Origin of the sequence: Microcoleus vaginatus HSN003, from assembly GCF_022701255.1 — a bacterium.
Lineage (GTDB): Bacteria > Cyanobacteriota > Cyanobacteriia > Cyanobacteriales > Microcoleaceae > Microcoleus > Microcoleus vaginatus_B.
In genome coordinates, this window is the sequence record NZ_CP031705.1 from 2,413,370 (window position 1) to 2,471,040 (window position 57,671).

Here is a 57,671-nt window from a genome sequence, read left to right on the forward strand (position 1 = left end):
TAAAAGCTATGCAGCGAACGGAGTCTGTATGACCTGTAAGTGTGCGAATTAGCTTCCCATCTTTAACTCGCCAAATTTTGACTGTTCTGTCCCAACTGCAGCTAGCAAGAGTTTCTCCATCAGGGCTAAAAGCAACAAAATAAACTAAATTGGTGTGACCCGCAAGCGTGCGAATTTCTTGCCCGTCTGTGACTCGCCAAATCTTGATTGTTTTGTCCCAACTGCTGCTAGCAATCAGAGTGCCATCGGGACTGAAAGCTGCCCCGTAAACTGAGTTACTGTGACCGAAGAGGGTGCGGATTTCTTGTCCATCTTTCATCCGCCAAAGTTTGACAGTTTTGTCGTGGCTGCTGCTGGCTAGCATCAGTCCGTCGGGGCTAAAAGCTACTGTATAAACAGAGTTATTATGACCTGTAAGAGTCACTATTTCTTGCCCGTCTTCTACTCGCCACAGCTTGATTGTTTTGTCATCGCTGCCACTGGCTATGACTTCTCCGTTGGGGCTAAAATCAACAGAGTAAATTAAGTTTTTGTGACCTGTTAGGGTGTGAATACATTGCCAGTTATAAGTTGGCTGTTGCGACGGTGTGGGTGTTGGGGCCGGTTTGACTGGCTGGGAAATTTTTTGCGGAATTGCTAGGTCGATCGCGGATTGGGGATTAATTTGTTTTAATACTTCAACAGCCGTTTGATAGCGGCGGTTGGTAGCATTTGCAATCATTTTATCTAAGATTTTGCCTAGTTGTTCGCTGACTGGGTTGTGCGCTAAATACTGTCGCCAGATCCAGGCATCTTCACCAGGATCGAACAGGTCAAAAGGGGAAACTTGAGTTAGCAAATACAGACAGGTTACGCCTAAACTGTACAAATCGCTGGTAAAAAATGCTTTGCCTCGGGCTTGTTCGGGGGCAATGTATTCGGGGCTGCCGATGCTGGTTCCTGTTTTGAGTAATGCTGTACCTGTGGCAATTTTTGCGGCGCCAAAGTCTACTAAAACTAATTGTTTGTCGGCGCGGCGGATGATGTTTCCGGGTTTGATGTCTCGGTGAATAACGTTGTGAGAATGGATGAAGTGAAGGACGGGTAATAAGCTATTGAGTAAGTCTTGAATTGGATTTTCTGTAAATGTGCCTTCTGTTTCTACAATTTGTGCTAAATTTTGCCCGTCGATAAATTCTTGGACTACATATTGTCTGCTGTCTTGGATGGAATAGGCTAATAGTTCGGGAATTTGAGGGTGTTTGCCCAATTGGTCTAATCGCATTGCTTCTTGTTCAAAAAGTTGGGCTGCTTTTTTGCTGTTGCGATTGCTTGCTGAGGGGATAAGTTGGGTTTCGGCGGGTAAAAATTGTTTGATGACGCAGCGAGGTTTTGAGGGTTTGTCTTCGTCAACGGCGAGGAATGTTCTGCCAAAACCGCCTTGTCCGATCGCCTTTATAGCGCGGTAGCGATCGCGCAGCAGCAATTTTGAACGGCAATTCCTGCAAATTTTGGCTGCGGGAGGGTTTTGCGGCTTGGAACAGTTGGGGTTTAGGCAGTAACTCATTCGATTTTAGATTTTAGATTTTAGATTTTAGATTTGGGATTATGGATTTTAGATTTTATGTTTTTGAATATTTGCACTAGGCAGTAAATATTATATCTCTTGTCAGACTCTATAAAATTTATAGAACTTATTCAAACAGTGGTTCTACGCGCTACTTATAGGGGTAAGGTGCGCGATCCGGCGCACCCTACATATAGAGGTTTTTCTAGTCCTGAATTAACTCTTTTAGAAATTCCACATAACGGGGTTATCGTCTAAATGATCGGTGACGGTGCGCCCGATCGCGTCAATTTCTTTTAATTCCTCTTCACTCAATTTTACCTCAGCAGCTTTAGCATTTTCGGCTGCTTGTTTCCCGTCGCGCGCGCCGACAATTGCATTTGTTTGTGGCTGGCAAATCAACCAAGCTAAAGCTAAGTTGCCCAAGCTTGTCTGGTGGCGATCGGCAATTGGCCGGAGTTGATTTAAAGCTGTTTGCACTCGGTCGTAATTTTCTTTGATAAACAGCTTATTTTTGGCGCGATGGTCGCCTTCTTCAAACTTGTGTTCTGGCCCGAATTTACCTGTCAATATTCCTTGAGCTAGAGATGAATAGGCAATGATTGAGATATGATTGTCCACACAATAGGACATAGCATCTTTTTCTACCCAGCGCCAAAACAGAGAATATGGCGGTTGCAAGCTGTCGATGCGTCCGTATTGGGCCGCTTCTTCTATTTGGGCGCGGGAGAAGTTGGAAACGCCGATCGCGCGAATTTTTCCCTGTTCTTTTAACTTGTTCAGGGCGTCCATTGTTTCTGCAATTGGCACTAACTCCGAATTCCAAGTGCCAGCGGGCCAGTGGATTTGATAAAGGTCGATATAATCGGTGTTGAGGTTTTTTAGCGATCGATCGCAGGCTTCGATTAACAAATCGGGTTTCAGGTGGTTGGCGAAAACTTTGCTAGCATAAACTACTTGCGATCGCACATCTGAAAGTGCTTGACCGATAATTTGTTCCGAATGCCCTTCTCCGTAAACCTCAGCCGTATCAAAGGTGGTAATACCTGCCTCAAAAGCCGCGCGCATTGCTTTGACAGTTTCAGCATCCTCAATTCCCACCCACATCCGCTTCCCAGCTTGCCAAGTCCCCATAATTATCGGGGTAATCTGAATTTGTGATGTCCCCAATTGTCGCTTTTGCATACCCTAAGTCCTCATTTATATTTTTAGTATTCACCCTCAAGCTCTCTAATCTTAACAGAAAAAAGTTGGGTAGTCATCCACAGTAATGATATCGTTTTCTTATGCACTAATTATAGTGATGTACAAAGTTAAAAATTGCCCTAATATGGTTTTGCAGTTTTTTTTAGAAAGACAAAGTTTTACGAACCAAACGAGAAATCTGCTGCCGTAAAGTATTATTAGGTCTTTCAATATAAGTGGTTTTACCCGATTCTTTACCTACAGGTCGATGTCTTTTAAAAGGTAGCATTTCTGAATAAAATCCCCAAAAATGAGTATAACAAACAGCACATTGTCTATAGACAGGAGGTAAAGATTGCCAGAACTTGGACGCCGATTTTTTTGAGCGGTCTCCAATATAAAGTCCAACAATTTCACGGGTATTTTGATCTAAAACTATCCCGATTCATTGCTTTTTTCGCTGGTTTTTGACAAATGACCACATTTCATCTAGCTGTAAGGTCAACTGACCTTTCGGTTTTTTAATCACCAAAATTTCTTGGGAAATTTCGGCATACTTTTTATTTACATAATTCTGAAGCCAGCGAATAGATACCCCGTAGCTCTAGCAATTCCGGCTCAAGAAATTTTTTCTAAAATCAGTCGCTCAATTAAGGCTTTAGTATAGGAGTGAAATCCGCCTATAGTGAGAATTGTCCATAAACTGACGACTACAAGTTTTACATTTAAATCGCTCTTTCCCGTAATAAGTCTTTCCATTTTTAATAAAAAATTTGCTTGGACAATTAGGACATTCCATACTTTTTCATCGGAAATTTATGTTGATTTAATATTAAACCCTTACTGTGCATCACTACCTAAGTCTCATTACCCTACTTAATATTTTGTTGCATACTTATAAATTTGCCCACCGACCTACTTAAAAAGCTTATTTTATGTAAAAATCGGGACATTTTAGTTGCAAAATAGAATTTTGGGCTAGCAATACCTCAATCCCTTCTAGGCTAGCTCCACACTACCTTGTAAAGCAATAATTTAATCCTCTAAAATCACTTTTGCATCCGGTGTTGCTTGAGAATTTTACCGGGACTGACAAATGAAATGCCCTGCGAAGAAGAGGTACTAATCATGACAGCTTCAATGACAGGCTCATAAACTGTTTTTTCTGCAACCCACTCCACAATAAAGTTGGCACCTGACCCTCCACTTGTATCCTCTGCTGCAATGAAGAATTCTGTAGAAGCAAGTGGCTTGAGTTCTACTGGACTCTTAATGTCCTGCCTAATCAATTTTCCATCCGTATCGTAGTAACGAACAGAAGTGATAATAATCGAATTTGTCAGATCCGTATTGCGGATACTGAGCGTGGCTGACAAATTCATGACCTGTTCCTGACTATTGTAGTGATAAATATGCGAGTAAATAGGGACGTATACGGTTTGTCCCATCACCACTTTTGCCTGATCTAATGTGACTGCTCTCAGTGAGATTTCACGTTTTGTATCAGGTTGTTGTCTTTGTGAGGTAGTTTGGTCTGAACAAGAGCTCAGGACGATCGCCCCGATCGCCCAACCAACCCAGAAATGCTGTTTCAGCTTCATCGGCATTCATCCAAATACACCACATACATTGCAGTTACGTCAACAGCAGAGTGAACCGTTTCCTGTAGACTAAAACCCTATTTAATCTGTCAATTTCTATGAGGAAAGCAAGTTTATCGGTTAAATTACCCCTTGAAAACTCTATTTTTTAACGGGCAAAGCCACAGGCAAGCTGGTCTTTGTCAACGATCGCAATGCTGTTACCGAGTTTTAATAACTGTTGGGCTAGCCCCAGCCGCATCATTCCGGCTCCACCAATTAATATTTACAGGATTTATTGTCACCTCAAAAACAAACATTATAGAACTACATACTACAAGCATTTCTCTTCCTTGAGGTGGCTTAGTGATAAGGTTTGAGCGGCAGTTCAACCTGGAACGTTGAGCCGAGGCCCAGTGCACTCGTCACCTGTATTTGTCCGGTGTGTGCCTTGACAATTTGTTGGACGATCGCTAACCCCAGCCCAAAGCCTCCGCTCTCGTGCGAGCGATCGGTGTCTACTCGATAGAAGCGATCGAAAATATAGGGTAAGTCCGCTTCTGGAATACCGATTCCCGTATCGATTATCTGAATGACTGCCAAATTGGAATCAAGAACTAGGCGTATCTTTACAGTTCCGCCAACGGGAGTATATTTACAAGCGTTGTGAAGCAAGTTTTCGACTACTTGCCGTAGCAAATCAGGGTCAGCCAATAATTCAATCCGTTGTTCCGGTGATTCGCAGGTCAGTTTGATATTTTGGGCTTCTGCAAGTGCCAGAAACTGGGTTGCTAAATTGCTGAGGAACTCGTTGAGATTGATTAATCTGAGCGACTCCGGCGCAAGTCGCCCCTGATGACGAGCCAACAGCAGTAAATTATTCACGAGCGCTCCCATTGATTTTGCGCTATCTACAATGTTTTCTAAGGCAGGATGGTAACGAGAATCATCAGCCGCGATGAGCAAGCCAAGCTGGGCATTAGTGAGAATTGCAGAGAGGGGCGATCGTAACTCGTGAGAGGCATCGGCTGTAAAGCGCTGAAGCTGCTGATAGGCTTGCCGAATCGGTTGCATAGCCAGCCCACTGAGAAACCAACCTGTGAGGGCAATTAAGCCCAGTGTCAGCGGGACAGCGAGAGTTAGGACAATCTGAAGCTGAGTGAGCCTGTTTTGAGTTTCTGTCAGGGGAGTTGCAACCTGAAGATAACCGAGTACCCCTGTTCTACCTTCAACGGGTAATGTCACCTGACGCAGCCAGATTCCTTTTCCCAAAAGTGGATCGGTCGATCGAACCGTGAGATAACCAAACGGCGTATTTAACTGCTCAGGAGGAGAATCCCCAAAAAAACGAACGAGCCGCCTTTGTGCGTTATACCAGCGTACATAAATCAGATCTTCTGCAAGGGGATGAGACCCACTGCCTAACAAGGGCACATGACTCAGATCGACCTGGTTCTGGTTTTTGCGAACTTCATAATGTACGCTGGCAGCCATCACTCTAGTTTTGTCATAGAGCAGTCGATCGAGTGCCTCCAATTTATCTTTTACCTCAATCCGGTAAATCACCCCCGCAAACAGCACGAGAATACTTCCCATTGAGAGGGTGAACCAACGAGCCAGATTGCGACGACTTTGATTAAACATGACTTGCCTTCACAATCATCACTTGAGAGGGGAACTGAGGCGATAACCCCTACCGTAAATGCTCTCAATCCAGTCTGCCGCTCCTACAGCCTGCAAGCGTTGGCGGAGTTTGCGAACTAGAACAGTGATCGCATTGCTCTCTGGTTCAGTCCCCCATTCCCACACCGCTTGTTCAATCTGATTCCGAGTCAAAACCTGTCGAGGATGACGCATAAAATACTCCAACAACTGAAACTCGCGACTGGAGAGGGAAACGGTTGCACCTTGTCGCTCAACGGTAAGAGTATCGAGGTGGAGGTGTAGATCCTCAAGGTTGAGCGTATCTCCTTGCCAAAGAGGCGATCGCCGTCTTAATGCCCGCACTCGTGCCATGAATTCAACCAAATCAATCGGTTTCACCAGGTAATCATCTGCACCTGCGTCTAAGCCGGTCACTTTTTCAGGCGTGGTGTCTCTTGCGGTGATCATCAAAACCGGAGCTGTTTTCCCTGCTGCCCGATATTGACGACAAAGATTTACGCCACTGATATGTGGCAACATCCAGTCCAAAATCAACAAATCATATTCTTTTTCTGATAACAGCCACTGTGCCGTCTCTCCATCTTTTACCCCATCCACGCTATGTCCTGCTTGAGCTAGTACCGTTTGCAGCGGCATCAGTTGCTTTGGGTCATCTTCCACCAGCAAAACTCTCATATCTCGGCTCGCTTCCTTCGCAGCTTGCAGTTTTCAGCATTAGAGTTTGAGGCGATTCGCGCATCTTCTTTAAGCTAGATTTTAGGATAGAGCAAGTTGTATTAAAGTGCAAAAAGATAGTAAGAGCCTCAGAACGGATGGGAAAGAATAGCTGATGATTAGACGTTGGCTGCAAGCATTAGGCGCAGAATTTTGGTTGCCATTGCCGTTTGTGGCGATCGCGTTTTGGGTTGGTTCCAGTTTCCTAATGGCTCAAGAATTACAACAACCCCAGATCGCAAAGAATAAACTTCAGGCAGATACCCAGCTTAAAGCCACGGTGTCTGTCAATATATTGCTGATCAATGCGGTGATTAACCGAAAACAAGGAACAACCCAGGTTGCGGTAGAAACAGCAGAACCCATTTTGAAGCGATTGGAATTAGAATTGCCAATGACTGACGCAACCCAGATAGAGGCAGCGATCGCGCAAGAACTCCAGTTATCACATCAAAATGTTCGCCAGTTAGTTCGTTACGAGATCGTTGAATAAGTTTATTGTTTCAATATTGCGATCGCATCCAGTCAAATAAGGTTGCCAAATCCATAGGTTTGCTGGCTGCGATCGCGCAATTTTTTAAGTGGCAATAAGGGCCAAATGGTCTTGCCACTTCACTGTGTTAAGAACTACTGAGTGACGATTTCGTTATTGAGCGAAATATTGCTGCAATTTGCCGAGCAATTTGTTCGGTCAATGCTTTTTGTTCTGCCGTTTGAACGCGCCCTGTTAACACAATCGAATTATCCCGATCGTCTGCGTCCAAATCGAATGGATCGAGGGTGCGATCGGACTCTAAGGCATCTTCTAGGCGATCGGCAATATCGTCCATGTCTTGATTCTGACCCGTCTGTGCGGTCGTGGTTGCAGGCGCCGAAGCGGTTGGAGCCGTAGTATTTCCAGTGGCAGTTGTGGGAGCAGAAGTAGATGGAACAGTTATCTGTGAAGTATTGGGGGGGTTGCAAGCACCTCAACCCAAAATAGCAACAGTGCTGACGCTGATTCCTTGCACCAATAGCTTTAATAGTTGCATATTCTTTATTGGTTTTGTTTGTTGTAAAACGCAATTTTGCCGATAAAACTCAGGATGAAGTCTTTGAGCATTTCAACTTAAAAAGTGAATGTACTATAATTCATCTATCAAAAGTAATGCTTTTTATATCTATTCCGGCTGCGCCGGAATGATATCAAATCCGCGCTTCATCGTCGGGCGTAAAGTTGAATCAAGCTGCCAACAAATAATTCGCGCAATTTTCATTTTTTTGAGTCACAGTCAACAGTCAACAGTCAACAGTCAACTAACGTTTGCAAGTCTATAAGCTATCTCAATCGGTTCCCGGCATAAGTATAGGAAGCAAATGTGATCCAAATGTGAGTAACAGAAATCAGTCCATCACTTTTACCTCACATTTATCAATGACGCTAGAAACAAGACGAAACAACAGAGAAGCACTTGGCTTGACAAGAAGCGTTATGACTGCAACGAAGGTAGAAAAATTAGTAGAACACTCTTGGCATCACCTCTCTGTCGAGAAAGTGGCTCGGCTATTAGAGACTGACCTTGAAATAGGTCTATCTTCCGATGTGTCAGCGGAACGGCGCGAGATCCTCGGTCCCAATCAACTAACGGCTCAGAAGCAGCAAAGTGCCTGGTTGCGATTTTTGCAGCAACTGAATCAGCCGCTAATCTACATTTTGTTAGCCGCTGGCATAGTAACAGCATTTCTGAAAGAGTGGATTGATTCAGGAGTAATTTTTGGGGTTGCTCTGACGAACGCCACCATTGGTTTCGTTCAAGAGTCAAAGGCAGAGAATGCGATCGCCGCTTTAGCCAAATCTGTTGCAACTGAAGCAACCATTCTCCGCAATGGTCAAAAGCAAGTGGTTTCATCCAGTGAACTGGTTCCGGGCGATCTCGTCTTGCTGTCTTCTGGGGATAAAGTGTCTGCGGATCTACGGCTGATCGAAGTCCGTGACTTACAGGTAGATGAGTCAGCGTTAACAGGAGAATCTGTCCCGGTTGAGAAGGAATCCCAGGCGCTAGAGGCAGACGCTCCACTGGCCGAGCGCACGAACATGGCGTATACCGGAAGCCTGGTAACGTTTGGACAGGGACGCGGACTCGTCGTCAGCATTGGTGACATGACCGAGACCGGACACATCTCCCAACTCATGCAGCAAAGCACGACGTTGGAAACCCCACTGAGTCGCAAAATTGACAAATTTAGCACAACCTTGCTCTATGTCATTTTAGGTTTGGCTGCCTTCACCTTTGCTGCAGGCATTGCCCAGAAATTTTCTTGGGTTGAGGTGTTCAAGGCATCTGTGGCGCTTGCGGTCAGCGCAATTCCTGAAGGCTTACCCGCGATTTTAACGGTGACACTGGCGATCGGGGTTTCCCAGATGGCAAAGCAGCACGCCATTATTCGCAAACTTCCGGCAATTGAGACCTTGGGTAGCACCACCGTGATTTGTTCCGACAAAACCGGAACCTTGACTGAGAATCAAATGACGGTTCAAGAGATTGATGCAGGAGGAAAGCGTTATCGGGTTAGCGGTGGAGGATATGCACCAGACGGGGAAATTTCTGTAAATGGAAATTCCGTTGATTTGACGAACGCACCTGCCTTATATGAATGCTTGCAAGCAGGACTGTTGTGCAACGATTCGCATCTAGAAGTGCAAGATGGAAACTGGACTGTAGTCGGTAGTCCAACGGAAGGGGCGCTGGTTGCGGTAGCCCAAAAAGCGGGGTTAATTACTGAGAAACTGGAGGAAGCGCTTTCCCGGCTCGATACACTGCCGTTTGAATCTCAGTTTCAATACATGGCAACCTTACATGACGATCGTCCAGAACGGTTGATTTATGTCAAGGGTTCAATTGAGGCAATTCTCAAGCGGTGTCACCAGATGCTCGATGCACAGGGAGAGGCGAGATCCCTTAACCCCGTGCCGATCGAGCAAACCGTGGACAGAATGGCGAAAAAAGGGTTACGAGTTCTGGCACTTGCCAAGAAAGTTGTACCCGCTTCTCAATCTTCAATTGAGCATTCTGATATTGAGCAAGGGTTAACTTTTCTGGGTCTGCAAGGCATGATCGACCCGCCTCGCCCCGAAGCCATTCAAGCAATTGAAGCCTGTCGGTCTGCGGGAATTCAGGTCAAGATGATTACGGGCGACCATGCCAAAACAGCAGCAGCGATCGCGCAACAAATGGGACTAAATCAAACCCAAGAGGCTGTCGTTTTTACGGGTCAAGAACTCGCTCAAATGAATCAGCAGCAATTAGCTAATGCTGTTGAACAAAGCTGCGTGTTCGCTCGTGTAGCGCCAGAACAAAAGCTCCGCATTGTCGAAGCACTTCAGTCTAAGGGCGAGATTGTGGCGATGACTGGAGATGGAGTTAACGATGCTCCCGCCCTGAAGCAAGCTGATATTGGGGTAGCGATGGGCATCACGGGCACTGAAGTCACAAAAGAAGCCGCAGATATGATTCTGACGGATGACAACTTTGCTTCGATCGAGAAAGCAGTTAAGGAAGGGCGCACGGTTTATAAGAATCTGCTGCGGGCGATCGCCTTCATCCTGCCCGTGAATGGTGGCGAGTCCATGACTATCTTGATTGCCGTACTTTTGGCAACCCCACTACCCATTTTGCCAGTACAAATTCTCTGGCTGAATATGGTCAGTTCAGTTACGTTGAGCTTACCGTTGGCGTTTGAGCCGCCCTCTCCCGATGTCATGCAACATCCACCTCGACCTGCCAATGAACCGCTTCTGTCTCGCAGGCTGACCGCTCGGATTCTGACAGTTTCGGTATTTAACTGGATTGTGATCTTCGGGATGTTTGAATGGATCGTCCAAACCACAGGCAATGAAGCCCTAGCCCGGACGATGGCAATTCAAGCATTGGTTGCGGCCGAAGCTTTTTACCTGTTAAGTATCAGTCGCTTCGTTCCGGCGATCGTAGCCAAACTACGCGGTAAAGATGAATCAGTGGGCTATGCTGTGGCGATCGGCATTGCGGCTATTTTCCTTCTCCAATTCCTGTTTAGCCAATGGGGCATTATGAATCAGTTATTCGACACTGAAGCTTTGAGTACAATCCAAGGCTTAATTTGTATCGGAGTCGGATTGCCCATGATGGCTGTATCAGCTTTACTAAAGCGTTTTGCCCCTCTGAACTAAGTGGTTTGTGTGATGCGGCCATTCACAGCGGCTTTACACACTATTTACCAATTTTGTAGCGTTGAATATTGAATATTTATCATGAATTACCAAAACCTCAAACGTGCTAGCGGCCTATTTACTAATCATCGAAACGCAGAGCAGGCGCTAGTTGAGCTAAAAAGCAACGGCTTCCCCATGCACAAGATTTCAGTGATTGCTAAACCTTCTGACAATGATGATCTGGACTCTCTGGGTGTGCAGAAAATTTTAATCACAAGAGCAGCAGGTGCACAAGTAGGCGCGATTTTTGGCAGCATAGGACTAGGTTCACTAGCGTTAATTGTTGGACTCAGCAGCCTGCTAATTCCCGGTATTGCTCAGGCATTAGCGGTGGAAAGCCTTTTAGCAACTTTCGTTGGAAGTGGGATTGCTGCAACTGGTGGTGGTGTATATGGCGCACTTCAAGGATGGTTGGTGCCAGAAGAACAAGCAAGATTTTACAACGGCAGATTTAACCAGGGAGATTATTTGATCGTCATGGAGGCAAGAGAAAATGAGATCGTGATTGCTGAACCTGTCCTTAAACGTTGGGAGATTCAGACGTGGCGTGTGTATGATGCTACCTAAATTCAAGGTAAGAAAGGAGGATTACCTTCGAGGAATTTAGTCCCGCGAATCAGAACGTCCAAAATCAACTCAAAAATTGGACGGTCGATAACTGTGGGCGATCGCTCTCCGACTCCTCACATAGGGATCGACAACTTCCATTACCCGCATTAGCGACAACAGCGATCGGGTCGGCAATGCTTCAGAATAGACAGTTAAAAAAATAAAAACCACCACAATTAAGAGGAATTAGCATCCTTTAATGGTTGGAAAATCATCCAGAGCTACCAAAAAAAACGCTCGTTAATTGCAAAAGGGTGAAAAGCCAGCGAGATTTTGTGGTGCGATCGGTTGTCGTAACTATTTCCAAAAAGTGAATAAACTGATTACTGTGTGAGAGGCAATCTATTCTAGTAGGAAACTAGCTTCTAGAGCAGTGTGAAGTTTTACGCTCAGTATCAGATTGTTGCTTTTCTAAGGCACTTTGGACACAACTGGAGGTAATGACGATCGCAGCGATCTCAAATTGTTGTCTTTGTGAGGGAGTTTGGTTGGAACAAGAGCTTAGGACGATCGCCCTGATCGCCCAAGCACCTAGAAATCCTGTTTCAGCTTCATCGGCATTCATCCAAATACACCACATACATTGCAGTTACGTCTACAGCAGAGTGAACCCTCTCCTGTAGACTAAAACCGTAGTTAATCTGTCCATTTCCTTGAGGAAAACGAGTTTATGAGAGGAGTATCGGTGATGGAGTCGATTGTCGCGCAACCACCTCCCTTGGGCAGCAATCCTGCTACAAATAGCCAAACGGCAGGAGTCATTCCTGAATTGGTCATCATCTTGATCATTCTGCTGCTGATTGCAACTGTTGTTGCACTCGTAACCCAACGGTTGCGAATTCCCTATGTGACGGGCTTAGTGTTAGCAGGCTTGCCCATTACGGAGGTCTTGTCGCGTCGAATTGGTTTAGACCCATCTTTAGTATTAAATCTTTTTCTACCCATTCTTATTTTTGAAGCAGCTATCAATACGGATATCAGCCGTCTCCGCAGCACCTTTAAGCCGATCGCTCTGCTGGCGGGTCCAGGCTCGATCTTTTCCTCAGCAATTATCGCTGTTCTGGTTAAATTTGGGCTAGGGCTAGACTGGATTCCGGCGTTACTGATCGGAGTCATTTTGGCAAATACGGATACTGTCTCAATGATCGCGGTCTTTAAGGAAATCCGTGTGCCTTCCCGGCTATCCACCATCGTGGAAGGAGAAACTCTGTTCAATGATGCGGCTGCGCTGGTTTCTTTCAATTTGGTTCTAGTCGTTTATGCTACAGGTTCTCTTACCGTCGTAGGAGGAATTAAGGAACTACTCGTGGTGGCCTTGGGCGGGGGACTCGTGGGTGTCATCTTAGGTTACTTGAGTCTGCCAATATTTGTTCGATTAAATGACCCGTTGAGTAGTCTCTTGCTGACCGTTGCGCTGGCGTTAGGAACATTCCAAATCGGGCAATTTTTTGGCGTATCCGGTGCGGTGGCTGTGGTTATTGCCGGACTCATTTTTGGCAATCTGGGGCTTTCTCGCAGTACATCAGCCTCGGATCGAATTACGCTACTCAGCTTCTGGGAGTACGCTGGTTTTGGGGTGAATACATTTATTTTTCTACTGATAGGCATTGAGATTAACCCGCTCACCCTGTGGAGAATTTTGCCATCCATCCTGTTCGTCATTTTGGCGTATCAACTGGGACGAATTCTCTCGGTCTATCTGTTGTTAGCGGGGCTGCGATGGTTCGATCGTCCGATTCCCCTGCGCTGGCAACACGTTCTGTTTCTGGGAAACATCAAAGGCTCACTCTCGATGGCACTGGCGCTGAGTATTCCTCTGGCATTGACAGGACGAGATAACATCATTGCGCTGGTTTTCGGTGCAGTTTTATTCTCCTTGGTCGGACAGGGATTAAGTTTACCCTGGCTGGTAAAACGGTTACAAATCAGCCGTGTTTCTGATGTAATGCAGGAAGCTGGGCAGTTACAGATTCAGTTGATTGCTTCCAAAGCGGCTCAAGATGAGCTAGATAGTTTGCTGAAAGCAGGCGTGTTGCCGAAGGCAGTTTACGAGGAGTTATGGGCATCATATCAAGCACGAGTAGCACACTCTGAGCGAGTGCTGCGCGATCTCTACAATCAACATCGGGCAGGGCAAGTAAAGGGCGATCGCAGCGGGCTAGATACGATTCGACGGCGATTGCTCCTAGCAGAAAAAGGAGCCGTTAGCGATGCGCTCCGCAAGCGAATAGTCCCAGAGGATCTGGTTCATCCTTACATCAAAGATTTGGATGAGAAACTTCTAACGTTGGCAGATGACTAGCGCGAATCCCGAGGTAATCAATCATGTGGTGAACTAGCTCTGGACGGGTGACGACCAAGATGGTAGAGCCTGCTTCAAGAACTGTATTGCCGTTCGGAATCTCCAAATTGGCGCAGGCATGGCATTGATAACCAATAATCAGCGAACCTTTTGGAAAACGGGGGTCTTGAGCAATTTGAGCAACGGTGCGACCTGCCACCTTGCAATCGCCTGGAACTGGCAGCTTTAGTACCTCGACTTGCCCGTGTTCAAAGTGCATCATCGACTCGATTTGGGGGTATTCAATCGCATTCGCCATTGATGCAACTGCCAAATCAATAGTGCTGATGATGTGACTGGCTCCGGCAAGTCGATAGGCTTCCATGAATTCGCGATCGCGCATTCGCACCACAATATGGGAAATGCCATAGCTTCTGGATAGGGTGATCAGCGCTAAATTCAGTGCATCATCCCTGAGTGCTGCAACGACTGCGTTTGCTTGTTTAATTCCCGCTTCCAGAAGCACCGTTGTGCTCACCGCACTGCCTTCAAATGCCATCACTCCGATTTTTTCACGAGCAAAGCGACACGCAAGCGGGTCGGCATCGAGGATTGCAACCGTATGACCGAGTTTTAATAGCTGCTGGGCTAAACCCAGCCCCATCATTCCTGCTCCACCAATTAATACATACATGACTATTTGTCACCCCAAGAATGAACTTTACAGATTTATCCCTATGAGTGAGATTGTTTTAGACTTATATCAGTTTAATCGGCTTGTGGGGTGGCTTTTACTGGTCTTACTTATTGCCTATTCCAAAGTTAGTTTAATCTGCTTGTAGGAGCTGCACTTCTAGCGGGCCCCTCAAGAGATTTTCCTAAGTTAGGTGCGTAGCGCGAACCCTACATAATCTTAGGCACTTTAAAAAACTCTCCATCGCGATCGGGAGCTCCCTCCAAAATACTTTCTCCCTTAGCAAAAGGTTGCAAATCGTCCGATCGCATCACATTACTAACATCGATCGCCCGCGTTGTCGGCTGCACCTTAGTCGTATCTAGTTCACTCAACTGCTCGAAATAATCCAAAATACCGTTAAGTTGACCAGTAAACTGCTCTTCTTCTTCGGGCGTTAATTCCAATCTCGCTAAATTCGCTACTTTCCGAACTTCTTCTCTGTCAATCATAAAAATCTGTAATTGGGACTTAGTGAGTAGTTTTGACTGGTGATTTGTAAGTTTTAAGTGAAAGAGTTTTCAATTCACCACTCAACACTTAAAACCCACAACTTTCGGTTTACCCAATCAGGCTTCTTGTAGCTAACAACTGAGGTTAAAAATACAAATCAATTTGCGCTCGACCTGTCGTCTTCAGCCAATTTTGTACCTCAATGTAATTGTTCGGGGCCAAGCGAATAGCTTCCTTCCAATAATCCGCCGCTTTATCAAACAGCCCATCCGCCGCTTCAAGATTGCCCGCTTCCTTTTCTTTTTCCCCTTGATAGTGGTAAATCACAGCAATATTATTCAGTGCTTGTGGCATTCTCGGATTGAGCTCCAGGGCTTCGCTGTAATATTCCAAACCTTTATCGTGTTCGCCGTTGCTAGTATGGATCAGCCCCATATTGTACAAGACATAACTGCGATCGTAAGGATCTTCCTCCAACTTCAGCGCTTCATGATAATTTTCCAGCGCTTCAGCATATTCGCCATCTGCTTGAGCTGACATACCATCTCGGTAATAAGCAAAAGCTTCCTTCGCCTGCTTTTTCGCCGGCATCATCTTCAGGATGATATCAGCCATTACCGTGAAACTTTTGTCAATAAAGTTATCGTTGCGTTGAGTTCTTGGCATATGCGATTCTTTGGTTAGTGGCTAATCAGAAAAATTAGCCTGTAAAGTTTTCCTATTAATAATTGCGCCACTGTTGTAGTGGGCCGTGGTGTTGAGGGCGCTAAAAAGTTTAGTCGATCGCAACTGCGAACCTTAAAACACGCCCTTGGGTTTAACACTCTCGCAAGCTCTATCTATTTTATATAAGTCTTGCAAGACTTGCAAAAAAACCAGATTTCTTTAACCTCTCTCTCGCACTCTACACAAAACTTACAAAAAACCGCACCGGCGGAAAAAGTTCTGCTGGAGGGTGTAGGAGCAATCCTCTTCGATGGCTTTCCTTCGGATTGCGAAAACTAATGCCAACGGGCGATCGCGCGCCCCCTCCCCTACTAACTGTACCCAGCATCCCCCTCGTTGACCCTCAGAGCAAACAAGCAAATAGCCTGCCGAGGAGAAATTCAATCACAAAGTTTTATTAAGCTATCCGAGTTTAGCCAACACTTAAAAGTTATTCGGCAAAACACTAGCAATATTTTGCCCCCAAGTCAAGGGCATCCTCAAAAAAAAATCAGAAACTCGATCACCAAAACCAGCTCGAATTCCCGCAATATATAATAAAAATAACCAGGTAATTTTCACAGAGAGAAACCTATGGCTCCGAATCCCACCATTATGCAAGCCGTCGAACAACTTGGCTACCGCGTTACGGTTGGAGACGTGGTGGCAAAAGCTGGATTAGATGTCAATTTTGCCCAGCGAGAACTGTTAACCCTCGCCTCCGAAGCAGGCGGCAACCTGCAAGTAGCAGAATCCGGCGACATTGCCTACCTATTTCCCAACAACTTTCGAGATATTTTGCGGAACAAATTTTGGCGCTTGCAGTTGCAGGAATGGTGGCAAAAAATCTGGCGAGTTTTATTTTACCTGATTCGGATATCTTTTGGCATAGTGCTGGTAGCTTCCATCCTCTTAATTTTTGTTGCTATCACTATTTTAGTCTCCAGTTTACTCTCCAGCAGCGACAGCAATAACGGGGGAGGAGGAGACGGTGGTGGCGGGGGCGACAGAGGCGGCGGCTTTTCGTTTTTTCCCTACTTGTGGAACGACTTAAGCGGGATATTTTACTGGAACCACGACCAACGATACCACCAGCAGCGATCGCGCTTAAATGATGACCCAAAACCCCAGATGAGTTTTCTGGAAGCAGTTTTCTCCTTTATATTTGGAGACGGCAATCCCAATAACAATCTAGAAGAGCGCAAGTGGAGCGATATTGCCACCACAATTCGCAACAACCGAGGCGCAGTCGCCGCCGAACAAATTGCCCCGTATCTCGACAATCTCGGACAGGGATACGCCCAAGAATACGAAGAATATATGCTACCGGCTCTCGCTCGTTTTGACGGCCGTCCCGAAGTCAGTCCCGAAGGGCAAATAGTCTACCATTTTCCGCAATTGCAAACCACAGCCACCGAGAGAAATTCTGAACCAGTAGCAGCTTATTTGCGAGAAATGCTGTGGCGTTTCAGTCAGGCCAGTTCCGGCAAAATCTTGCTCGCAGCAGGCTTGGGAGCCGTCAATCTGGTTGGTGCGCTAGTTTTGGGGAATCTATTAAGTAATAATTTGCTCGTCGGTGGGTTTATCGGTTTCGTCAGCGCTGTTTATCCCATGCTCCTGATTTACGGCGTCGGATTTCTCGCAATTCCTTTAATTCGCTACTTCTGGATTCAGTGGAAAAATAGCCGCATAGAATCCCGCAATCAAGAGCGTCAGCAGCGAGCAATGTTATTAAACGAACCCGATGCCAACTTGCTCAAGAAACTGGCCTACGCCCGGGAATTTGCAGCAGAAAACGTTTTGACTGGAGAAGACTTGGCTTATACAACAGAAACAGAATTAACCCAACAAGAACTAGAACAGTCAGCCAAAATAGATGCCGAATGGCAGCGCCGGATCGATCGCTCGGACAACTTGTAATACTAATGAAAAAAACAGTTTTTTGTTGTTAAGTTAGGTTGCCCTAAAATCTTGCCCTCTTTTCAAGAATAGGCAGTAAGCCTGTTCCACAATAAAATATTTTTGTTGGGGAACGGGCTTTTAGCTCGTTGTTAATAAGTGGGGAAAATCTCAATCTTTATTGATGTCATAAATTTTTATACTCCGAGTTTTATTAAATAAGCTTAGGGCGTTTAAAAATCAAACAATTTTGGTCATACTTAGAGTCGTGATCTAGAGCCACAAGTTCCCATCCCTCCTCCCCCAAATGATTGACAAATAGATGCAGTGAGCCTTGTTTCCACTCTCGCTGTTCTTCACCGTTTACATATAAACTAATCAGCTTGTTTCCAAAAGGATACATATTCGCATCCACAAATAAATACTCCCACTTTTGCATAGCAATCCTTAATGTAGTTAGTCATGTAGTTAGTGATCAGTCATCAGTCGTCAGTCATTAGTCATTAGTCATTAATCATTCCCAATTCCCACTTTCCAATATTTCGGCTACGCGGTTCCTGGCCTGCCACTACGCGGTTCCTGAGCGTAGTCAAAGGGCCGTACAAGTTCCCCATTCCCAATTCCCTGTATTCAGGACACGGCAGTCACAGATACAGGAATAGCCGTTTTTCCCTTCTTCCTTCTTCCTTCTTCCTTCTTCCTTCTTCTTTCTTCCTTCTTCCTTCTTCCTTCTTCCTTCTTCCTTCTTCCTTCTCTCTTGCCCATTCCCACCAGTTATTGCACTGCAATTCTAGCCAAAGTAGCACCTCGGTAATAGTGCAACAAAATCTGCTGGTAGCCGTATCCCTGTCTGGCCAAATTGTAGGCCCCCCACTGGCTCATTCCTACAGCGTGACCGAAACCTTTGCCAGCCACTTGAAAACCGGTAGGAGCTTGGCCACTGTTCCTTGGGTTCCCACCCCCATACTGAGGAATCACGGTAAACCGCGTACTCCTCAAATTTAAAACCCGGCGTAAATCTGCGCCTGTCATGACCCTAGAACCGCCATCTCCGACTACTTTCATCCTCAAAACGCTGCCGTAAGCGGTAGTCCGTTCTGGCTTCATGGAGATCACATTGCCCACGCCAGAAATCTTACTGCTGATTTGAGCCCGAGAAAAATTTTCTTTCCATTGGTAAACCGGCGCCCCTTGGTCGAAGTCAGGAACACCACGCAGGTAAGGCAGAGGTTCCGTCCAAACATCCTCGACATTTTCAGTATGTCCCCCAGACGCAGAGTGGAAAGCGGCTAAAATTATCTGACCGTTGTAAGCCAGAACTTGACCTGCGGTTGCATCGACTGCGGAATAAGTCCCAGAAGATTCTGTTTGGAGTCCTTTATAAACCTGCGAAGACTGAGTATTGTCCACGTCGTAAAGGTCAGTTTCGCTTTTCAGGCGCTGGTGGATAGCGTAGGAACGGGCTGCGACTGCTTGGGCTTTCAAAGCCTCTTGAGGCCAATTGCCACTCATTTCGGCGCCGAGAACGCTGTAGAGATATTGTTCGATATTGACGTAGTTGACAGCAGTCAAGCCTCCTCTCTGAGGAACTAGAAGCGTGCGTCCCCGATACCAACGATCGCCAATCCAAACATAACCATTCCCCGTCGGCTCGATCCAAACTTGGTTGGCGGCCCAGCGACCAAGAGCCACTTTTCCCGATCGAAATTGAGCTGACTGAGAACTGTTTGCCGACAGTTCCCCCAAATTGCGCCCGCTACCGTCGCGGATTGCAGCCTTAGTAGAACTGCCGACTTTTACCTGACTTGCTCCGTCTTCTACCGCAACTCGCAAGATCAGCGCGGCCTGTGCTGGGGCTACCATTACCAGCCAAAACAACAGCGAAATCCAAAAGTAGCGTTTTTTTAATGTCGAAAAAACGGAAGCAAAAAATACTCCTGACTGCATTTGAAAATTTTCCTCCTGTGCTGTATGAGTTTAAGAATTTTTAAGGCAAGGGAAGGGAAGGGAAAAAGGAAGGGGAACGGAAGAAACAAAACGTTAGAATTGGGTTGATCACTCTGTGCGCTTGTCAAAAATGATTTTAGCGAATAGATGTTCGCAGGAAGCGGGATAAATCCCTGTTCCTGTCTGCGACTATTTCCTATATGTCTGAGTGAGCGCACTCTGGATATATGTAACATATTTTTTAAGATTTAATTGAGGTGATTTGACTCTTGCAGATTACATTTCTCGGAACTAGCTCCGGCGTACCCACGCGATCGCGCAACGTTTCCAGCATCGCCCTCCGCTTGCCCCAGCGAGCGGAACTCTGGCTGTTTGACTGCGGCGAAGGAACTCAGCACCAGTTTCTCCGCAGCGACCTAAAAGTCAGCCAACTAAGCCGCATTTTCATCACTCACTTGCATGGCGACCATATTTTCGGCTTAATGGGTTTGCTGGCTAGCTGCGGTTTGGCGGGGAATGTCAAGCGCATCGATCTTTACGGGCCTCCGGGACTTGAAGAATATTTGCAAGCTGGCGTTCGCTATTCTCAAACTCATTTTTCTTACCCGGTTAAGGTACACAAAATTCACGAGGGAGTCATCTATGAAGATGACGAATATATTGTTAGCTGCGGCCCTTTGAAGCACCGAGTTACTGCTTTTGGTTATCGAGTAACTGAGAAAGACCGGCCGGGACATTTTGATGTTGAAAAAGCAAAGGCTGTGGGTATTCCTTCGGGGCCAGTTTACGGTCAATTAAAACAAGGAAAGACGGTAAAGTTAGAGGACGGGCGACAGTTTAAAGGTACTGATTTTTGTGGCCCGGATCAAATCGGGCGCAAGTTTGTTTATTGTACTGACACGGTTTTTTGTGAGGGAGCCGTGGAATTGGCGAAGGATGCCGATTTGTTAGTTCATGAAGCTACTTTTGCTCATCAAGATGCTCAAATGGCCTTCGATCGCCTGCATTCAACTTCAACAATGGCGGCTCAAGTTGCTTTGATTGCTGGGGCTAAACAGCTAATTATGACGCATTTTAGCCCGCGCTATGCTCCAGGGAATGCGATCGTTTTAGATGATTTGCTCAAGGAAGCGCAGGCAATTTTTCCGAATACGAAAATGGCCTATGACTTTTTGACTTACGAAGTGCCGCGCCCTGTTTCAAACGAGGCTTAATCTGACCTGAGATGTGACCGCATTTTCAATAATGGCGATCGGGGCGGGCTCTGGGGCCCGTTCAAAACTTACGCTTAGGCTGTGCTGTTTTGGAGTGGTTTAAATCTCAAGATCAGGGTAAAATGTAAAAACTAATTCTATGGCGTTTTATGTCAAATATTGAATTATTAGCCCAAATCCGGCAATTATCTCGTGCTGAAAAGTTTAAAATGATGCTGTTTTTAATAGCAGAATTGGCGAAAGAAGAAGGAATTGTAATGGGTAATGAATCTGCTGAAATTATATATTCAGTGCATACTTCTAATAGTGCAGCAGAGCAAATGACGCAGTTACTAGAAACAGAGCAGAAACAAACTCAAAATGTTTAATAGTAGGCGATATCCTTTTCAACCTAAACGAGATGGACTTGGTGTTTTAGCTGATGTTCCGTATCTGCCTTTAATACTAACTTATCAAAATCGTTCTGTTGAGGTTATGGGTTTACTGGATACAGGAGCTAGTGTAAATGTTTTGCCCTATAATGTTGGGGTGCAATTAGGGGCAATTTGGGAAGAGCAAAGATTTTCTGTTGTTGACGAGTTATGAAACTCGCATTAAACTTAAGGTTATGTTTTTACTTCGACTCTCCTAACTCTTTGTATATTACGGGATTTTTACAAACTTCTGACAGGATTGGTCCTGATTTAAGTAAGGTAACTTTACATCAGTACGCCACCCATTTTCTAGACAAAGTTTAGGAGATTATTGAATTGACTATCTGACTAGAATACATCCCTAATTTTTATGATTTTGAAAAATCGATATCAACTTCAAGAACGACTCAGTCAAAAAGCAGGCCGAGAAGTTTTCCTGGCAATTGACCAACAAACTGAACAACAAGTTATAGTTAAAATTCTTTGGTTTGGCCAAAATCTTACTTGGGCAGATATAAAACTATTCAAGCGAGAAATAAAAACACTGAAAACCCTTTCTCATCCAGCGATTCCTCGTTATCTAGACTATATAGAAATCAACTCACAAAAGAATAAAGGAATCGCATTGGTTCAAACATATATTAGAGGAAAATCCCTGGAGCAATACTTACAATCTGGACATGGGTTTAGTGAAGCGGAACTGCGGCAAATTGCCCAGAAAATCTTAGAAATATTGATATATCTCCATGGACATCGTCCCCCTTTAATCCATAGAGACATTAAACCAAGCAATATTTTGTTAGCCGATGGTTTTGGAGATATTGCAGACCAAATCCACTTGGTAGATTTTGGAGCGGTCGGTACACAGACTATTGTAGAAAAAGGAACCATGACATTGGTCGGTAGCTATGGATATATGCCGCCCGAACAATTTACTGGACGCATTACTCCTGCGGTTGATCTTTATGGGTTAGGAGCAACTCTAATTTATTTAGTGACTGGTAAACACCCAACGGAACTACCACAAAAAAACCTGCAAATTCAATTCAGATCTACTCCTAATATCAGTCCTGCTTTCACAAAATGGTTAAACCAGATGACTGAACCCCATCTGGAAAAGCGGTTACCCAATGCACAGGTGGCCTTAGCAAAATTGCAACCAAAATTTCAACTCAAGCCATATGTACCTGCGATTATTCTAGGTTTGTTTGTTATGACTGGAGCAATAAGCTACTTCGCATTAGGTACAAATATTCTATCCAGTCAATTACACAAAGAGATAGCATTACGTGGAGATTTTTTTGGGTTGTATCCAACAGGTATATATGTAAAAGCTGGTCAAGTTTTAAGAGTAAAAGCATCAGGTGTAATCATTTTTTGGCCAAACCATGGATCTTATGGGGAAGCCACTCCCGCAGGTAATTCCAACAACCCTTGCCCTCACGCAGAATGTTTCTTTCGTGGAAGACCAGCAGGAGTGCTAGTTGGGAAAATATCTGCAAGTGGTGAACTATTTGAAATAGGTGCGGACAAAGAGATAACTGTCATAAATGAAGGAGAATTATATTTAGGAATAAACGATCCACTTACTGGTGATAATAGTGGTCATTTTTCGATATCTGTTGACGTTCGTTAAGAGCTGATCTATAAAGTCTCCCGAAACTCCCTTGGTTGGTGGCTGGGCAGCAGAAGCCTTGGGCAAGTTAGGAAATGCTTCAGAATCCGTCATCAGCGCCTTGCTGTTACGTCTCGAAGATGGGAACGAGGATGTGCGTGGCTGGGCAGCAGAAGCCTTGGGCAAGTTAGGAAATGCTTCAGAATCTGTCATCAGTGCCTTGCTGCGAAGTCTAGAAGATGAGGAGGACTGGGTGCGCCGTGAGACAACAGAAGCCTTGGGTAAGTTGGGAAATACTTCAGAAGCAGTCATCAGCGCCCTGCTGTTACGTCTCAAAGATGAAGAGGATAGCAGGCCTTGGTCGGTAGTAGAAGCCTTGGGCAAGTTGAGTTTGAAATCTAGTGAGGTTTTGCCTGCTGTTGTGCAATGGATCGATCGCCATCAGGATACAGAATATCTCGGCTCAGGTATTGATGTGTTGTGGGATTTGGTGGCGGGTGAGGGAAATCGATCGCCAGTGCCTTTTTAGAAGTATGTAGCTTTTGCGCGAGTAAAACCCGATCGCACTTTCGGACTTTTCACCAAAAATGCGATCGGTCTGCTGTTTGACGATTAGGGCCCTCCATCCCCTTAATAACCGGGAACAGAGGTCAATTATTCAATCTAAAATCTAAAATCTAAAATCTAAAATCCTTTGAAAAGAGTCAGATAAGTTCGCCATGTCGTGCCCCTACTCTATGGAGGGTTTGTGCGTAAGTCCTGTTGATTTTACTGTACCGTAGCCCAACATTCGGTAGTAGAGTCCCTGTTCGGTAAGGAGTTCGACGTGGGTACCAGACTCGACAATCTCCCCCTCCTGCATCACAAAAATCCGATCGCAGTCTACGGCAGTTTCGAGTCGGTGCGTGACCAAGATGATCGTTCTTTTGCGGCGCAGACGTTGCAGGGTCTCTATGACCCACTGCTCGTGCTTCAAGTCCAGCGCATTCGTGGGTTCGTCGAGGATGAGAATGGGAGCGTTAGTGACGAGCGCCCGCGCGATAGCTAGGCGCTGTCGCTGTCCGCCCGAGAGGTTCTGACCGCCCTCAGCGATTAAAGTATCATACTGCTCCGGCAAGGTTTCGATGAACTCGGCAGCCCCGGATTCGACCGCCGCCTCCCGAATATCGGAGAGCAGAGCATCCGGGCGACCGTAGGCGATATTCTCGGCGATCGTTCCGGGGAAGAGTGGGCTGCCTTGCGAGACGATCGCCATGTGTTTGCGAACGTCGGCCACCTTAAGGGTGCGGAGGTCAACACCGTCGAGGAGGACGCTGCCCGATGTCGGGTCATAGAAGCGCGGCAAAAGATTGAGCAGCGTGCTCTTTCCCGTCCCGCTAGGGCCCAAAAACGCCACCATCTGACCCGGCTCGATACTAGCACTGATGTTCCGCAAGACCGGTTGCCCAGAGTTGTACTCGAAGCTCACGTCGGCAAGTGCTAGCGTGCGGGGCTGGACGGGAAGCGATCGCGCATCAGGCGCGTCTGCGATCGCAGGAGGCTCGTCGATCACCGTAAAAACGCGATCGCATGAAGCTACAAACGTCTGGATCTTAGTAGTAAACCCCAACACCCAACCTATCGGGTCCCAGAACTGATTGAGGTACGCCATGAATACGAGCAGATCGCCAATGGTCACGCCGTCGGGCACCGGACGCAAGAACTGGTCGCGATAGACTAGGTATCCGCCGTAGCCGAAGATTACCCCACTTCCCAGAGCGAAGACTACCTGAACCGCTAGCGGATAGAGGTTCTCTTGCCAATGGAGCCGCATGGAGGCAGTGACGCTGCGATCGACCGCCCCTGTGAAGCGCCGCGACTCCGTTGCTTCTCGACCGAAGGACTGAATCAGCCCGATCAACTCTATAGCTTGCTGCATGGTTGAGGTCATCACCGCATCGGTCTGCTTCGACTCGAAGGCTCGACGCCTAATCCTTCCCTCGAAGTACCAATTCGCCAGTATTAAAAGCGGCGTGAACGAAAGTGCAAACACGGTGAGAAGGACGTGACGCGACAGCATAATCCAAATCATCGCCGTCAGCGTCACCGATGCGGCAGTGGAGCCGATGAGCGTATCGATTACCCCCCACGGCCCGAGGCTATCGTAGCTCAACCGATAGATTGCGTCACCCTGCGATCGGGAACCGTGCCAGCCGAGGCTAAGCGCCTGCATTTTGTCGTAGAGTTCGGTGCGAACGCGCAAGGTTCCGTTGTACTGGATGCGGTAGTTCAACATCCTACGAAGCATGAAGACGGTATCACTCAGGATTCTGATGATCGTCGCGACGAACGCCATTCCGAAAATTCGGTTCAGCGTACTTTCACCGAACGGAGCAAGAAACAGCGTATGAATCCAGTTGGATTTCGGAGTTGGTGACAAAACCGTATCGACTAGAATCGCCATCGGCCAGGCGTTGAGAAGGTTGAAAAGCACCGATGCCCCGATCAAAAGCAAAAGCGTGACGATCAGCCATAAGTCTTTGCGGAAGTAGGAAATGGAGCGCAGGACGATCCGCACCAACCAATGTTGGTTAATTAACGGCCTCACCATTTTTGGTGAATTCTTCTGGCTCTTCAAACGTGCTTTGAGTGGAAAAGTCATGGATGTGCTGGGTGACTCTAAGCAGGACAATGCACCAATTGGGAAATTTCACCAGGGTCACAGAGGCCAGAAATCAACTTTGGGTTTTAACCCCTGTTGTCAAGCAGGGCAGAGGAAATGTGAGATTATTCGACTGGTGCAATATTTAAGTATAGTTTCGTTGTTCAAGGGTAGCTAAATAGCAAGCGAGATCGCTTTGCAGACTGGTGTAATGCGTAAGCGTTGCTTTCGCGAAAGCGGTCGCAAAGAGGTCAATTATTCAATCGAAAATCTCAAATCTCAAATCGGTCGATCGCACTTGCGGAAGTTTCACCAAAAATGCGATCGGTCAGTCTGCTGTTTGACGATTATGACCCTCCATCCCCTTAATCACCGGGAACACAGGTCAATTATTCAATCGAAAATCGCAAATCTCAAATCGGTCGATCGCACTTGCGGAAGTTTCACCAAAAATGCGATCGGTCAGTCTGCTGTTTGACGATTAGGGCCCTCCATCCCCTTAATAATCGGGAACACAGGTCAATTATTCAATCGAAAATCGCCAATCTCAAATCGGTTGATCGCACTTGCGGAAGTTTCACCAAAAATGCGATCGGTCAGTCTGCTGTTTGACGATTATGACCCTCCATCCCCTTAATAACCGGGAACACAGGTCAATTATTCAATCGAAAATCGCAAATCTCAAATCGGTCGATCGCACTTGCGGAAGTTTCACCAAAAATGCGATCGGTCAGTCTGCTGTTTGACGATTAGGGCCCTCCATCCCCTTAATAACCGGGAACAGAGGTCAACTATTCAATCGAAAATCCAAAATCCAAAATCCAAAATCGATCGATTATTCAATCTAAAATCCAAAATCTAAAATCCAAAATCGGTCGATCGACCGCAGCCACGGCCGAGGAGAGCCAATGATTGCTACAATCGGGGAGGGTATATGTTGTGGCTAACACTACAGCCCGTAACCCTGAAAGCTAATAGCTAAATTATTAAAAATCTGCCTCTCCTGCCATGTTTAAAAATCTGCTAGGCGATCCCAACGCGCGCAAACTTAGAAAATTTCAGCCTTGGGTAGCTGATATCAATATTTTGGAACAAGACATCCGCGCACTCTCAGACGACGGCCTCAGAGGAAAAACGGCGGAGTTTCAAGAACGTCTGGCAAAAGCTAAATCTCTCAACGAGGAGAAAGAGATCCTAGACGAAATCTTGCCCGAGGCTTTTGCAGTGGTGCGGGAAGCGGGACAACGGGTTTTAGGAATGCGCCACTTTGATGTCCAACTCCTCGGGGGCATTATCCTGCACAAAGGCCAAATTGCCGAAATGAAAACCGGTGAAGGCAAAACTCTGGTGGCGACGCTGCCGGCTTACCTCAACGCCCTCAACGGTAAAGGCGTACACATCATCACCGTCAACGATTATCTCGCAAGGCGGGACGCGGAATGGATGGGACAGGTACACCGCTTCCTGGGGTTGACTGTGGGACTGATTCAGCAGGGCATGGATCAGGTGGAACGAAAGAAAAATTATAGCTGCGATATTACCTACGCGACTAACAGCGAAGTCGGCTTTGATTATTTGCGCGACAACATGGCTACGGTCATGGAAGATGTAGTGCAGCGTCCTTTTAATTTCTGCGTGATTGACGAGGTTGACTCGGTGCTGATTGATGAAGCACGGACGCCTTTAATTATTTCCGGCCAGGTGGAACGCCCCAGTGAGAAGTATCTGCGGGCGGCTGAGGTAGCTGCTGCTCTGAGAAAGGAAAATGAAGAACATTACGAGGTTGACGAAAAGGCTCGGAATGTGCTGTTGACCGATGAAGGGTTTGGTGAAGCTGAGCGGTTGTTGGGTGTTACGGATTTGTACGACCCGGCTGACCCTTGGGCGCATTACATTTTTAATGCGATTAAGGCGAAGGAATTGTTTATTAAGGATATTAACTACATCGTCAATCCCGATCGCGAAGTCGTGATTGTGGATGAGTTTACCGGCCGGGTGATGCCGGGACGGCGCTGGAGCGACGGTTTGCACCAGGCGATCGAAGCGAAGGAACGGGCGGAAATTCAGCCGGAAACTCAGACACTGGCGACAATTACTTATCAGAATTTCTTTTTGCTTTATCCGAAGCTGTCGGGGATGACTGGGACGGCGAAGACTGAAGAGACGGAGTTTGAGAAGATTTACAATCTGGAAGTAACGCTGATTCCCACTAACCGGATTACCAGCCGTACTGACCTTTCGGATATGGTTTATAAGGGGGAGGCGGGGAAGTGGAATGCGATCGCCCAAGAATGCGCGGAAATGCACGAGATCGGTCGGCCGGTGCTGGTGGGCACTACGAGTGTGGAAAAGTCGGAGTTGCTGTCGCGGCTGCTGCTGGAACGGAAAATTCCTCACAATTTGCTGAATGCTAAACCGGAAAATGTGGAGCGGGAATCAGAAATTATTGCTCAAGCCGGACGCAAAGGCGCCGTGACGATCGCCACAAACATGGCGGGACGCGGTACGGATATTATTTTGGGCGGTAATTCTGAGTACATGGCGCGCCTCAAGTTGCGGGAGTATTTTATGCCCCGAATCGTGCAACCCGAGGATGACGACGGGTTTTCGGTGGTGCAAGTACCGGGTATTAGTGGCCGCCCCGCACCTCAAGGTTTTGCTCCGACTACGAAAAAGGTAAAGTCTTGGAAAGCTTCGGCGCAGATTTTCCCGACGCAGCTATCGAAAAATGCCGAGCAAATGCTCAAGGCGGCGGTGGAATTGGCGGTGAAGCAGTATGGGGAGCGATCGCTCTCGGAATTACAAGCCGATGATATCGTGGCTATAGCTTCGGAAAAAGCGCCGACAAAAGACCCGGTAATTCAAAAGTTGCGGGAAGCTTACAATTTAACTCGCAGCGAATACGATGCTTTTACCAGCACCGAACACGATGAAGTCGTGCAGTTGGGAGGCTTGCACGTCATCGGTACAGAACGCCACGAATCGCGCCGGATCGACAATCAGTTGCGCGGCCGGGCGGGACGCCAAGGAGACCCTGGTTCTACACGGTTTTTCTTGAGTTTGGAAGACAATTTGCTGAGGATTTTTGGCGGCGAACGGGTGGCCGGTTTGATGAAGGCTTTCGGTGTTGAGGAAGATATGCCGATCGAATCGGGAATGCTGACTCGTTCCCTAGAAGGCGCTCAGAAAAAAGTCGAAACCTACTATTACGACATCCGCAAGCAGGTATTTGAATACGACGAAGTGATGAACAATCAGCGTCGAGCAATCTATGCGGAACGTCGCCGAGTATTGGAGGGTTTGGACTCCAAAGAACAGGTAATTAAGTATGCCGAACAGACGATGGATGACATCGTAGGAGCATACATCAATCCCGATTTACCTTCGGAAGAATGGGAACTCGACAAACTTGTGAGCAAGGTGAAGGAATTTGTTTATCTGCTCGCTGACATGACACCGGATCAACTAGAAGATTTGTCCGTTGAGGAAATTAAAACATTCCTGCACGAACAAGTCCGCAATGCTTACGACATTAAAGAAGCGGAAGTTAATGCAATCCGAGCGGAATTGATGCGAGATGCGGAACGGTTCTTTATTTTGCAGCAAATTGATACTTTGTGGCGGGAACACTTGCAACAAATGGATGCTTTGCGCGAGTCTGTAGGGCTGCGTGGTTACGGCCAGAAAGACCCGCTGATCGAGTACAAAACTGAAGGTTATGAGCTGTTTTTGGACATGATGACGGATATCCGCCGCAATGTGGTTTATTCGCTGTTCCAGTTCCAGCCGCAGCCGGCAATGCAAGTTTCGCCAGAGATGGTTTGAAAATAGTTAACAGTTGACAGTTAAAAAATGGGTAAGGTGGGCACTGCCCACCCAGCCCTGTCCATGCCTAAGTCAAGCGAGTTGTTATACCAATTTCCTAAAATAGTGCTACAGTTAGTAGGTGTCTTTTTTGTGAATTAGTACCCAAATATAAAGAATAAAAATGTCAGGAGTTGTCAAAATTGAAATTCGGGAAACAGAAGAAGAACTGAAAGCTCTTCTGAGGAAAGAGAAAGATGTGACTTGCTACGAAAAACTGCAAGTTCTGTATTGGCTCAAAACCCAAACGGTAGACAGCGTATTGTCTGCTGCTGTGCGGTTAGGGAAACATCGTACCACAATACAAAGATGGTTGTCTAGTTATCGTTCGGGGGGAATCGAAGAATTATTATTGCAGAAACCTCGTTCAGGAAGACCAAGAATAATGAATCCTGAAACTGTAGAGAGATTATCAAAAGAATTACAAGAACCCGAAGGATTTAGTAGCTACAAAGAAGTACATCACTGGCTGACAAGTTGCTGCGAAGTAAAAGTGGCATATCGAACAGTACATCAGTGGGCAAGATATCGACTCAAAGGGAAATTAAAAGTGCCGGGTCCCGTGAGTGAAAAACAGAAAAAAGGTGCAGTAGCAGAATTTAAAAAAAACTGCCATCCTTAGTAAAAGCCAGCCTGAGTCAAAGTGAGAGCTTTTTAAAGCAATGGCAAAAAATTCGATATTGGAGCCAAGACGAAAGTCGAATGGGGCTACACACAATTCAAAGAAGGAAATTAACTGGCAAAGGCATTAAGCCTCACGGAGCAGTGCAATGGGACTTTATATATCTGTGGTTGTATGGAGTAGTAGAACCTCAAACAGGAGAGGGATTTTTTTATGAATTTACGCATCTAGACACAGTGTGTTTTGAGAAGTTTTTGGAGCTATTTGCCACCGCTTATCCAGATGATTTGCATATAATTCAACTAGACAATGGAGGATTTCATTGTTCATTGAACCTAAGTATACCAGAAAACGTGATTTTGCTGTTTCAACCGGCTTATAGTCCGGAAGTGAATCCCATAGAAAGGCTGTGGGGATATATCAAGGAACAATTGAGATGGTTGAGATTTGATGGTATAGAAGAATTGAGAGAGACAGTGCAAAAAGAGTTAAAAAAGCTGACTAACGAAGTGATTGCTTCTTTGACGGGATATCCATTCATATTAGAGGGTTTATCTGTAGCAGGAATTTAGGAAAATGGTATTAGCGGAGACAATAACAGAAGCAGGCGATCGGCTGAAAGTGAAACTCATCTCTCAAATCGGTTAACTATCTGGGGTGTCCTTTGGTGCTCATCATTAGCCTAGCTTCTGGGAGTTGTCACAACTGAATCTCACCATTTGTATCGCGCATCGCTAGCACTTTTCCATCTAAACTAAAGGCAACTGACAAACCACTACCAAAGTTTTCAGCAAAAACAGAAGTAGCTAAATCAGCCCGTAAGTTTGCCTCTGGTAAATAAGCTTGCCAAACCGTTAAATTAGAAAAATCCCAGCCGCTTAAATCTGTCTGTATCTGCCGCAGGAGATTAATAACATTCCCAGCCGCATATCCCGTTTCCCGTGCGGGCTTTCCTCGCAGATATGTAAGAATGAGATTGAGCTGATTTTCTAGCGATCGCTGGCTTTCAAAACAGGAGAGTAGTCGCTTGGCAATGGGGTTGAGAATCAGGCGAGATTGAGTATCCCTCACATACTCTTTTGCTTGGGCTTTGATGAGAGGATGGCTCTTGAAAAGGTCAATTTTAGCAGTAATTATTTCTTGGCATATCTGTTCGATTAACTCTTCTGTTATGTATTCCATGACGACGGGTTGTTGAGTAAAGCCACCTGTGGTTTTTTTTATGAGCGATCGCCTTGCAAGAGAAGCAAACGTCTCTAGGAGTTCCGTTGGCGAGAGTTCTATTACTAAACCTTTCTGCACTTCTAAAAATGAGACTGGCTCTCGATTGATGGCGATGCAGTACATTACCTCTTTTTCAAAAGCAGAGAGGCGATTGAACTGTCTGTCTAAGAGATTGCGAATATCATCAAAAATTAAGGTAACTTGGTTTAATAATTCTAAGAAATTAGAAAGACTGCTATCAAATAAATCTCGAATAACAGGAGCTACCATTTTTAATGCCAAGGGATTCCCAGCATAGTGTTCAATTAGAGCTTTCCATTCAGCTTCTGACCCTGAAAAATCACCCTTGGCTTGAAAAATTTTCTGTCCTGCTGCTGTGGATAAACCAGGCAGTTGTAATGAGCGAACGGGTAGGGTTTCTCCTTCCTGTGTGGCTAGTTCTTTCGGCTTCTCCCGACTGGTTAACACAAGGGTACTTTTATGGGGGGTTTCTGCCAGACAACTAAGTAATTGACCGTAACCCTCATATCCTTCTCGATAGCCACCCGTGCGATCACCCGATCGCAAAATTGACTCGGCATTATCGATAACCAAAAGACAGCGCGAGGCTCGTAAATATCCAAGTAGCTGCGAGATTCTGCCCTCTAAAGTATCCGAAAAAACGGTTTCCTTGTGTTTCGAGAGAAATTGAATCAAATCTGCTAGAAGGTCGAGGAGAGGTGGAGCGTTGCGGAGACTTCGCCAGATTACATAATCAAAATGCTCCTGAATGCGTTTTGCTATTTGGACAGAACTCGCCGTTTTGCCGATGCCGCCCATACCCAACACCATCACTAGACGGCAGCGATCGCGCACAATCCACTGTTCTAACAGAGCTAGTTCTTCTGCACGTCCATAGAAATCACAGACATCGATCGCCTCACCCCAATCTTGACATTTATTGGCAGTCGATCCTTCCCCTGTTACCCAGTCAGTAGTAGTGTCACTTCGATCGGCTTGAGTATTTCTAATCTCATCAATAGAGGTACTGTTTGATGGGGCTGTGACTACTTGCATTTGTGGTGCCTTTCGCCGCAAGACTGAGTGAACGTTACTTTTATTAACCTTTTCCCCAAATACTCGACTGAGGAGTTGCCACAATTGGAAGCCGACGAGTTTGATGTACTCAGCATCATAACCAGCCGTCTTAGCAATCTCTGGATAAGAGCGTCCTTCCCAAGTGTGCCGAAATACTAGCTCTTGAATATCGTTGAGCTGTTCTGGTTTAAGAACGGATTCTAAAAAAAGGAGGGCTTCGTCAACAGTCATTTATTTATAGAAAGTTAGCAATTTCGACCGGATCACCTACATTGGGAATTTTGAGGTTCCCGCCTGGGGACAGTTGCAGTAGCCAAATCACTAGGCTAATGAAGTGTTCCCCTGATAATCATTATAACGCGCAGGCAAAATACTAACTATTTATAACTTTTTATCACATACGCCACCGCCATAACTGGCTTATTGTTGAATCAGGTGGATTTAGCGAGAACATCTCAACTCTAATAGGAATGACTATTCTAGCAGTTGCCTCGATAGTTAGGACAATTTTAAATGTAGGGCCGCGGGGGAGCGGGTGATAAATATCTGGGCTGGGTAAATTCATATCCAGGTGTTCAGATCCTACTAAATCACAACTACCTACTTTTGTCTGTGAACTGGTCCTAACTATCCTGGCGGTTGCTATAAGAAGAGAATTTGGGACGGGCGCCAAACTAAGGTGTAAATTCTATGTTGTGCAGGGCAATTTATGAATTACCATACCAATTGTTTATCAGGTCTAAGTTCAGGAATTTGTACGAAAGTTAGTTTATTAGTTACATCTACTTGTGCTTCAACAAGGTGCGATCGCGTTCTGTAATACCTACAGATAGCGCTAGCATCTAGTTCCAGATTTCAGCATGACGGCACAGGTGATTGGCGCGGGAAGTGTAGCAATATCATTGCGGCAGTAGATAGGTCTATTAGTTTACAGATACCGGCAAATTAACAGACAAATTACTGCTACTTCCCGCAGTATCGATCCTGAGTCAGGGAAATTAAAGCATCATTCGGTTCAAACTTTATTTTTTGAGGTCAACTCCAATGGCAAATACTGATACAAAAACTGGTCAACTGGATCAAAATGACATTATTTTTCCAGCTCCCGGCGGCGGCTTCACGCGGGCTGATGAATATGACTTAAATACATCTGCGATCGGGCAACCTGTCACGCTTTCTCTTACGGCTACAGATTCAGCCAAATATAACACTTTCCTGGAAGTTATAACTGCCCAGACTGGTGAGGTCATTGCTGATTCAGACGATACTGAGGTAGCATTTAATAATCTTAACTCCGTGATTGCACCCGGTCAGCCTATGGACGGTCCTGGTAACGACGATCCCTTCACTCCTAATTCTTTCACAATTGCTGGCGGCCTTAATTACAAAGTTCGCGTTACCAGTTATGATCAACTCCCCCCGTCGTCTACTAATCCCTACAGTTTACAGGTCAGCATTCCTGTGGGCGATATCAGTTTAGTTCCGAGAGGTAGCACCTTTAGCGGCACCCCTATAACCGGCACCCCTGCCGTTACATTAACTGGTAAATTGGAGGGCAGCAAAGACTTTACTTTTCGATCTCCCAGTGGTTTCAACACACTTGCTGATGAATTTCTAGTAACTACATCCTTGGTGGGCCAACCTCTCAACATTGCTCTCAGCAGCACGACAAATGGCTTTGACCCTTATGTGGAAGTCGTCAACGCTGATACTGGCGTTGTTGTTGCTCAAGATGATGACGGCGGCGGCGGTAAGAACGCCCAGCTTACTGGAGTCGCGCGCCAAGCAAATACTAACTACAGAATCCGCGTCAGCAGTAACAACACTCCATTTCCCACTGCCACAGCTTCTGATTACGAGTTACAGGTCACTGTTCCTCAAGGTACCGTCACGTTGACCCCCCGGAGTGGCGACACCCCCATTATCGCACCACCAACACAACCTGGTGGTACACAACCTGGTGGTACACAACCTGGTGGTACACAACCTGGTGGTACACAACCTGGTGGTACACAACCTGGTGGTACACAACCTGGTGGTACACAACCTGGTGGTACACAACCTGGTGGTACACAACCTGGTGGTACACAACCTGGTGGTACACAACCTGGTGGTACACAACCCGGTGGTACACAACCCGGTGGTACACAACCCGGTGGTACACAACCTGGTGGTACACAACCTGGTGGTACACCAGTAGTGATCGCGGCACCTGCAATCAATGCCCCCGCCCCTGGCAATCCTACTGGACAACCAGCAAACACTGTTAGCGGTCAGTTTTACAACCTCTCGGACGATAATGACAATACTGTGCTGTCATCACTTCCTCCGGGTGCTGCTGGCAAACAAATATTGGCGCTATCTGGCAGCGACAATATTACCGGGACAAGCGGCATTGATAACATTAACGGAATGCAAGGAGCCGATACAATCGACGGAGGGGTAGGCAACGACGTTTTGTCGGGCGGTAAAGAGTCGGATGAGATTGAGGGCGGTACTGGCGACGACCAGATATTCGGCAACAATGAGAACGATACTCTCACCGGAGGAGATGGCAATGACAATATCCGGGCCGGTAAAGAAAATGATGTCCTCAATGGCGGTAACGGCGACGACTTACTAAGTGGCGATCGCGGTCAAGACATCCTCACAGGTAATGGCGGACGCGATACATTTATTCTCGCTGGGGGGCAGGCGGCGGCAACCCGGTTAGTAGATGCAGATGTGATTGTAGACTTTAATGGGGACAGAATTGGTCTAACTGACGGGAATACATTTGCCAGCCTCACCTTTGAAGCTGTAAGTTTGAATCTGAATGGAGGATCTGGTGTCAGTGCTACGGCAATTAAACTCGGTACTAACTATTTGGGTATCGTTCAAGGGGTTGCTCAAAGCGAGCTTACGGCAAATGTTTTTGTTGTAAATGTATAGTTTGTGTAACGCGGGCTTTGTGAGTCCTACTTGAGTCGAATTAAGAGCGATCGCCTTTGAGTTTAACTTGAGGCGATCGCACTTTGCTTTAATAGTCGTAGACGCACGACTGGTCACAAACCGGCTTTTTTTACGAGAAGACGCGTTACAGCCCGCAGAAACTGCCAAAAACCCGGTTTCTAAAGTTAGACCCAATCTTCTTGATCGCTTTTTTGTTTCCTGTAAACTTCACCTGTGGCGTGAATTTTACGGGTTTGTTCATAAAGTGTTTCTTCGGTATGATTCCATTTTTGCAGGACTTTTTTTAAGTCTGATTGAATATCTCTAGCGCCGGGAAAGCCTCGGTAGCGAATTATTAATCTTGCTAATTCCGATAAATTGTAGTCGGTTGCTTCTCCTGCTAATAAAGTATCGATACTGGCTCGATCGCGCTTGTATTGCGGATGCTGCTGATCTTGAGTTTTTGCTACTGAATCCATACTATTTATGTTTCCCAATCATCTGAAAATGTTGCTACAAGCAACCGCCACCCAAAAGCGCGGACATAAATAACCTAATGAATAGAGTCTTAAATCCGCGCTTCATAAACGCTTTGATTCGGGTATCATAACAGTCAACAGTCAACAGTCAACAGTCATTGGTAACAAGTTAAGGCTGCATGGCAGTTGTCAAGGGGATTTCCATAGCAGCCTTAAAGAAAAATTGCTCAGGGTCTCGCTGTCGTTCTGGAAAAGGCGCGACAATTAACTTAATATTTGGTTTTCGTTGTCGTTTAACAATACCTAAATCTTGATTTTCTCTGGAAGTGAAATATGAAATCGGGTCCGTTGCCTTACCTTGTTGATGGGCGACGTAAAAATGGTAAAGACCGCGGTAAATCATTTCTAACGAGATGGCATCTATTGGCAAACAGAGTTGGTCAGCAACAGTATCACCTAAATCGACCAAGACAGCATAAAATAGCCAAGTGGCCCAAATTTGTAACTGAATACCGTTGAGAGAACCCGTCCACAAATAACTTAAGCCCAAGAGTCTTTTAACGGTATTAAAGGCTTCTTCAATTCGCCACCGCCTGCGATATAAATCTGCCACAACGTAGGGAGGTAATATCTTAGGGTCAAGTACACTTGTTAAATAAGAATGCCAGGTGTTACCCGAACGAACCTCAATCAAACGTAAGGTGATATATGGCGTTTTTGTGGTTCCTGAACCCAAACGGATTAGACTATCTCGGAGGTCGTAACTCTGGGTGAATACTTGCTCGATTTTAATTGAGGCTCCTTTTTTTAACCGAGTAATTAGGTGAATCTCTCGTTCGATTAATTTGAGCCAAAAGCTAAAATGATAGAAACCCCTATCCAGTAAAAGTAATGTTTGGCCTTCAACCAATTGCAGAATATTTTCTTCTAACTTCACATCAGAAGCTTTGGGATTTTCCAGAAACCAAATTTCGACAGGCAGCCTGGTCATTAAATCTATAACTGTTGCCATTTTCCCGGCCAACTGCCCTTTGGGCAAATCTTCCAGGCTTTTGAGCTTGCAAAATAATGCTTCGAGGGTCGAGCTATCTACTATCCAAACTCGTGAAAATTTCCGCAAGGTAAATTGAATGCTTTCTGGTAGGGGTCGTTGATTTCTCTGGTGCCAAGATGTTCTTAAACTCGGTAATAAATTTTTGAAGACTCCCTCAAATAGTTGAGCTGGAAAACTTAAAAATCTTTGAGACATTGCTTGTTGAGTGACAGTTGTGGGTCGGCACCACAAAAAACCTTCTCTTGCCAGCATTCTTGTGAGTTCTGTCACTCCCGCCACGTCTCGCCACAGTAAAGTTAATACCGCTGCTACCATCAACGGTAGGTTAAGAATTCTCCCTCGTAAACCCAGTTGACGGTAGTAATTTTCTTGTGAGGTGATGGCTGGTGTAAGTAATGCCGATAGTTGCGAGGCAATCACCTCGTCTTCCACCATCGGTCTGGTGGTTTTTTTGGCATGGTCACGGTTGGTTTTTTGACTCTTAGCCATATTTACTGACCTACACAATTGCTCAATTTTTTGTCAATTCTATCGTTTGATAATACCAACGCCCGCAACTATCATGCGGGCCCGCAACTACCAGCGCTTGCCCGCAACTACCAGCGCCGGCCCCCAACTACCAGCGCCGGCCCCCAACGCCAGTCGAGTACACCACTTATTAATAATGATAATCGCTGTCGGTGGGATAGTCCGCCGTATTCAGACTATCCCACCTTTACCCCCTTGTTTGATTATCATTATTATTCAATTATCTTTCTATACAAAGGAGTATTGACAAAATTTACTCCCTTCTAAGTTGTTACCAATGGTCAACAGTCAACAGTCAACTGTTTAAATTGTCGCTTCAGTCATCCCCAAAAATTTTTGTGTTTGTTCAGTAATACCAAATAGTCGATCGCCATGACAAAAGATTTCCCAGGCGCGAATTCCCATAAAACCAATACCTGCAACCGCCAAGGGCATCGCTGCGACACCTAAAAGCGCGGCAATTGGGGGAAATATCATACAGAGTGTTAAGAGAATGCCAGTAATAACACCGCCAGCAATGCCAGCTTTGGCGGTGGCGCTGGCGACTTGTTCCACTAACTCTGACTGGGTAATTTTGCCTTCCACGCACAATAGCGAATTTTCTAAGATAGAAAATATTAACTCAATTACTGCTGCTGCGATCGCCCCTTTCATTGCAGCCCCAACAATTTCCGCAACTGCTGCTTTAAACGCTGCATCCGCTAAAACTTGCTTGGCGGCTGCTAATTCTGCCGCAGTCATGTCTACACCACCGCGAGCACGATTCACCCAAAAATATTCAAAAATCCCGTTAGCAGCTTCGCTTCCGCCTCCATTGACGTGCGCTTGGATGTGACTCCAATCTTTATCTTGACAGAAGTTGCGAATTGCTTCTGGGCCTTGGGCACGAATTTGGGCGGGTATGGATTCAAATACTTTTGCTGCTTCTTGCACATTTCGGATTCCGTCACGCACCCCAGCCCTAGCAAATTTGAATTGCAGAGTAGTTGGCAGGTTCTCAAAACGGATGTTATGTGCTATTTTAAAAGCTTCTTGAGTGGCGATCGCCCCCGCACTAACCATTGAACTTGGCGCTGATTGTACCCACGCCGTTAATACAGTTGCATTTTCCTCAACTTTAGCAGCAATTTGGTTGGCTAAGTTTTGGGTATGGGCAACAGTTTCTTGTACTTTAGCCGTTAGGAATTCGAGCGGATTCTGGCTAATTTCCATGTTGATCGAGCTTGCATCGTTAATGATTGAATTATTTTGACTATAACATTCCTCTTCAGTAAGTGTTATTTTTTACTGAATTGCTTCTAGCTTCTAACTCCGGCTGTAAACTTAGAGCTTTTTTTTGATAAAATAAACCTTCATTGATTCGACCTTGCTCTTCCAAACTTTTGCCTAAATTCCAATAAGCGACGGCTAAATCTGGTTGAAGAACAATAGATTTTTGATAGTAAGTTATGGCGTCATCGAGCTGGCCTTGTTTGTAAAACATACTGCCCAAGTTAACATAGGCTTCGACAAAATTAGGATCAAATTCGATCGCCTTTGAGTAGGCGCGAATTGCCGCGTCTATTTTGCCTTGGGCTTGCAGGATATTGCCTAGGGTTTTGTAGGCGGCGGCGAAATTGGGTTGCTGGCGAAGTGCTTGGTAACAGGAGGCGATCGCCTCTACATATTTCTGTTGCGTATAATAAATTTCTGCTATCTTGTTGAGTGCGATCGGACTATCCGCTTGAATGGCTAGTAATTTTTGATATTGAGCGATCGCCTCCTCAAGTTTTCCTGATTTCTGAAGGCTATCGCCTGCTGACAAATACTGCTCTGCCAACTCGGAATTTGCGGTCATATATTTTACTTTAACAGCCGAAACTACTTTACCACAAGTGTTAGTTAGCAACCGCGATTTCTAGGGAGAGTGTGACTATTTGATATTTTAAATTTGTTTTTGTACCAACATAGGACTTACGCAATCATTCCAGGTATGGGGGCAACCACGGGGGGTTTGCCCCTACAAAACACTATATATTGAGGCTGTGCGTAAGTCCTGCAACAGTTCGGACAGTTTTTGATTACTAACAGCAGAATAGGGGTTTCAGAGAACTTCGCTCAAAGCAAGATAAAAGCCAGCAAAGTCCTGGACGCACTCTTGACGATCTGAAACCCGGTTGCTCAGTAGATTTCTCGTTCCTGTTAGCAAAACTCCTAGGAACGGGGTTTCTAACACCCCATCCGTCAGCATTGAAACTGTCGGAAGTGTTGATAAATCAATTAACTGAATGTTCGATCGCCCTAGCTGTTCAAAAATTGATCGAACGGGCGATCAAAAAAATTAAGGAGACAGTCGCCACACCTTAATCGTGTCGTCAAAACTGCCACTGATCAGAGTTTTGTCTTGAGGATTAAAAGCCAATTCCACCCAAGTAGAATGACCCTTAAGTGTGCCCGCCACTTCACCGGAATTCATGTGCCACAGCTTGATAGTCCCGCTCAAATCGGCGCTGGCGAGCTTGTCTCCGTCGGGACTGAAAGCCAAGGACTTAACCTTGTCGGAATGACCGATCAAAGTCCGTAGCAGAGAAGCGTTGGGCTGCCGGAACTGATTATTTGTGCTGATATCCCACAACTTCACCGTCTGGTCCCAACTGCCACTGGCGAGAGTTTGACCGTCGGGGCTGATGGCCAGAGACCAAACTCCCTCGGAATGACCCCAAAGAGTTTCTTTCAATTCCCCAGTCTGCCAGTTCCACAGGTTGATCTTACCGTCGCTGCTGCCGATCGCCAAAGTTTCTCGATCGGGACTGAAAGCCACCGACTGCACCTCATCAAAAACCCGCTTAAGAGTTTCCAACTCGGCCCCGCTTTGGACTTCCCACAGCTTCAAAGTTTTGTCCTTACCAACACTGGCCACCGTGTGGTTGTCAGGACTGAAAACCACCGAGAACACGCCATCTGTGTGGCCGTCCAAAGTCTGAATTAACTTGCCAGAATAGAAATTCCACAATTTAATCGTACCGTCAGCGCTGCCGCTGGCGATCGTCCTGCCGTCGGGACTGACAGCCACCGACCACACCGGCCCCAAATGTCCTGTTAAAACCTTGAGCAGCTTGCCGCGACGTTTGTGCAGCAGGTGAATTGTACCGTCGTTATTCCCGCTGACTATCACGCGGCCCTGGGGAGCAACTGCAACCGCCCAAACCGGGTTTTTGTGTTGATCCGCCAGAGTGCGTACTGCCGGCCCGGACTGGGACTCACCACTACTGCTGAAATTCTCCATGGGGGGCGGATTGAACCGAATTTCAGGAATGCTAGAAACTGGTTCGCTAGAAGTGAAAGCCTGTGGTACTGGAGATGGCAAGCGAACACTCAGGACTACGGACAGCAGGGCAACCACACTTGCTCCCCACATAGCTAAAGTCCACTGGGGTTTGCTGAGAATCACCTGTGCCGATGCCGGGCCGTATTTCATGTCTGTGAGAATTGCCTCGGTTGAGCGATAGCGTTTTGATGGTTCTCGCTGCACCATTTTATCCAGAATGCGGCCGAGTCGCCCCGAAACCGGTACTTTCAAATAATGCCTCCAGGCCCAACTGTCGGTTTTGATGTCAAACAAATCAAACGGCGACATTCCCGTTAACAAGTGAATGCAAGTGACGCCCAAACTGTAGATGTCGCTGCTCTTAATCGCTTGGCCTTTAATTTGTTCCGGGGCCGCGTATTCCGCAGAACCTGTCACCGTTTGTGTTTTGAGCGGCCCGCTATTAGCCGGAATTGCCGCCCCGAAATCGACTAAAACTAGCCCAGAGGAACTTTCCTCGGACAGGGGATGTAGATCTTCTTTCCCTGCCCAAGCTGGGGATGCTTGGGGAGTTTTGCGGTGAATAATATTCGACGGTTTGATATCTCCGTGAATCAGTTGATTTTCGTGAACAAATTGCAGGACTGGCAACAATTCGCTCAGCAGATACCAAATTTGAATTTCTTTAACAACACCTTTTTCTGAAAGCCGATCGGCTAAATTGCGGCCTTCGATGTATTCTTGCACTAAATACTGGCAGCCTTCGACTTCAAAAGATGCCAGCAGTTTGGGTAATTGGGGATGTTTGCCCAACTCGCCGAGAACTGAGGCCGAGCCGCGAAATGCCCGGTTTTGCTGTGTGCGACCGTCTGCGACTGCTGCTGAGCCGCAGAACTGTTGAATGACGCAGCGGGGTTGCGAAGGTTGGTCTTCATCGACGGCTAAGAAGGTGCGGCAAGTGAGACTTTGACCGAGGGTGTGAAAGACTCGGTAGCGGCCTTTTAGCAGCAAGTTCGACTCGCAACTTTTGCATACTGTCGCGCGATCGAGATTTTGGGGATTCTGGCAATTGGGATTTGTGCAGTAACTCATTTGTCTTTCCGCTGGAGACCCCCGTCCGACATACTTGCTTGTGGGGGAGGAAAGCGGGGCGGTGCGTGCCGCTTCCTGTGGACAAATTAAATAATTAATTGGAATCTTTGCTTGATCATAATTGTTTCCCAGATTTTCGCCACAATTGCTGCCGTCGATCGCGCGTAAATTATTGCTGACTTTCCTGCGAGCGAGGTTTAATAGGTCGATCGTACAGGCGGGCAGGATGCCCACCCCACAAGAAAATCATTCTTTGTGGAACAGGCATCTTGCCTGTTCTTGAGAATGGTGCAATATCTCAGTTGTTACGGAATTAAGCTATACTGTCACTGCGAATACTTGCATTGCGATCGCAGCAAAGCAAGCGCGAGGCATTGCCAAATATCCGCGATTCTTTGTTCTATGGAGTCAATCTAAAACTGCAAATTTCCCATCGACTAACCACTTAAAATTTGGGCAACTTTCGCCAAACTAACTACTAACTTTTAACTATTACTTATGCCGTTAATTCGTGTACCGAAATCTTGGGAAATTCTCAACCCACAAATTACCCCAGAAACAGCCTTTCTCAACCGCCGCCGCTTCATGACAAATTTAATTGGCGCAGGCGTGACTGCTTCGCTGCTGCCGCTGACCGGCTGCCAAAGCAATACTAGCTCAAAAACTGCTCTCGATCAAAGCTCAACCCAAGCATATTCGGAATTGAGCCGGAATCCCGCCTTTGAGAAAGTCGATCGAGCGATTACCGACGAAGCCTTAGCTACAAAATACAACAATTTTTACGAATACGGCGGCACAAAATCTATTTGGCAAGCCGCTCAAGCTTTGCCAACAGAAAACTGGAAAGTAGAAGTAGGCGGTTTAGTAAAAAATCCCCGCACTTATGATATTGACGACCTCTACAAAAAATTTCCTATCGAAGAACGAGTTTATCGATTTCGCTGTGTAGAAGCCTGGGCGATGGTAGTTCCTTGGGTCGGATTTCCCATGAAATTACTGATGGCTGATGTCGAACCGCAATCGAACGCTAAATTCGTTCGGTTCACCTCATTTTACGATCGCAAAATAACCCCCGGCCCCGGTTTGATGTCGCAATTTTATCCTTGGCCTTATACGGAAGGCCTGCGAATTGAAGAAATGGCCAACGATTTAGCATTTTTTGCCACAGGTTTGTATGGCAGAAAACTACCTAAGCAAAATGGTGCGCCGCTGCGGCAAGTGATTCCTTGGAAGTATGGTTTTAAGGGTGCAAAGTCGATTGTAAAAATTGAATTTGTCGAACAACAGCCCGCCACTTTTTGGAATACAATCGGCCCCAACGAATACGCTTTTGAAGCAAATGTGGAACCCGACAAACCGCACCCCAGATGGTCGCAGGCCAGCGAACGGATCGTCGGCCCCGGTAACAGTTGGGCGTGGGAAACTCGCCCGACTTTGCCCTATAACGGCTACGGCGAATATGTGGCGAGTTTGTACAGTTAATTGACGGATTTCCCCTCGTTTCTAGGCTCTGCCTAGGAACGCATATCCGGAGGCTCTGCCTCCCTATTTCTGCGAGGCAGAGCCTCCCATCCCCTCGTTTCTAGGCTCTGCCTAGGAACGCAGATCCGGAGGCTCTGCCTCCCTATTTCTGCGAGGCAGAGCCTCGGATTCAGGCATTCCCAGGCAGAGCCTGGGAACGAGAAAAAAAACCTCCTATTATCCTCTATAATAAAAATTGATGAAGCTACCAAGGAATTGTTAAATGGTAACAACAACATCAACTCCCATCGAGCAGCAAACTACCCCAGAAAACCGAGTTATTTTAAAAGGTGTCAGTTGGTCAACTTTTAAGGCCTTGCTGGCAGATGTTGGGGACGATAGAGCTTGGAGAATTGCCTACGATAGAGGATTATTAGAAATCAGGATGCCACTGGAAGAACACGAAGAACCCAAACGACTGATAGAAAGCTTTGTGGAAGCTATTGTAGATGAACTGGAAATTGAACTGAGGAGTCTCGGTTCGCTGACTCTCGAACGGGAAGATTTAACTCGCGCTGTCGAACCTGATAGTTGTTTCTATATTCAAAATGAATCTTTAGTTAGAGGCAGAAATATCAATTTGCCAAATGACCCGCCGCCAGATTTAGCCATAGAGTCAGATTACACAAATTCTTCTATCAATAAGTTTACAATTTATGCTGCTCTTGGTGTTCCCGAACTTTGGAGGTATCGGCGGGAATCTCTGCAAGTTTATCAGCTTGTGGAGGGAAAATATGAAATGTGCGATCGTAGTTTAGCTTTTCCCTTTTTACCTGTTGCAGAAATTCCGGGTTTCATCGAACAAAGCCGAACAGTCGGACAGCGGGCGGCTGTGCGTTTGTTTCGGCAAAGAATTAGAGAGATTTTGCTTAGTCAAAGTTAACGCAAAAATCAGACTTACTGTAGTTTAAAAACGAGCCAATCAATTTAAATTAGATCAGCGTTAATCGGCGGTAAAAAAAATTTTTAATGGCGACAGAAGAAAATCAATTGATAAACTCCTGCACTCTCTGCCAAACTCGCTCCAATAAATCAGGTTCGCTAACATCAAACCATTCAATTTCAGGATAAGCTCGAAACCAGGTGCGCTGTCTCTTCGCAAATTGCCGCGTGTGCAAAATTGTTAATTCTTTGGCTTCTTCAAGCTTAATGTCGCCAGACAAATATTGTTTGATTTCCTGATATCCCAGCGTGTTCAACAGTGGTAAGTCGCAGCCGTATTTTTTACACAAATATTCTACTTCAGCAATCCAACCGCGTTCTAGCATTTGTTCGGTGCGCTGTTTGATCCGATCGACCAAAACATCGATCGCGCAATCCAACCCTATTTGTAAAATAGGATAATTGGGAGGATTTTCGCCCTGCTGCTCGGAAATAGAGCGACCGGTGACATAAAATACTTCCAGTGCCCTCAAAGTTCTTACGGGGTCATTGACGTGAATTTTCTCAGCAGCAGAGCGATCGACCTGCTGCAACATCGCGTAACATTGAGATTGTCCGAGTTCTGCAAGTTGCGATCGCAATTCGGGCATCGGCGCTACCCTTGGAATTTTTAAACCGCGCACGATCGATTTAATATATAAGCCCGTCCCTCCCACCAACAACAGAGGAGGAGACAGGGGAAAATCGACAGCAGGAATTAATTTTTGAGCTTGTTGCTGGTAATCTGCGACTGTCAGCGTTTCCGTCGGATCGCAAATGTCAATTAAGTGATGCGGTACACAAGTGCGATCGACCGCCGTCGGTTTTGCGGTTCCGATGTCAAATTCGCGGTACACTTGACGGGAGTCCGCACTCAGGATCGAGGATTGTAGTCGCCCCGCCAAAGCCAAAGCCACTCCCGACTTCCCCGTCGCCGTCGCCCCGCAAATCGTAATTAATCTAGGCATAAGCTGTCGCACATTTCCCTATAAAAACTCTCAAATCCTCTCCTCTCCATGCTTTCCCCTCTCTCCATTCACTGATTCACCGCGCGAGGCCTGGGCAGTCGCTACGTAATCTCAAAACTATTCCCCTCCCTCCCCCTAATAAATTTCCCTTCAGAAAGCCCTAGCATCGCGTTTAACGGTTTTGTGCTATAATTTTAGGAGTTTTCCCATATTAGAAGCTTTTGGGGCTTTAGGCCTCATTATTGGAGCTATTTTTGTATGACCAGCAGCTACAGCGCCGACCAGATTCAAGTTCTCGAAGGTCTCGAAGCAGTCCGTAAACGGCCGGGGATGTACATCGGTACCACCGGCCCGCGAGGACTCCACCATCTAGTTTACGAGGTTGTGGACAATTCCATCGATGAGGCGCTGGCTGGCCACTGCACTCACATCGAGATTGACATCAACGCCGACGGTTCCGTTACCGTGACAGACGACGGCCGGGGTATTCCGACCGGCATCGTTGCCAAGACTGGCAAATCGGGAATAGAAACAGTAATGACTGTACTCCACGCCGGCGGTAAATTTGGCGGTGGTGGCTACAAGGTTTCTGGAGGATTGCACGGTGTAGGTATTTCTGTTGTTAACGCGCTGTCCGAGTGGGTAGAAGTGACAGTTTGGCGTGACCAAAAAGAACATTTGCAGCGCTACGAAAGAGGCTTTCCAGTTACTGAACTTAATGCCAAGCCCAACAAAGGCACTCGCACCGGCACTTCAGTTTCTTTCTTGCCAGATACTCAAATATTTAGCACTGGCATTGAATTTGATTACACTATACTCGCCGGGCGCTTGCGAGAATTGGGTTACTTGAATGCGGGCGTGAAAATTACCTTTAGCGACCACCGTTTGGAACTGCTCAAAAGTAGCGAACCTCGCATCGAAACATACTGTTACGAGGGCGGAATCAAGGAATATATCGCCTACATGAACCGCGAAAAGCAGCCTCTGCACGAAGAAGTGATCTACGTGCAAGGCGAACGCAATAACGTGCAAATAGAAGTGGCTTTGCAGTGGTGCGTCGATGCTTTTAGCGACAACGTTCTCGGTTTTGCTAACAACATTCGGACGATCGACGGAGGCACGCACTTAGAAGGTTTGAAGGCTGTTTTGACGCGGACGATGAATTCGATCGCCCGCAAGCGCAACAAAATCAAAGAACACGAGCCCAACCTCGCCGGTGAAAACGTTCGCGAAGGTTTGACAGCAGTGATTTCGGTCAAAGTCCCAGACCCGGAATTTGAAGGCCAAACTAAAACTAAGTTGGGAAATACAGAAGTTCGGGGAATTGTCGATTCCTTAGTAGGCGAAGTATTGACAGAATATTTGGAGTTTCGCCCCCAAGTAGCTGACGCTATTTTGGAAAAAGCAATTCAGGCATTTAAGGCCGCTGAAGCCGCCCGCCGTGCCCGCGATTTAGTCCGCCGAAAATCAGTCTTAGAATCGTCTCCTTTGCCTGGAAAATTAGCGGACTGTAGCTCCAGAGACCCCGCCCTGTCTGAGATCTACCTGGTCGAAGGGGATTCTGCAGGCGGATCGGCCAAACAAGGGCGCGATCGCCAATTCCAAGCAATCCTGCCTTTGCGCGGTAAAATTCTCAACATTGAGAAAACAGACGATGCCAAAATCTACAAAAATAACGAAATTCAATCGTTAATTACAGCGCTGGGTTTGGGCATCAAAGGCGAAGAATTCGATCCGGGTCAATTGCGGTATCACCACATCGTAATTATGACCGACGCTGACGTAGATGGTGCTCACATCCGCACCCTGTTGCTGACTTTCTTCTACCGCTATCAGCGCGCACTTGTAGACCAAGGTTACATCTACATTGCTTGTCCTCCTCTCTATAAAGTGGAACGGGGACGCAATCATTACTACTGCTACAGCGAGCGCGAAATGAACAATCTCGTCCGCAATGAATTTCCCGCGAATGCTAACTACACCATTCAGCGGTTCAAAGGTTTGGGTGAAATGATGCCGACACAGTTGTGGGATACAACGATGAACCCAGAAACTCGGACGCTGAAACGGGTGGAGATTGAAGACGCTGCTGAGGCCGATCGCATCTTTACGATCTTAATGGGCGATCGTGTCGCCCCCCGCCGCGAATTCATCGAAACCTACGGCCCCAAACTCAACCTTCTCGACTTGGACATCTAAATTAATCATTAGTCATTTCTCGTTAGCTAACAACTAATAGCTGAGGACTAATGACTAAAGTTTTGCGGCCCTGATGCCTTCTGCCCGAAAGGGCAGAAGGCATCAGGGCCGTTTGATGTTTCTAGGTTTTGTTATAAAAATTAATACAATCTCTCATCAAATCGATCTAAGGTAAATGCTTAGGTAAATTTTAGATTTTTGGCGACTTGATCGACCATCACAAAAATAGAAGGTTGGACAATATAGCGTCAACGACCCAGGTCTAAAGAGATTGGGCTTCTAGCCTAAGACTTAAACCACAGTTGACCAGACTCAGTACCTTGGTACTACGTTAACGGTAAGAGTTAAAGACCTACCAGGGAATGCGAAGCTAGTTCCTTGCTCTAGAAATTTAGGATTAAACAGACTTATTGGGTTAAATCAGTGTCCTAGATATAGTACCGGCCGTTAACTTTGTCGAAGCTAACATCACCCCGAAAGGGAGGCTCGAAAGAGCAAACATTATGCGATCGCGGGTTGCCAAATTTGAGAGGGTAATTTCGATGCACGCTCCCGTAGCTGAAGTGTCCCATCGAAATTACATTACATTCATTACACTCCCATCTAGCAATCCTCGTGTAATGCCAAGATTCACGGCGGTTTCAACCGCCGAGCCGTTTCCCTCTCAGGTCTAAAGACGCTGAGTTTCCCACTTACCGAATTTTTTTATGAGCATCAATTTAGCGACCAAATTGCGTGAGGGAACGAAAAAGTCCCACACAATGGCAGAAAACGTTGGTTTTGTCAAGTGTTTTTTAAAAGGCGTTGTAGAAAAAACTTCTTACCGGAAGTTAGTAGCAAACCTCTACTTTGTCTACTCAGCAATGGAAGAGGAAATGGAACGCCAAAAGCAGCATCCGGTTGTTTCAAAAATTTACTTTTCTGAGTTGAATCGCAAACAAAGCTTAGAGCAAGATTTATTTTACTACTACGGTGCGAATTGGCGCGAACAAGTAGCTCCGTCAGCCGCAGCTAAAGCTTATGTGCAGCGGATTCACGAGATTTCGGCGACCGCACCGGAACTGTTAGTAGCTCACTCTTACACTCGCTACTTGGGCGATTTATCCGGCGGACAAATCCTGAAGGGAATTGCCCAGCGCGGAATGAATCTTTCCGAGGGAGAAGGCACTGCTTTCTATGAATTCCAGGATATTCCTGATGAAAAAGAGTTCAAGGCTAACTACCGTCAGGCAATGAATGAACTGCCGATTGACGAAGCCACAGCAGAGCGAATTGTTGACGAAGCTAATGCAGCTTTTGGCATGAACATGAAGATGTTCATGGAGTTAGAAGGCAATTTGATTAAAGCAGTCGGTCAGATGCTTTTCAATACCCTGACGCGGAAGCGCGGTGCCGCCAGTACCGAATTGGCTACTGCTGATTGAGCCAACACTCATTGGCAATAAATTGAGCCTCGTTTAAGAGGAAAAACTTAAATCCTGGGGGTTTGATGGCTGCTTTTACAGTCACCAAAGCTCCGGGATTTTGCATGGTGGGCGATCGACTTTTTAACTCCTATCGTTTCCGGTGGCATCGGAATAATAAAATCGAGTCAACACTTAACACTCAACCCTTCAGTTTTTCGACCCGTCAACAGTCAACAGTCAACAGTCAACAGTCAACAGTCAACAGTCAACAGTCAACAGTCAACAGTCAACAGTCAACAGTCAACAGTCAACAGTCAACAGTCAACAGCCAACAGTCAACAGTCAACAGTCAACAGTCAACAGTCAACAATAATTCCGGTGCAACCGGAATTGATATCAAAGATATTTAACGCCCCATGCCGCGATTAGGAGGCTCCTCGTCGGGGACAGGTAAAGAAGTTGGCCTTAGTTGCCGCTCCAAATACTTGCTCAAAGCGTAAGCGATATCCCCACGACTCATCGGCTTCAAAGGATTAATCTTATTAGTTGCGACATCAACATTAACAAACCCTTCATAAAGTGCAGTAGCTATAGACTTTCTAGCCCAATTAGGAATTTCACCTGCATCGGGATACTTAGCTAAAATTTCGGAAATGGTGGATTCGGGAAACTGAAAAACCCCGTAAGCTTGAGCAAAAATCGCTAAAGCTTCAGCGCGAGTCACCCTTTGATTTGGGAAAAACATTCCGTCCCGATATCCACTCATCGTTCCCGTTTTCAAAGCAGTTTGAATCGCACTGTAAGCCCAGTAACTCTTCGGTACGTCCGGCAATTCCCTATCCGGTTTCTGAGCGGTTTTCCGCCGTTCCAAACCAAAAGTTTTTACTAAAATCATCGCCAAATCAGCGCGACTGACAAGACCCTGAGCATTAAAATTGCCACTGGCATCTTTATTCATCAAGCCTGCACTCACAACGCGGTCGATCGGGTTCATTATTTCTTGAGATTGAACCGCCATAAACACTCCTTCCAGTAGGGCGATCGCCAAAAAAATACTCACTAACCTTTTCACGATTTTAATTATTCCTGTCCCTAAAACAATCATGAAAACAGCAGTAATATTTTTTCCGGTTCCATCGGTATTATTCTGCGGTTTCTGCGGTGCGCTCGATTTGGGGATTATATATTAAAATCCAAGATTTGCTTCCGGCAAAGCGCCCTGCATTTTACCCAACCAATCAATCAAATTATCCAATTGCTTTTGGGCCGTTAAAACCGCCATACCTCGAATAGTAACCTTCCCCTTGCTGTAGACAAAACGAGAGCGCAAATGTTCCGGCAAATTAGCCTTGAGCAAATTCCAAGCAGGCTCCTCCATAGCTGTTTCCAAAACAATGTTCTGCTTATTTTCCGGTTTAATGCGAGAAAAACCGATTTGCTTAGCGATTTGTTTGAGTTCGACCACACGGATAAGTTGCTGGGCTGGAAGAGGAATGGGCCCATAACGATCGCACCAATCAGCCTGAATCTGCTGTAACTCTTCTGGAGTATTAGCAGAAGCCACAGACCGGTAAGCGCTCATCTTTTGATCCAAATCCGCGATGTAATCAGCAGGAATAAACGCTGTCAAAGTGAGATCAATTTGCGCGTCCTCCACTTTCGGAATTTCCTGACCCTTAATTTCGCGAATAGCTTCCTCTAACATTTCCGCATACAAATCAAAACCGATCGCCTCCATTTGACCAGATTGTTCAGTACCCAAAACATCACCCGAACCGCGAATTTCCATATCTCGGACAGCCAACTGATAGCCCGAACCCAACTGGGCGAACTCTTGAATTGCCCGCAACCTCTGCCTTGCAGCATCAGACAGTTGGTTCTGCTTCGGATAAAACAGCCAAGCATGAGCTTGAATCCCCGCGCGTCCCACCCGTCCCCGCAACTGGTAAAGCTGACCCAAACCAAACCGCTGCGCGTCTTCAATTAAAATAGTATTGACTCGCGGAATATCCAAACCCGACTCAATAATCGTCGTACACACCAAAATATCGAAATCTGCCGCACTGAAAGTCAGCATGACCGATTCTAATTCCGAAGCATCCATTTGACCGTGGGCGATCGCAATTCTCGCCCCCGGAACCATCTCCTGCAACTGACCGGCCAACTCATCAATCCCATCAATCCGCGGCACCACGTAAAAAACCTGACCGCCCCTGTCCAACTCTTGACGAATTGCCGATCGCACCGTTTCCGCGTTATAGGGGGCCAAATGCGTCTGAATCGGGCGCCTGCTGGGAGGCGGAGTCGCAATCAAACTCATCTCGCGAATCCCCGACAGCGACATATACAAAGTCCGAGGAATCGGCGTTGCTGTCAAAGTCAGAACATCTACCTCTGTTTTGAGAGCTTTAATCGCTTCCTTTTGCTTAACTCCAAACCGCTGTTCTTCATCCACCACCAACAAGCCCAAATCCCGAAATTTAATCGCTTTGCTCAAAACAGCTTGAGTACCCACAATCACATCTAATTCCCCAGTCGCCAAACGCTTGTGAATCTCCCGGCGCTCGGTTTCCGTGCGAAAGCGATTGAGCAAACCAACTTCGATCGGATAAGGGGAAAAACGCTCCGAGAGCGTGTGATAGTGCTGTTGGGTCAAAATCGTCGTCGGCGCGAGCAAAGCCACCTGCTTGCCCGCCGTAACCGCCTTAAAAATTGCTCTCAGAGCAACTTCTGTCTTACCAAAACCCACATCGCCACAGACCAAGCGATCCATTGGTCGATCGCCCTCCATGTCGCGTTTCACATCCTGAGTTGCCTTCAACTGATCCGGGGTTGGCTGGTAAGCAAAAGAATCCTCTAATTCTTGTTGCCAAGGCATATCCGGAGGAAAAGCGTAACCTGTTTGTTTAGCTCTTTTAGCATAAAGATTCAGCAAATCCACTGCCAATTTCTTAACAGCTTTGCGAACCTTTGTTTTAGTTTTTTCCCAAGTTTGACCTGTCAGCTTGTTTAAATCCGGTACTTTCTCGCCTACAGTCCGAAACCTCGACAAAGCCCCCAACTGATCTGCCGCCACTCTCAGAGTACCGTCAGCGTATTGAATCAGCAAATATTCGCGAGTTTCGCGATCGATCGTCAAACGTTCCAACTTGATAAATTTACCCACTCCATGCTGGCGGTGAACCACATAATCACCAGGGCTTAATTTATTCGGGTCTACTTGCTTAGAAGCAGCGCGTCGGCGCTTACGGACGTAGCTAAAAGTTGCCAGGGAATGCTGACCGTAAAATTCCCGATCGGTAATTAAAACAATCCGAAAAGTCGGCAGAATAAAACCTTCCAATTCGGCCAGCCCGCTGTACTTCAAAGCAACCGGAACGTGCTGCAATTGCAACTTGTCGATCGCCAGATAATCGCGCGGATTCACCACAAACTGAGCCGGACAGTCGTGTTCCGACAGCAGAGAAACCGATCGGCTCGGTTGAGCAGAAACCAGAAAAATTGTAAAACCCCGATCGCGCTCTTCCCTGAGCATTTGAGACAACTTAGCAAATTGGTGAGGCATCACCGGCACAGGCCTAGAAGCCAAATTAATCACAGACGGTAGCTGGTCGCCCTCTGCAGAGCTTTGATTTTTTTTAGTAGTAGACTCTTCTGCTAATTCTGAAAGTTCTAGCCGATCAAAAGCTGCGACATCTGCCATAGATTCAGCAAAAGTGCGGTGTATTTTCGGAACTTTCAAATTAGAAATGGGCAATTTTTCTGTTGCCTCACCAGCAACTGCCGATTCGCGATTGCAATTATTCCACTGTTCCTGTGCATTCTCAAACCAGCGGTCGCTGTGACCTTCGCACCCTTGCGGTTCGTCAACTACAACTAAAGTATTTTCTGGCAAATAATCTAACAAAGATGCAGGTTTTTCAAAAGCCAAACCCAACAGCCTACGGACAAATTTTTCCGCTTTATTTTCCGCTTCATTTTCTGTGTCAACCGACCCTAGCTTGTTAATTTCGTCAAGCTTTTTTTCAGATAAAACTGCTTTAATAATTGTGTTAAAATTAGTAGGAGTTAAAACTAACCGATCGACCTTATCGAGCGATCGCTGGGAAGAGGGATCGAACTCCCGAATTTGCTCCAAATTATCCCCGAACCATTCCAGGCGCACCGGCAACTCGGCCGCTACGGGAAACACATCGACAATATCGCCCCGGCGGCTCCACTGGCCCTCCGTTTCCACCAGATTCACCCGATCGTACCCCATCGATACGAGTTGACGATCCAGTATCTTCGAGTCTTGAACCGCACCTCGCTTCAGCGTCAGACAGTAGGGTTCAAAAGCAGCAGGTGGCGGCAAGTGAGATTGGAGGGCTCTTTCGGTAGCTACAATCGCGATCGGCTTAGAATGGGCGTTTGTTTCTCGTTTCTCAACCAAATCCGCCAGCACCTGCATTTGTCCCCAAGTCATTTCGTTCTCGTCGGAGTAAGATAGCTCGTAGGGCGAAGCCTCCGAAGTTGGGTAAAAATGCACAGTCTGCCAGCCCATAGCCTCCAGCCCTGCCACCCAGCGGCCGGCTTCTTCTAGAGTGGCCGTCACTACCAGTAAACTCCGCCCTTCTTGCTGTGCGAGGGCGGAAGCTACTAAACCTTTGGGCAAGCGAGCGATGCCGTTGAGTTGTAAGCAGCGATGGCGCTTGAGCTTGTTGAGTAGTTCTGTTGCTAGGGGCGATCGCCCCAGGGTACGAATTATTGAAGAGAAAGTCATGCGCTTTTAATTTTAATCCCCGATCGGCGAAGGCTCTTTCCCTTTGCCTGTTAAGGAGATTGTACGACAAACATCCATGATTGTGCCGATCTGCTGTTGACGCCTGGGAACTTAACTGGCGATAGATTTTTGCTCTAATATATCCAGGCTGCGATCGCGATCGAGCCAGTTCCGTTAATCTAGTGACAGGTTTAGAAAAAATTTCGATTTTGCGATCGAGATTCGCAGCTTCCAGACCTCTCCTTTAACCGGGCAGAGCGCTTCGCCGTTACTACCGAAAATTTTAGAAATGTCCCCAAGTACCGATATTCTGATTGTTCTCCTGCTGATTTTCCTCAATGGCTTGTTTGTGATGTCAGAGATGGCCATCATCTCAGTACGGAAGGTGAGACTGCAACAGATGGCCAACCAAGGTTCAACCAATGCCCGCATAGCCTTGGATCTGGCTAATGCCCCCAATCAGTTCTTACCGACAGTTCAAATCGGGATTACGATGCTGGCCATTGTGTCGGGCGCTTTGGGAGAAACGACTGTTTCTAAAAGAGTAGAGCCTTTGTTGCGGCTGATTCCTGCCCTCGCCCCCTACTCTGGGACGATCGCCTCAGTAGTAGCAGTTTTAACCATCACTTATCTGACCCTAATTATCGGCGAACTCGTGCCGAAGCGGCTAGCGCTCAACAACCCGGAGCCGATCGCTTCTAGCGTAGCAATTCCCATGCGAATGCTCTCAAAAATTGGCGCTCCTGCGGTTTATCTGTTGAGTCATTCCACTGACTTAGTGATGCGGATCATGGGGATTGTGCCTTCAACAGAACCGCAAGTTACAGAGGAAGAAATTAAAGTTTTAATAGAGCAAGGGACAGAAGCCGGAACCTTTGAAGAAGCCGAACAAGACATGGTAGAAAGAGTCTTTCGTTTGGGCGATCGGCGAGTCAGCGCCTTAATGACCCCGCGTCCCGATCTTACCTGGCTCGATCTTGATGATTCAGTGGAAGAAAATCGCCAAAAAATGCTTGGCAGCGGTCATTCTCGGTTTCCGGTGTGTCAGGGAGGGCTAGACAACGTTGTCGGTTTAGTACACGTTACTGATATGCTGTCTCGGACTTTAACTGGTCAACCGCTGGATTTAAGCGCTTCTTTACGACGACCGTTATTTGTACCCGAAAGCACGCGAGGTTTAAAAGTATTAGAACTTTTCAAACAATCTAGCAATCAAATTGCCTTGGTGGTAGACGAATACGGCGTGATTCAAGGATTGGTTACAGTCAACGACATTTTAGTCGAACTCGTTGGCGACTTTCCCTCAATAGAAGATGCTGACGAGCCGGAAGCCGTGCAGCGCGAAGACGGTTCTTGGCTGTTAGACGGGATGCTAGCAGTCGAAGATTTTTTTGAGCTGTTTGGAATCGAAGAATTGTCAGCAGAACACAAAGGAAGTTACCACACAATGGGCGGCTTTGTGATTACACATTTGGGCAAAATCCCCACAGCAGCCGAGCATTTTGAGTGGAACGGTTTGCGCGTGGAAGTGGTGGATATGGACGGCAACCGAGTTGATAAAATCTTGGTAATGCCGATCGACTCAGGGGGCGATCGACCTAGAACCCAACCAAAAACCTAAAATTTAAACTCAGCGGTAAGGTGCGCTAGGCGCACCCTACATCAACCATTCAGCGGATATTTCCGACCTACTTCTTTTTGCTTCTAGCCTCATCTTTCCGCAAAGATTCCAGAATAGAACGACCTACATAATTGCTAAAAACCACCTCTCCAGCTTGATTGTAGTGGCAGCAGCTATCTACATAAACAGCCTCTTTAGTCTTGTCAAAAACATTGACAGCATTCACTAGAGTGATATTATTTTTTTCCAAATTAGGAAACTTTTTGAAAAGAGCCGGGTATCCAATTTGTACAGATTTAGCATAAGGAGTCTCCTTGTTAAAAGCAATCTGCTTTTCTGCTTCACCAAACTCCCTTTTCGTCTGATAATATTGATTAGGCTGAAGAACATGAAAATAAGGTACATTACTAGCAGACAGGACTTTGTGCATAAAAATTGAACTTTTTGCCCAATTCACGGCCATTTCTTCATAAGCTAGTGAATCCTGTAAAACCGACTTATTAGTATTGATATAAATAACGCTGTCACTGTCATTTTTTTGTTGGTTAGTCCGTTGTTCTTCAAACTTAAGAACATCTGTTCTATAGTTATTTACTAGATGTTGAACGTAAACAGAAGTCAAAGCATTGCACGCAGCTAAAGAGCAGTTTTGCAAGCTTGACAAACCCTGATTAATCCGAGTTTTATTTTCTTGAATTCTGAGAGTGGCTTCCATAGCCTTAGTAGAAAGGCTATTATTCGCGAAGTTAGCCAGCGGCCAAATATGCTGAATGCTTGGCATCGCCAAATCGACTTTATTTTTATTGTTTAAATTTGAAAGTGCTACTTCATTAAAACCATCTATATTAACGACCATATCTAATTCTTGACCTAAAGCCAAAAAGTAGTTTAAAATCAATAATTGCTGCGGCTGTTTATAGCCTCCCGTCGCAAAAGACAAAATTACAAATTCTTTATCTTTTAAGCCGGGCAACTGTTTGAGGTATTTAGGTAAAATCTGATTTTGAACTTGAAATATTGCATAATCGGAAGCCACAGAACCGCCAAAAACTCCGATAAAAAACTGATTTTTTTTAGTCTTTTTTAGAGGGTAATCGTAAGGAGAAATAAACCCATAATTATTGACTTTAAAACCAGGTCGAAAATCAGCGCTGGGTTGTTGAATAAACCCAAAAAAAGGATGAAACCTTTCGACAATAGACTGCTTCAGTCGCACTCCTTCTAAATTAATTCCTAAATTCGACTTATTTTGCGTATTTTCTCTAGTATAAAAAAATTGCTTGTGCTTGACAAAATACCATCCCAAGGAACCGAGTTCCAGGAAAACCAGTAAAAGCGCTAAGTTAATCAAAGCAATTTTTAGAAATTCATGTCCTTTTGTGAGGACTTTTAAATCTTTCATAAACCTCTATTTCGACTCCCTGATTACTTTAATAATAGAACGGGAAACATAATTTGCCAATAGTTCTTCTCCCACTGCATTATAGTGGCAGCAGGCATCTCTGTAAACCGTCTCTTTTGTATTGTCTAAAATATTCACTGCGTTAAAAACATTAACCCCAGCTTTTTGCAAATCATCGACTTTGGACAAAAGCACCGGATAACCTTTTTTTACCCCTTCAATGTAAGGACTCTCTTTGTTAATCGCGATTTCGTTTTCCTTGGCAGTAAAGACTCGCTTAGTGGCATAATACTGGTTGGGCTGGATAAAGTGCAAATACTTAATCTTTCTACTTGATAAAATTTGATTCATCCCGATCGACGATTGAGACCACATCGATGCCATTTTGTCAAAAGCAGCGCCATCCTCTAAAACAGAGTCAGCTTTAGGAATGTACACTATACTGGTATTTGCCGTGTCTGAGTTGGATTGTTGGACTTGCGTATCGTACTTGACAACGGCTTGCTGATAATTGTTGATTAATTGTTTCACCTGTAGCGAGGTAACAGCGTGACACAAAGCAAGCTGACAAGTTTGCAATTTGTCAATACCTGCTTTCAACTGTTTTTTGTTTTCGTTAATTTGTACGATCGAACTCATCACTTCCGGTGACACGTTAGTGCTCGCTAAACCTGTTAACGGCTGTATGTGCTGAACGCTGGGCATTCCTATTTCTACTCGGGCTTTGCTATTTAAATTTGACAGTGCTACTTCGTTAAAACCGTCAATATTGATGACTAAATCTAACTCTTGACCCAAAGCCAGAAAGTAATTTAAAATTAGTAATTGTTGGGGCTGTTTGTAGCCGCCGTTGCCAAAATTTAAAACCACAATTTCGCGCTGGGCCAATTCTGGATAACTCTGCAATTTTTTAGACAAGATTTGATTTTTATATTCATCTACTGCAAAATTGTTTGCAACTGAACCGCCAAAAACTCCGATAATAAATTGTTTTTTATTGGTTTTAATAAACGGATATTCGTAGAGGGAAAAAAAGCCGTGTCTGTTGACTTGTAACTTTAATTTTTTATTGGTAAAAGCACCGGGCTTGAGAACGTAGCCAAAAAACGGGTGCAGTCTTTCTACGATTGATTCATCTACTCTAATTCCGAGCCGTTCAATATCTTCTACTACTTGTTCTTTACCTTTAGTTCTGGTATAAAAGAACTGCTTTTGTTTTATAAAATAAAAAGCGAGCGACAAAGCTTCGAGGCAAATAAAGGCGATCGCCAAATTAACCGCGATTA

At 46.0% G+C, this 57,671-nt stretch carries 46 protein-coding genes and 1 pseudogene (2 of these 47 running past the window's edge); 21 read left to right on the forward strand and 26 right to left on the reverse strand.

Annotation, left to right across the window (positions count from 1 at the left end):
* The 6 genes and pseudogenes from D0A37_RS10335 to rppA form a co-directional block, all read right to left on the reverse strand.
* A protein-coding gene (locus D0A37_RS10335; protein WP_242723832.1) for a serine/threonine-protein kinase crosses the window boundary here: on the reverse strand, positions 1-1,546 show its 5' portion. The gene continues 326 nt to the left of window position 1, outside the view; 1,546 of the gene's 1,872 nt are visible here — the first part of the coding sequence; the start codon lies at positions 1,544-1,546; its stop codon lies off the left edge, out of view.
* Positions 1,547-1,771: 225 nt separating this feature from the next.
* Positions 1,772-2,731, reverse strand: a complete 960-nt coding sequence (locus tag D0A37_RS10340; RefSeq protein ID WP_242723834.1) for an aldo/keto reductase — start codon at positions 2,729-2,731, stop codon at positions 1,772-1,774.
* A 166-nt stretch (positions 2,732-2,897) separates the two neighbouring features.
* A pseudogene (locus D0A37_RS10345) lies at positions 2,898-3,530 on the reverse strand (IS1 family transposase); the annotation flags it as partial.
* Between the two features lie 250 nt (positions 3,531-3,780).
* Complete coding sequence (locus tag D0A37_RS10350) at positions 3,781-4,332, reverse strand: DUF3124 domain-containing protein (RefSeq protein WP_242723835.1); 552 nt, start codon at positions 4,330-4,332, stop codon at positions 3,781-3,783.
* Positions 4,333-4,674: 342 nt separating this feature from the next.
* Positions 4,675-5,955 (reverse strand): sensor histidine kinase, encoded by a 1,281-nt coding sequence (locus tag D0A37_RS10355; protein ID WP_242723837.1) that lies wholly within the window; start codon positions 5,953-5,955, stop codon positions 4,675-4,677.
* 18 nt (positions 5,956-5,973) lie between these two features.
* Entirely contained in the window at positions 5,974-6,651 is a 678-nt protein-coding gene (rppA, locus tag D0A37_RS10360; RefSeq protein WP_242723839.1) for a two-component system response regulator RppA, read from the reverse strand.
* A gap of 154 nt (positions 6,652-6,805) precedes the next feature.
* On the opposite strand from rppA, the gene D0A37_RS10365 reads away from it, so the two are divergent.
* Positions 6,806-7,183 (forward strand): hypothetical protein, encoded by a 378-nt coding sequence (locus D0A37_RS10365; protein ID WP_242723841.1) that lies wholly within the window; start codon positions 6,806-6,808, stop codon positions 7,181-7,183.
* Positions 7,184-7,310: 127 nt separating this feature from the next.
* On the opposite strand, the gene D0A37_RS10370 is transcribed toward D0A37_RS10365, so the two are convergent.
* Positions 7,311-7,520: a BON domain-containing protein gene (locus D0A37_RS10370; protein ID WP_242723843.1), complete on the reverse strand. Its 210-nt coding sequence runs from the start codon at positions 7,518-7,520 to the stop codon at positions 7,311-7,313.
* Between the two features lie 641 nt (positions 7,521-8,161).
* Here D0A37_RS10370 and D0A37_RS10375 point away from each other — a divergent pair.
* Positions 8,162-10,876 carry a cation-translocating P-type ATPase gene (locus tag D0A37_RS10375; RefSeq protein WP_242723845.1) on the forward strand — a complete coding sequence of 905 codons (2,715 nt, stop codon included), beginning with the start codon at positions 8,162-8,164 and terminating at the stop codon, positions 10,874-10,876.
* A gap of 81 nt (positions 10,877-10,957) precedes the next feature.
* On the forward strand, positions 10,958-11,485 hold the full coding sequence (locus D0A37_RS10380; RefSeq protein ID WP_242723847.1) for a hypothetical protein: 528 nt from the start codon (positions 10,958-10,960) through the stop codon (positions 11,483-11,485).
* 400 nt (positions 11,486-11,885) lie between these two features.
* Here D0A37_RS10380 and D0A37_RS10385 read toward each other — a convergent pair whose 3' ends face one another.
* Positions 11,886-12,107, reverse strand: a complete 222-nt coding sequence (locus tag D0A37_RS10385; protein ID WP_242723849.1) for a hypothetical protein — start codon at positions 12,105-12,107, stop codon at positions 11,886-11,888.
* Between the two features lie 90 nt (positions 12,108-12,197).
* Between D0A37_RS10385 and D0A37_RS10390 the strand changes: the two genes are divergently transcribed.
* Positions 12,198-13,829 carry a cation:proton antiporter gene (locus D0A37_RS10390; protein ID WP_242723850.1) on the forward strand — a complete coding sequence of 544 codons (1,632 nt, stop codon included), beginning with the start codon at positions 12,198-12,200 and terminating at the stop codon, positions 13,827-13,829.
* Here D0A37_RS10390 and D0A37_RS10395 read toward each other — a convergent pair.
* The 3 genes from D0A37_RS10395 to D0A37_RS10405 form a co-directional block, all read right to left on the reverse strand.
* A complete protein-coding gene (locus tag D0A37_RS10395) occupies positions 13,786-14,502 on the reverse strand; it encodes a potassium channel family protein (RefSeq protein WP_242723852.1) in 717 nt (238 codons plus the stop codon). The two genes, D0A37_RS10390 and D0A37_RS10395, sit on opposite strands and share 44 nt — an antisense overlap.
* A gap of 209 nt (positions 14,503-14,711) precedes the next feature.
* Complete coding sequence (gene gatC / locus D0A37_RS10400) at positions 14,712-14,993, reverse strand: Asp-tRNA(Asn)/Glu-tRNA(Gln) amidotransferase subunit GatC (RefSeq protein WP_242723854.1); 282 nt, start codon at positions 14,991-14,993, stop codon at positions 14,712-14,714.
* Between the two features lie 145 nt (positions 14,994-15,138).
* A complete protein-coding gene (locus D0A37_RS10405) occupies positions 15,139-15,660 on the reverse strand; it encodes a photosystem I assembly protein Ycf3 (protein WP_242723856.1) in 522 nt (173 codons plus the stop codon).
* 633 nt (positions 15,661-16,293) lie between these two features.
* On the opposite strand from D0A37_RS10405, the gene D0A37_RS10410 reads away from it, so the two are divergent.
* The gene (locus tag D0A37_RS10410) at positions 16,294-17,619 is read left to right on the forward strand and encodes a hypothetical protein (protein ID WP_242723858.1); all 1,326 of its coding nucleotides are present in this window, start codon (positions 16,294-16,296) and stop codon (positions 17,617-17,619) included.
* 193 nt (positions 17,620-17,812) lie between these two features.
* Here the strand turns inward: D0A37_RS10410 and D0A37_RS10415 are convergent, their stop codons facing one another.
* From D0A37_RS10415 to D0A37_RS10420, 3 genes are all read right to left on the reverse strand, one after another.
* A complete protein-coding gene (locus D0A37_RS10415; RefSeq protein WP_242723862.1) occupies positions 17,813-18,037 on the reverse strand; it encodes a hypothetical protein in 225 nt (74 codons plus the stop codon).
* Between the two features lie 191 nt (positions 18,038-18,228).
* A complete protein-coding gene (locus tag D0A37_RS28965; RefSeq protein WP_278187182.1) occupies positions 18,229-18,363 on the reverse strand; it encodes a hypothetical protein in 135 nt (44 codons plus the stop codon).
* 9 nt (positions 18,364-18,372) lie between these two features.
* Positions 18,373-19,545, reverse strand: a complete 1,173-nt coding sequence (locus D0A37_RS10420) for a SpoIID/LytB domain-containing protein (protein ID WP_242723868.1) — start codon at positions 19,543-19,545, stop codon at positions 18,373-18,375.
* A gap of 269 nt (positions 19,546-19,814) precedes the next feature.
* Between D0A37_RS10420 and D0A37_RS10425 the strand changes: the two genes are divergently transcribed.
* From D0A37_RS10425 to D0A37_RS10445, 5 genes are all read left to right on the forward strand, one after another.
* Positions 19,815-20,759 (forward strand): ribonuclease Z, encoded by a 945-nt coding sequence (locus D0A37_RS10425; RefSeq protein ID WP_242723870.1) that lies wholly within the window; start codon positions 19,815-19,817, stop codon positions 20,757-20,759.
* Between the two features lie 149 nt (positions 20,760-20,908).
* The gene (locus tag D0A37_RS10430; protein WP_242723872.1) at positions 20,909-21,127 is read left to right on the forward strand and encodes a hypothetical protein; all 219 of its coding nucleotides are present in this window, start codon (positions 20,909-20,911) and stop codon (positions 21,125-21,127) included.
* Complete coding sequence (locus tag D0A37_RS10435) at positions 21,120-21,344, forward strand: hypothetical protein (protein ID WP_242723880.1); 225 nt, start codon at positions 21,120-21,122, stop codon at positions 21,342-21,344. Before D0A37_RS10430 ends, D0A37_RS10435 begins: the two co-directional genes overlap by 8 nt.
* A 198-nt stretch (positions 21,345-21,542) precedes the next feature.
* On the forward strand, positions 21,543-22,808 hold the full coding sequence (locus D0A37_RS10440; protein WP_242723895.1) for a protein kinase domain-containing protein: 1,266 nt from the start codon (positions 21,543-21,545) through the stop codon (positions 22,806-22,808).
* A 31-nt stretch (positions 22,809-22,839) separates the two neighbouring features.
* Positions 22,840-23,316 (forward strand): HEAT repeat domain-containing protein, encoded by a 477-nt coding sequence (locus tag D0A37_RS10445; RefSeq protein ID WP_242723899.1) that lies wholly within the window; start codon positions 22,840-22,842, stop codon positions 23,314-23,316.
* Between the two features lie 201 nt (positions 23,317-23,517).
* Here D0A37_RS10445 and D0A37_RS10450 read toward each other — a convergent pair whose 3' ends face one another.
* The gene (locus D0A37_RS10450; protein ID WP_242723900.1) at positions 23,518-25,428 is read right to left on the reverse strand and encodes an ABC transporter ATP-binding protein; all 1,911 of its coding nucleotides are present in this window, start codon (positions 25,426-25,428) and stop codon (positions 23,518-23,520) included.
* A 211-nt stretch (positions 25,429-25,639) separates the two neighbouring features.
* Between D0A37_RS10450 and D0A37_RS10455 the strand changes: the two genes are divergently transcribed.
* The 4 genes from D0A37_RS10455 to D0A37_RS10470 all read left to right on the forward strand — a co-directional run bounded on the left by D0A37_RS10455 (position 25,640) and on the right by D0A37_RS10470 (position 30,486).
* Positions 25,640-25,906 (forward strand): hypothetical protein, encoded by a 267-nt coding sequence (locus tag D0A37_RS10455; RefSeq protein WP_242723902.1) that lies wholly within the window; start codon positions 25,640-25,642, stop codon positions 25,904-25,906.
* Positions 25,907-26,436: 530 nt separating this feature from the next.
* Positions 26,437-29,253, forward strand: coding sequence for a preprotein translocase subunit SecA (gene secA / locus D0A37_RS10460; RefSeq protein ID WP_242723904.1), 2,817 nt, complete (start codon positions 26,437-26,439; stop codon positions 29,251-29,253).
* 163 nt (positions 29,254-29,416) lie between these two features.
* Positions 29,417-29,914: a helix-turn-helix domain-containing protein gene (locus D0A37_RS10465; RefSeq protein WP_242723905.1), complete on the forward strand. Its 498-nt coding sequence runs from the start codon at positions 29,417-29,419 to the stop codon at positions 29,912-29,914.
* A gap of 80 nt (positions 29,915-29,994) precedes the next feature.
* Positions 29,995-30,486, forward strand: coding sequence for an IS630 family transposase (locus tag D0A37_RS10470; RefSeq protein ID WP_242723907.1), 492 nt, complete (start codon positions 29,995-29,997; stop codon positions 30,484-30,486).
* A 127-nt stretch (positions 30,487-30,613) separates the two neighbouring features.
* Here the strand turns inward: D0A37_RS10470 and D0A37_RS10475 are convergent, their stop codons facing one another.
* Positions 30,614-32,446: a helix-turn-helix domain-containing protein gene (locus tag D0A37_RS10475; protein ID WP_242723908.1), complete on the reverse strand. Its 1,833-nt coding sequence runs from the start codon at positions 32,444-32,446 to the stop codon at positions 30,614-30,616.
* An 813-nt stretch (positions 32,447-33,259) separates the two neighbouring features.
* On the opposite strand from D0A37_RS10475, the gene D0A37_RS10480 reads away from it, so the two are divergent.
* Positions 33,260-35,146 carry a calcium-binding protein gene (locus D0A37_RS10480; protein ID WP_242723909.1) on the forward strand — a complete coding sequence of 629 codons (1,887 nt, stop codon included), beginning with the start codon at positions 33,260-33,262 and terminating at the stop codon, positions 35,144-35,146.
* 185 nt (positions 35,147-35,331) lie between these two features.
* Here the strand turns inward: D0A37_RS10480 and D0A37_RS10485 are convergent, their stop codons facing one another.
* From D0A37_RS10485 to D0A37_RS10505, 5 genes are all read right to left on the reverse strand, one after another.
* Entirely contained in the window at positions 35,332-35,625 is a 294-nt protein-coding gene (locus tag D0A37_RS10485) for a DUF3288 family protein (protein ID WP_242723911.1), read from the reverse strand.
* Positions 35,626-35,794: 169 nt separating this feature from the next.
* Positions 35,795-37,114, reverse strand: coding sequence for an IS4 family transposase (locus D0A37_RS10490; RefSeq protein ID WP_242725472.1), 1,320 nt, complete (start codon positions 37,112-37,114; stop codon positions 35,795-35,797).
* A 396-nt stretch (positions 37,115-37,510) separates the two neighbouring features.
* Complete coding sequence (locus D0A37_RS10495) at positions 37,511-38,419, reverse strand: hypothetical protein (protein ID WP_242723914.1); 909 nt, start codon at positions 38,417-38,419, stop codon at positions 37,511-37,513.
* 55 nt (positions 38,420-38,474) lie between these two features.
* Positions 38,475-39,044, reverse strand: a complete 570-nt coding sequence (locus tag D0A37_RS10500) for a tetratricopeptide repeat protein (RefSeq protein WP_242723918.1) — start codon at positions 39,042-39,044, stop codon at positions 38,475-38,477.
* A gap of 483 nt (positions 39,045-39,527) precedes the next feature.
* Complete coding sequence (locus D0A37_RS10505) at positions 39,528-41,585, reverse strand: serine/threonine-protein kinase (RefSeq protein ID WP_242723919.1); 2,058 nt, start codon at positions 41,583-41,585, stop codon at positions 39,528-39,530.
* A 498-nt stretch (positions 41,586-42,083) separates the two neighbouring features.
* Between D0A37_RS10505 and msrP the strand changes: the two genes are divergently transcribed.
* Together msrP and D0A37_RS10515 are read left to right on the forward strand one after the other, a co-directional pair.
* On the forward strand, positions 42,084-43,067 hold the full coding sequence (gene msrP / locus D0A37_RS10510; protein ID WP_242723923.1) for a protein-methionine-sulfoxide reductase catalytic subunit MsrP: 984 nt from the start codon (positions 42,084-42,086) through the stop codon (positions 43,065-43,067).
* 262 nt (positions 43,068-43,329) lie between these two features.
* The gene (locus D0A37_RS10515; protein ID WP_242723924.1) at positions 43,330-43,989 is read left to right on the forward strand and encodes a Uma2 family endonuclease; all 660 of its coding nucleotides are present in this window, start codon (positions 43,330-43,332) and stop codon (positions 43,987-43,989) included.
* Between the two features lie 103 nt (positions 43,990-44,092).
* Here the strand turns inward: D0A37_RS10515 and miaA are convergent, their stop codons facing one another.
* Entirely contained in the window at positions 44,093-44,995 is a 903-nt protein-coding gene (miaA, locus tag D0A37_RS10520) for a tRNA (adenosine(37)-N6)-dimethylallyltransferase MiaA (RefSeq protein WP_242723926.1), read from the reverse strand.
* Between the two features lie 258 nt (positions 44,996-45,253).
* Between miaA and gyrB the strand changes: the two genes are divergently transcribed.
* The 3 genes from gyrB (at position 45,254) to D0A37_RS10535 (ending at position 49,010) form a co-directional block, all read left to right on the forward strand.
* Entirely contained in the window at positions 45,254-47,194 is a 1,941-nt protein-coding gene (gene gyrB / locus D0A37_RS10525) for a DNA topoisomerase (ATP-hydrolyzing) subunit B (RefSeq protein WP_242723928.1), read from the forward strand.
* Between the two features lie 707 nt (positions 47,195-47,901).
* Complete coding sequence (locus tag D0A37_RS10530; protein ID WP_242723930.1) at positions 47,902-48,618, forward strand: biliverdin-producing heme oxygenase; 717 nt, start codon at positions 47,902-47,904, stop codon at positions 48,616-48,618.
* 65 nt (positions 48,619-48,683) lie between these two features.
* On the forward strand, positions 48,684-49,010 hold the full coding sequence (locus tag D0A37_RS10535; protein WP_242723931.1) for a hypothetical protein: 327 nt from the start codon (positions 48,684-48,686) through the stop codon (positions 49,008-49,010).
* On the opposite strand, the gene D0A37_RS10540 is transcribed toward D0A37_RS10535, so the two are convergent.
* Positions 49,007-49,672 (reverse strand): S-layer homology domain-containing protein, encoded by a 666-nt coding sequence (locus D0A37_RS10540; RefSeq protein WP_445242516.1) that lies wholly within the window; start codon positions 49,670-49,672, stop codon positions 49,007-49,009. The genes D0A37_RS10535 and D0A37_RS10540 overlap by 4 nt on opposite strands.
* Before the next feature lie 114 nt (positions 49,673-49,786).
* On the reverse strand, positions 49,787-53,362 hold the full coding sequence (gene mfd / locus D0A37_RS10545; protein WP_242723942.1) for a transcription-repair coupling factor: 3,576 nt from the start codon (positions 53,360-53,362) through the stop codon (positions 49,787-49,789).
* Positions 53,363-53,651: 289 nt separating this feature from the next.
* Here mfd and D0A37_RS10550 point away from each other — a divergent pair, with 289 nt between their 5' ends.
* The gene (locus D0A37_RS10550) at positions 53,652-54,983 is read left to right on the forward strand and encodes a hemolysin family protein (RefSeq protein ID WP_242723943.1); all 1,332 of its coding nucleotides are present in this window, start codon (positions 53,652-53,654) and stop codon (positions 54,981-54,983) included.
* Positions 54,984-55,050: 67 nt separating this feature from the next.
* Here D0A37_RS10550 and D0A37_RS10555 read toward each other — a convergent pair whose 3' ends face one another.
* Complete coding sequence (locus tag D0A37_RS10555) at positions 55,051-56,385, reverse strand: hypothetical protein (RefSeq protein WP_242723944.1); 1,335 nt, start codon at positions 56,383-56,385, stop codon at positions 55,051-55,053.
* A 6-nt stretch (positions 56,386-56,391) separates the two neighbouring features.
* Positions 56,392-57,671, reverse strand: partial view of a hypothetical protein gene (locus D0A37_RS10560; RefSeq protein ID WP_242723946.1) — the 3' portion only. It continues 46 nt past the right edge of the window; only the last 1,280 of its 1,326 coding nucleotides appear in the window; its start codon lies beyond the right edge, outside the window; it ends in the stop codon at positions 56,392-56,394.

Coding starts and splice junctions, on each gene's coding strand:
- gatC (WP_242723854.1), bottom strand. CDS start 14,993: ATGATTGACAGAGAAGAAGTTCGGAAAGTAGCGAATTTAGCGAGATTG.
- D0A37_RS10380 (WP_242723847.1), top strand. CDS start 10,958: ATGAATTACCAAAACCTCAAACGTGCTAGCGGCCTATTTACTAATCAT.
- D0A37_RS10370 (WP_242723843.1), bottom strand. CDS start 7,520: ATGGACGATATTGCCGATCGCCTAGAAGATGCCTTAGAGTCCGATCGC.
- D0A37_RS10550 (WP_242723943.1), top strand. CDS start 53,652: ATGTCCCCAAGTACCGATATTCTGATTGTTCTCCTGCTGATTTTCCTC.
- D0A37_RS10350 (WP_242723835.1), bottom strand. CDS start 4,332: ATGAAGCTGAAACAGCATTTCTGGGTTGGTTGGGCGATCGGGGCGATC.
- D0A37_RS10555 (WP_242723944.1), bottom strand. CDS start 56,385: ATGAAAGATTTAAAAGTCCTCACAAAAGGACATGAATTTCTAAAAATT.
- D0A37_RS10490 (WP_242725472.1), bottom strand. CDS start 37,114: ATGGTGGAAGACGAGGTGATTGCCTCGCAACTATCGGCATTACTTACA.
- D0A37_RS10385 (WP_242723849.1), bottom strand. CDS start 12,107: ATGTGGTGTATTTGGATGAATGCCGATGAAGCTGAAACAGGATTTCTA.
- D0A37_RS10355 (WP_242723837.1), bottom strand. CDS start 5,955: ATGTTTAATCAAAGTCGTCGCAATCTGGCTCGTTGGTTCACCCTCTCA.
- secA (WP_242723904.1), top strand. CDS start 26,437: ATGTTTAAAAATCTGCTAGGCGATCCCAACGCGCGCAAACTTAGAAAA.
- msrP (WP_242723923.1), top strand. CDS start 42,084: ATGCCGTTAATTCGTGTACCGAAATCTTGGGAAATTCTCAACCCACAA.
- D0A37_RS10420 (WP_242723868.1), bottom strand. CDS start 19,545: ATGCAGTCAGGAGTATTTTTTGCTTCCGTTTTTTCGACATTAAAAAAA.
- rppA (WP_242723839.1), bottom strand. CDS start 6,651: ATGAGAGTTTTGCTGGTGGAAGATGACCCAAAGCAACTGATGCCGCTG.
- D0A37_RS10405 (WP_242723856.1), bottom strand. CDS start 15,660: ATGCCAAGAACTCAACGCAACGATAACTTTATTGACAAAAGTTTCACG.
- D0A37_RS10365 (WP_242723841.1), top strand. CDS start 6,806: ATGATTAGACGTTGGCTGCAAGCATTAGGCGCAGAATTTTGGTTGCCA.
- gyrB (WP_242723928.1), top strand. CDS start 45,254: ATGACCAGCAGCTACAGCGCCGACCAGATTCAAGTTCTCGAAGGTCTC.
- D0A37_RS10430 (WP_242723872.1), top strand. CDS start 20,909: ATGTCAAATATTGAATTATTAGCCCAAATCCGGCAATTATCTCGTGCT.
- D0A37_RS10535 (WP_242723931.1), top strand. CDS start 48,684: ATGGCTGCTTTTACAGTCACCAAAGCTCCGGGATTTTGCATGGTGGGC.
- D0A37_RS10415 (WP_242723862.1), bottom strand. CDS start 18,037: ATGCAAAAGTGGGAGTATTTATTTGTGGATGCGAATATGTATCCTTTT.
- D0A37_RS10450 (WP_242723900.1), bottom strand. CDS start 25,428: ATGACTTTTCCACTCAAAGCACGTTTGAAGAGCCAGAAGAATTCACCA.
- D0A37_RS10375 (WP_242723845.1), top strand. CDS start 8,162: ATGACTGCAACGAAGGTAGAAAAATTAGTAGAACACTCTTGGCATCAC.
- D0A37_RS10475 (WP_242723908.1), bottom strand. CDS start 32,446: ATGACTGTTGACGAAGCCCTCCTTTTTTTAGAATCCGTTCTTAAACCA.
- D0A37_RS10435 (WP_242723880.1), top strand. CDS start 21,120: ATGTTTAATAGTAGGCGATATCCTTTTCAACCTAAACGAGATGGACTT.
- D0A37_RS10455 (WP_242723902.1), top strand. CDS start 25,640: ATGCGTAAGCGTTGCTTTCGCGAAAGCGGTCGCAAAGAGGTCAATTAT.
- miaA (WP_242723926.1), bottom strand. CDS start 44,995: ATGCCTAGATTAATTACGATTTGCGGGGCGACGGCGACGGGGAAGTCG.
- D0A37_RS10485 (WP_242723911.1), bottom strand. CDS start 35,625: ATGGATTCAGTAGCAAAAACTCAAGATCAGCAGCATCCGCAATACAAG.
- D0A37_RS10500 (WP_242723918.1), bottom strand. CDS start 39,044: ATGACCGCAAATTCCGAGTTGGCAGAGCAGTATTTGTCAGCAGGCGAT.
- D0A37_RS10505 (WP_242723919.1), bottom strand. CDS start 41,585: ATGAGTTACTGCACAAATCCCAATTGCCAGAATCCCCAAAATCTCGAT.
- D0A37_RS10515 (WP_242723924.1), top strand. CDS start 43,330: ATGGTAACAACAACATCAACTCCCATCGAGCAGCAAACTACCCCAGAA.
- D0A37_RS10390 (WP_242723850.1), top strand. CDS start 12,198: ATGAGAGGAGTATCGGTGATGGAGTCGATTGTCGCGCAACCACCTCCC.
- D0A37_RS10340 (WP_242723834.1), bottom strand. CDS start 2,731: ATGCAAAAGCGACAATTGGGGACATCACAAATTCAGATTACCCCGATA.
- D0A37_RS10465 (WP_242723905.1), top strand. CDS start 29,417: ATGTCAGGAGTTGTCAAAATTGAAATTCGGGAAACAGAAGAAGAACTG.
- D0A37_RS10410 (WP_242723858.1), top strand. CDS start 16,294: ATGGCTCCGAATCCCACCATTATGCAAGCCGTCGAACAACTTGGCTAC.
- D0A37_RS10395 (WP_242723852.1), bottom strand. CDS start 14,502: ATGTATGTATTAATTGGTGGAGCAGGAATGATGGGGCTGGGTTTAGCC.
- D0A37_RS10530 (WP_242723930.1), top strand. CDS start 47,902: ATGAGCATCAATTTAGCGACCAAATTGCGTGAGGGAACGAAAAAGTCC.
- mfd (WP_242723942.1), bottom strand. CDS start 53,362: ATGACTTTCTCTTCAATAATTCGTACCCTGGGGCGATCGCCCCTAGCA.
- D0A37_RS10470 (WP_242723907.1), top strand. CDS start 29,995: ATGGGGCTACACACAATTCAAAGAAGGAAATTAACTGGCAAAGGCATT.
- D0A37_RS10480 (WP_242723909.1), top strand. CDS start 33,260: ATGGCAAATACTGATACAAAAACTGGTCAACTGGATCAAAATGACATT.
- D0A37_RS10495 (WP_242723914.1), bottom strand. CDS start 38,419: ATGGAAATTAGCCAGAATCCGCTCGAATTCCTAACGGCTAAAGTACAA.
- D0A37_RS10440 (WP_242723895.1), top strand. CDS start 21,543: ATGATTTTGAAAAATCGATATCAACTTCAAGAACGACTCAGTCAAAAA.
- D0A37_RS28965 (WP_278187182.1), bottom strand. CDS start 18,363: ATGGGCAAGAGAGAAGGAAGAAGGAAGAAGGAAGAAGGAAGAAGGAAG.